Annotated in this window: 52 protein-coding genes (1 of these 52 running past the window's edge); 23 read left to right on the forward strand and 29 right to left on the reverse strand. The window is 71.1% G+C overall.

The features are described from left to right. Positions 1–143: 143 nt before the first annotated feature. Entirely contained in the window at positions 144–677 is a 534-nt protein-coding gene (locus F6W97_RS32385; RefSeq protein WP_155374351.1) for a DUF4245 family protein, read from the reverse strand. 122 nt (positions 678–799) lie between these two features. On the opposite strand from F6W97_RS32385, the gene glpX reads away from it, so the two are divergent. Together glpX and F6W97_RS32395 are read left to right on the forward strand one after the other, a co-directional pair. After that, the gene (glpX, locus tag F6W97_RS32390) at positions 800–1798 is read left to right on the forward strand and encodes a class II fructose-bisphosphatase (protein ID WP_155374352.1); all 999 of its coding nucleotides are present in this window, start codon (positions 800–802) and stop codon (positions 1796–1798) included. Beyond that, complete coding sequence (locus tag F6W97_RS32395) at positions 1795–2739, forward strand: DMT family transporter (protein ID WP_155374353.1); 945 nt, start codon at positions 1795–1797, stop codon at positions 2737–2739. Before glpX ends, F6W97_RS32395 begins: the two co-directional genes overlap by 4 nt. 173 nt (positions 2740–2912) lie before the next feature. Here the strand turns inward: F6W97_RS32395 and F6W97_RS32400 are convergent, their stop codons facing one another. Next, positions 2913–3155: an exodeoxyribonuclease VII small subunit gene (locus tag F6W97_RS32400; protein ID WP_155374354.1), complete on the reverse strand. Its 243-nt coding sequence runs from the start codon at positions 3153–3155 to the stop codon at positions 2913–2915. 91 nt (positions 3156–3246) lie between these two features. After that, entirely contained in the window at positions 3247–4473 is a 1227-nt protein-coding gene (gene xseA, locus F6W97_RS32405) for an exodeoxyribonuclease VII large subunit (protein WP_230687159.1), read from the reverse strand. 10 nt (positions 4474–4483) lie between these two features. Here xseA and F6W97_RS32410 point away from each other — a divergent pair, with 10 nt between their 5' ends. Beyond that, entirely contained in the window at positions 4484–5476 is a 993-nt protein-coding gene (locus F6W97_RS32410; protein ID WP_155374510.1) for a 4-hydroxy-3-methylbut-2-enyl diphosphate reductase, read from the forward strand. Between the two features lie 61 nt (positions 5477–5537). On the opposite strand, the gene F6W97_RS32415 is transcribed toward F6W97_RS32410, so the two are convergent. The 5 genes from F6W97_RS32415 to F6W97_RS32435 form a co-directional block, all read right to left on the reverse strand. Further along, positions 5538–6752 (reverse strand): SigE family RNA polymerase sigma factor, encoded by a 1215-nt coding sequence (locus tag F6W97_RS32415; RefSeq protein WP_155374356.1) that lies wholly within the window; start codon positions 6750–6752, stop codon positions 5538–5540. A 168-nt stretch (positions 6753–6920) separates the two neighbouring features. Further along, positions 6921–8366: a S10 family peptidase gene (locus F6W97_RS32420; RefSeq protein WP_155374357.1), complete on the reverse strand. Its 1446-nt coding sequence runs from the start codon at positions 8364–8366 to the stop codon at positions 6921–6923. A 31-nt stretch (positions 8367–8397) separates the two neighbouring features. Further along, positions 8398–8952, reverse strand: a complete 555-nt coding sequence (locus F6W97_RS41310; RefSeq protein WP_155374358.1) for a winged helix-turn-helix domain-containing protein — start codon at positions 8950–8952, stop codon at positions 8398–8400. 173 nt (positions 8953–9125) lie between these two features. Beyond that, positions 9126–9575 (reverse strand): methylated-DNA--[protein]-cysteine S-methyltransferase, encoded by a 450-nt coding sequence (locus tag F6W97_RS32430; protein WP_155374359.1) that lies wholly within the window; start codon positions 9573–9575, stop codon positions 9126–9128. Continuing rightward, positions 9572–11008, reverse strand: a complete 1437-nt coding sequence (locus F6W97_RS32435; RefSeq protein WP_155374360.1) for a DNA-3-methyladenine glycosylase 2 family protein — start codon at positions 11006–11008, stop codon at positions 9572–9574. Before F6W97_RS32435 ends, F6W97_RS32430 begins: the two co-directional genes overlap by 4 nt. 215 nt (positions 11009–11223) lie before the next feature. Between F6W97_RS32435 and ychF the strand changes: the two genes are divergently transcribed. From ychF to F6W97_RS32450, 3 genes are all read left to right on the forward strand, one after another. After that, positions 11224–12309: a redox-regulated ATPase YchF gene (gene ychF / locus F6W97_RS32440; RefSeq protein ID WP_155374361.1), complete on the forward strand. Its 1086-nt coding sequence runs from the start codon at positions 11224–11226 to the stop codon at positions 12307–12309. 316 nt (positions 12310–12625) lie between these two features. Then, positions 12626–12799: an NUDIX hydrolase gene (locus tag F6W97_RS32445; RefSeq protein WP_155374362.1), complete on the forward strand. Its 174-nt coding sequence runs from the start codon at positions 12626–12628 to the stop codon at positions 12797–12799. 106 nt (positions 12800–12905) lie between these two features. Then, complete coding sequence (locus F6W97_RS32450; RefSeq protein ID WP_155374363.1) at positions 12906–13373, forward strand: DMT family transporter; 468 nt, start codon at positions 12906–12908, stop codon at positions 13371–13373. Between the two features lie 34 nt (positions 13374–13407). On the opposite strand, the gene F6W97_RS32455 is transcribed toward F6W97_RS32450, so the two are convergent. The 4 genes from F6W97_RS32455 to F6W97_RS41060 form a co-directional block, all read right to left on the reverse strand. Beyond that, on the reverse strand, positions 13408–15483 hold the full coding sequence (locus F6W97_RS32455; RefSeq protein WP_155374364.1) for a hypothetical protein: 2076 nt from the start codon (positions 15481–15483) through the stop codon (positions 13408–13410). Between the two features lie 145 nt (positions 15484–15628). Continuing rightward, positions 15629–16078 carry a GNAT family N-acetyltransferase gene (locus tag F6W97_RS32460; protein ID WP_155374365.1) on the reverse strand — a complete coding sequence of 150 codons (450 nt, stop codon included), beginning with the start codon at positions 16076–16078 and terminating at the stop codon, positions 15629–15631. After that, entirely contained in the window at positions 16075–17046 is a 972-nt protein-coding gene (locus F6W97_RS32465) for a tetratricopeptide repeat protein (RefSeq protein ID WP_155374366.1), read from the reverse strand. The genes F6W97_RS32460 and F6W97_RS32465 overlap by 4 nt, the downstream gene beginning before the upstream one ends. A gap of 58 nt (positions 17047–17104) precedes the next feature. After that, on the reverse strand, positions 17105–17596 hold the full coding sequence (locus tag F6W97_RS41060) for a 4a-hydroxytetrahydrobiopterin dehydratase (protein WP_230687160.1): 492 nt from the start codon (positions 17594–17596) through the stop codon (positions 17105–17107). Positions 17597–17617: 21 nt separating this feature from the next. Here F6W97_RS41060 and F6W97_RS32475 point away from each other — a divergent pair, with 21 nt between their 5' ends. Continuing rightward, complete coding sequence (locus tag F6W97_RS32475) at positions 17618–18040, forward strand: (deoxy)nucleoside triphosphate pyrophosphohydrolase (protein WP_407924632.1); 423 nt, start codon at positions 17618–17620, stop codon at positions 18038–18040. A 130-nt stretch (positions 18041–18170) separates the two neighbouring features. On the opposite strand, the gene F6W97_RS32480 is transcribed toward F6W97_RS32475, so the two are convergent. The 6 genes from F6W97_RS32480 to F6W97_RS32505 form a co-directional block, all read right to left on the reverse strand. Beyond that, complete coding sequence (locus F6W97_RS32480) at positions 18171–18866, reverse strand: DUF559 domain-containing protein (RefSeq protein ID WP_230687162.1); 696 nt, start codon at positions 18864–18866, stop codon at positions 18171–18173. Between the two features lie 394 nt (positions 18867–19260). Continuing rightward, entirely contained in the window at positions 19261–20256 is a 996-nt protein-coding gene (locus F6W97_RS32485; protein WP_155374368.1) for a succinate dehydrogenase/fumarate reductase iron-sulfur subunit, read from the reverse strand. Continuing rightward, complete coding sequence (locus F6W97_RS32490) at positions 20253–22139, reverse strand: fumarate reductase/succinate dehydrogenase flavoprotein subunit (protein WP_155374369.1); 1887 nt, start codon at positions 22137–22139, stop codon at positions 20253–20255. The genes F6W97_RS32485 and F6W97_RS32490 overlap by 4 nt, the downstream gene beginning before the upstream one ends. Positions 22140–22158: 19 nt before the next feature. Continuing rightward, complete coding sequence (locus F6W97_RS32495) at positions 22159–22968, reverse strand: hypothetical protein (protein WP_155374370.1); 810 nt, start codon at positions 22966–22968, stop codon at positions 22159–22161. 348 nt (positions 22969–23316) lie between these two features. Continuing rightward, positions 23317–24630 carry a TldD/PmbA family protein gene (locus F6W97_RS32500; RefSeq protein WP_155374371.1) on the reverse strand — a complete coding sequence of 438 codons (1314 nt, stop codon included), beginning with the start codon at positions 24628–24630 and terminating at the stop codon, positions 23317–23319. A gap of 64 nt (positions 24631–24694) precedes the next feature. Then, the gene (locus F6W97_RS32505) at positions 24695–26131 is read right to left on the reverse strand and encodes a TldD/PmbA family protein (protein WP_155374372.1); all 1437 of its coding nucleotides are present in this window, start codon (positions 26129–26131) and stop codon (positions 24695–24697) included. Positions 26132–26371: 240 nt separating this feature from the next. Here F6W97_RS32505 and F6W97_RS32510 point away from each other — a divergent pair, with 240 nt between their 5' ends. The 6 genes from F6W97_RS32510 (at position 26372) to F6W97_RS32535 (ending at position 33077) form a co-directional block, all read left to right on the forward strand. Then, complete coding sequence (locus tag F6W97_RS32510) at positions 26372–27421, forward strand: ABC transporter ATP-binding protein (RefSeq protein WP_155374373.1); 1050 nt, start codon at positions 26372–26374, stop codon at positions 27419–27421. Next, entirely contained in the window at positions 27418–28431 is a 1014-nt protein-coding gene (locus F6W97_RS32515) for an ABC transporter ATP-binding protein (protein WP_196279423.1), read from the forward strand. Before F6W97_RS32510 ends, F6W97_RS32515 begins: the two co-directional genes overlap by 4 nt. After that, the gene (locus F6W97_RS32520) at positions 28428–29429 is read left to right on the forward strand and encodes an ABC transporter permease (RefSeq protein ID WP_155374374.1); all 1002 of its coding nucleotides are present in this window, start codon (positions 28428–28430) and stop codon (positions 29427–29429) included. The genes F6W97_RS32515 and F6W97_RS32520 overlap by 4 nt, the downstream gene beginning before the upstream one ends. Positions 29430–29439: 10 nt before the next feature. Beyond that, positions 29440–30426 (forward strand): ABC transporter permease, encoded by a 987-nt coding sequence (locus F6W97_RS32525; protein ID WP_155374375.1) that lies wholly within the window; start codon positions 29440–29442, stop codon positions 30424–30426. A 96-nt stretch (positions 30427–30522) separates the two neighbouring features. Beyond that, on the forward strand, positions 30523–32253 hold the full coding sequence (locus tag F6W97_RS32530) for an ABC transporter substrate-binding protein (RefSeq protein ID WP_155374376.1): 1731 nt from the start codon (positions 30523–30525) through the stop codon (positions 32251–32253). A gap of 314 nt (positions 32254–32567) precedes the next feature. Next, the gene (locus F6W97_RS32535; RefSeq protein ID WP_155374377.1) at positions 32568–33077 is read left to right on the forward strand and encodes a hypothetical protein; all 510 of its coding nucleotides are present in this window, start codon (positions 32568–32570) and stop codon (positions 33075–33077) included. A gap of 184 nt (positions 33078–33261) precedes the next feature. Here the strand turns inward: F6W97_RS32535 and F6W97_RS32540 are convergent, their stop codons facing one another. Then, positions 33262–34845, reverse strand: a complete 1584-nt coding sequence (locus F6W97_RS32540) for a S9 family peptidase (protein WP_230687163.1) — start codon at positions 34843–34845, stop codon at positions 33262–33264. Between the two features lie 200 nt (positions 34846–35045). Here F6W97_RS32540 and mshB point away from each other — a divergent pair, with 200 nt between their 5' ends. Further along, entirely contained in the window at positions 35046–35924 is an 879-nt protein-coding gene (gene mshB / locus F6W97_RS32545) for an N-acetyl-1-D-myo-inositol-2-amino-2-deoxy-alpha-D-glucopyranoside deacetylase (protein WP_155374379.1), read from the forward strand. Then, positions 35921–36352: a hypothetical protein gene (locus F6W97_RS32550; protein ID WP_155374380.1), complete on the forward strand. Its 432-nt coding sequence runs from the start codon at positions 35921–35923 to the stop codon at positions 36350–36352. Before mshB ends, F6W97_RS32550 begins: the two co-directional genes overlap by 4 nt. 61 nt (positions 36353–36413) lie before the next feature. Here F6W97_RS32550 and F6W97_RS32555 read toward each other — a convergent pair whose 3' ends face one another. After that, positions 36414–37169 (reverse strand): bestrophin-like domain, encoded by a 756-nt coding sequence (locus tag F6W97_RS32555; protein WP_155374381.1) that lies wholly within the window; start codon positions 37167–37169, stop codon positions 36414–36416. A 57-nt stretch (positions 37170–37226) separates the two neighbouring features. Here F6W97_RS32555 and F6W97_RS32560 point away from each other — a divergent pair, with 57 nt between their 5' ends. Continuing rightward, positions 37227–38804 (forward strand): DUF6923 family protein, encoded by a 1578-nt coding sequence (locus tag F6W97_RS32560; protein WP_155374382.1) that lies wholly within the window; start codon positions 37227–37229, stop codon positions 38802–38804. 131 nt (positions 38805–38935) lie between these two features. Here the strand turns inward: F6W97_RS32560 and F6W97_RS32565 are convergent, their stop codons facing one another. After that, a complete protein-coding gene (locus tag F6W97_RS32565) occupies positions 38936–40318 on the reverse strand; it encodes a DUF2254 domain-containing protein (protein WP_155374383.1) in 1383 nt (460 codons plus the stop codon). Between the two features lie 91 nt (positions 40319–40409). Here F6W97_RS32565 and F6W97_RS32570 point away from each other — a divergent pair, with 91 nt between their 5' ends. Then, complete coding sequence (locus tag F6W97_RS32570; RefSeq protein ID WP_230687164.1) at positions 40410–42122, forward strand: VanW family protein; 1713 nt, start codon at positions 40410–40412, stop codon at positions 42120–42122. A 10-nt stretch (positions 42123–42132) separates the two neighbouring features. After that, positions 42133–42588 carry a hypothetical protein gene (locus F6W97_RS32575; RefSeq protein ID WP_155374384.1) on the forward strand — a complete coding sequence of 152 codons (456 nt, stop codon included), beginning with the start codon at positions 42133–42135 and terminating at the stop codon, positions 42586–42588. Positions 42589–42656: 68 nt separating this feature from the next. Here the strand turns inward: F6W97_RS32575 and F6W97_RS32580 are convergent, their stop codons facing one another. After that, the gene (locus tag F6W97_RS32580; RefSeq protein ID WP_155374385.1) at positions 42657–43607 is read right to left on the reverse strand and encodes a GNAT family N-acetyltransferase; all 951 of its coding nucleotides are present in this window, start codon (positions 43605–43607) and stop codon (positions 42657–42659) included. Positions 43608–43713: 106 nt separating this feature from the next. Here F6W97_RS32580 and fdxA point away from each other — a divergent pair, with 106 nt between their 5' ends. Continuing rightward, positions 43714–44040 carry a ferredoxin gene (gene fdxA, locus F6W97_RS32585; protein WP_155374515.1) on the forward strand — a complete coding sequence of 109 codons (327 nt, stop codon included), beginning with the start codon at positions 43714–43716 and terminating at the stop codon, positions 44038–44040. Then, positions 44037–45140: a succinyldiaminopimelate transaminase gene (gene dapC, locus F6W97_RS32590; RefSeq protein WP_155374516.1), complete on the forward strand. Its 1104-nt coding sequence runs from the start codon at positions 44037–44039 to the stop codon at positions 45138–45140. Before fdxA ends, dapC begins: the two co-directional genes overlap by 4 nt. Positions 45141–45144: 4 nt before the next feature. Here dapC and F6W97_RS32595 read toward each other — a convergent pair whose 3' ends face one another. The 5 genes from F6W97_RS32595 to F6W97_RS32615 form a co-directional block, all read right to left on the reverse strand. Beyond that, complete coding sequence (locus tag F6W97_RS32595) at positions 45145–46500, reverse strand: hypothetical protein (RefSeq protein WP_155374386.1); 1356 nt, start codon at positions 46498–46500, stop codon at positions 45145–45147. A gap of 73 nt (positions 46501–46573) precedes the next feature. Further along, positions 46574–47860: an AAA domain-containing protein gene (locus tag F6W97_RS32600; protein ID WP_230687165.1), complete on the reverse strand. Its 1287-nt coding sequence runs from the start codon at positions 47858–47860 to the stop codon at positions 46574–46576. Continuing rightward, on the reverse strand, positions 47857–49464 hold the full coding sequence (locus F6W97_RS32605; RefSeq protein ID WP_155374388.1) for a hypothetical protein: 1608 nt from the start codon (positions 49462–49464) through the stop codon (positions 47857–47859). The genes F6W97_RS32600 and F6W97_RS32605 overlap by 4 nt, the downstream gene beginning before the upstream one ends. After that, the gene (locus F6W97_RS32610) at positions 49461–50450 is read right to left on the reverse strand and encodes a hypothetical protein (RefSeq protein WP_155374389.1); all 990 of its coding nucleotides are present in this window, start codon (positions 50448–50450) and stop codon (positions 49461–49463) included. The genes F6W97_RS32605 and F6W97_RS32610 overlap by 4 nt, the downstream gene beginning before the upstream one ends. Positions 50451–50475: 25 nt before the next feature. Continuing rightward, positions 50476–51414: a DapH/DapD/GlmU-related protein gene (locus F6W97_RS32615; RefSeq protein WP_155374390.1), complete on the reverse strand. Its 939-nt coding sequence runs from the start codon at positions 51412–51414 to the stop codon at positions 50476–50478. 19 nt (positions 51415–51433) lie between these two features. Between F6W97_RS32615 and dapE the strand changes: the two genes are divergently transcribed. Continuing rightward, positions 51434–52504, forward strand: coding sequence for a succinyl-diaminopimelate desuccinylase (dapE, locus tag F6W97_RS32620; protein ID WP_155374391.1), 1071 nt, complete (start codon positions 51434–51436; stop codon positions 52502–52504). 95 nt (positions 52505–52599) lie between these two features. Here the strand turns inward: dapE and F6W97_RS32625 are convergent, their stop codons facing one another. Next, positions 52600–52746, reverse strand: a complete 147-nt coding sequence (locus tag F6W97_RS32625) for a hypothetical protein (protein ID WP_155374392.1) — start codon at positions 52744–52746, stop codon at positions 52600–52602. A 152-nt stretch (positions 52747–52898) separates the two neighbouring features. Between F6W97_RS32625 and F6W97_RS32630 the strand changes: the two genes are divergently transcribed. After that, positions 52899–53687, forward strand: coding sequence for an LOG family protein (locus F6W97_RS32630; protein ID WP_155374393.1), 789 nt, complete (start codon positions 52899–52901; stop codon positions 53685–53687). Between the two features lie 112 nt (positions 53688–53799). Here F6W97_RS32630 and F6W97_RS32635 read toward each other — a convergent pair whose 3' ends face one another. Then, positions 53800–55320, reverse strand: coding sequence for a DUF4407 domain-containing protein (locus F6W97_RS32635; protein ID WP_196279425.1), 1521 nt, complete (start codon positions 55318–55320; stop codon positions 53800–53802). Between the two features lie 400 nt (positions 55321–55720). Here F6W97_RS32635 and F6W97_RS32640 point away from each other — a divergent pair, with 400 nt between their 5' ends. Then, on the forward strand, positions 55721–57671 hold the 5' portion of the coding sequence (locus F6W97_RS32640) for a glycosyl hydrolase family 28-related protein (RefSeq protein ID WP_230687166.1). The gene runs 50 nt beyond the window's last position; only the first 1951 of its 2001 coding nucleotides appear in the window; the start codon lies at positions 55721–55723; its stop codon lies beyond the right edge, outside the window.

Below are 57671 nucleotides of genomic sequence, written 5' to 3' on the forward strand. Positions count from 1 at the left end.
TGTACGGCGGAGGGGGTCCCCGGATCGTCTGGTCCCGGCTCGCCCGGCGAGGCAGAAATGGTGAGGAGAATCCGACAGAGCTGTTCCACCGGGCCGGTGCCGTACGGCACCTCGCGCGCGACCGCGTCGGGGCGGCCCCGCCGTCAGCGGGCGATCGCCGCGGCCAGCCCGGTCAGGTCGGCATCCGCGCCGACCAGCAGCGTGGTGGTGTTGCCCGCGGTCCGGGCCAGCGCGGTCTGCCCGTCCGGCCCGCGGAAGCGCTGCCAGGTCACCGTGCCGACCACGGTCTCGCCGTCGGCCTGCGCCTTGCCGTCCAGCTCGTCCTTGACCAGGACGTCCAGCGCGGCGCGGGACTGCACGAGCCGCGCCCCGTGGTTGTCGGGGTCGAGGTAGCCGATGCGCAGCACGCCCGGCTCCCACTTCGCGGTCACGGTCTGCCAGCCCTCGGGAGCGGCCATCGGCAGCGGGGCGAACGAGGCCCGCCCGGCGCTCGCGATCGCGTTCGCCGGGTCGACCGTCACGGCGGTGTCCCAGCCGTAGAACAGCCGGTAGCCCAGCACCAGGAGCAGCACCGGGATCAGCAGCACGCCGAGGGACAGAGCCATGTCCTTCGGGGTGCGGCCGCCCGACGCCGGCACGGACGCCTGCTCGGTCTCGTCGGTCTCCACGCTGCTCACCCCACCATCTTGACCGATGTCACAGGTCACACCGTCACGAGGTCACCGCAACGCAACATCCCGAACGTACGTTCAGCCTGGGGCATGACAGGATCACTTAAGCCGATCGTAGGAGGAGCAGCATGGCGACCCGTACTCCGCAGGATCTCGACCGGAACCTGGCACTCGACCTCGTCCGGGTGACCGAGGCGGCGGCCATGGCCGCGGGCCGCTGGGTCGGCCGGGGCGACAAGGAGGGCGGCGACGGCGCGGCGGTGGACGCCATGCGCAAGCTGATCAACTCGCTGCCCATGGCCGGCACCGTGGTCATCGGCGAGGGCGAGAAGGACAACGCCCCGATGCTGTTCAACGGCGAGCGGGTCGGCGACGGCACCGGCCCCGAGGTCGACGTCGCGGTGGACCCGATCGACGGCACCACGCTGATGAGCAAGGGCATGCCGAACGCGCTGGCCGTGCTGGCCGTCGCCGAGCGCGGCGCGATGTTCGACCCGAGCGCCGTCTTCTACATGGAGAAGCTCGTCGTCGGACCCGAGGCGGCCGACGTGATCGACATCACCGCCGGCTGGACCGAGAACCTGCGCCGTATCGCCAAGGCCAAGCGGGTGCGCGTGTCCGACCTGACCGTCTGCATCCTGGACCGGCCCCGCCACGCCGACCTGATCCGCGAGGTACGCGACGCGGGCGCCCGGATCAACTTCATCTCCGACGGCGACATCGCCGGCGCCATCTACGCCGCCCGCGAGAACTCCGAGGTCGACGTGCTGATGGGCATCGGCGGCACGCCCGAGGGCATCACCGCCGCCTGTGCGCTCAAGTGCCTCGGCGGGGCGATGCAGGCCCGGCTCTGGCCGCAGGACGCCGCCGAGCGGGAGCGGGCCGTCGCCGCCGGGCACGACCTGGACCGCGTGCTCACCAACGACGACCTGGTCACCGGCGAGAACGTGTTCTTCGTGGCCACCGGCGTCACGTCCGGCGACCTGCTGCGCGGCGTGCGCTACCGGGACAACGGCGCGTACACCCAGTCGATCGTCATGCGGTCGAAGTCGGGCACGATCCGCGTCATCGACTCGTACCACCGCCTGGAGAAGCTCGCCGGATACTCGGTGGTCGACTTCGCGTGAGCACGTACACCGAGGTCCGGCCGACCCTCGGGCCCGGCCGGACCGCCGGTGTCGCGCTGTCCGTGCTCGGCGGCAGCTGCCTGGCCCTGCAGTCGCGGATCAACGGCGAGCTCGGCCACCAGCTCGGCGACGGCATCGCGGCCGCCACGGTCTCGTTCGGCGTCGGCCTCGTGGTGATGCTGCTGGCCCTGCCGTGGATGCACCGCAACACCCGCCGCATCGTGCACGCGCTGCGCTCCGGGCAGCTGCGCTGGTGGCAGTGCATCGGCGGGGCCTGCGGCGCGTTCCTGGTCACCACCCAGGGGCTCACCGTGCCCTGGCTGGGCGTCTCGATCTTCATCGTGGCGCTGGTCGCCGGGCAGTCCGCGTCCAGCCTGGCCATGGACCGGCTCGGCGTCGGCCCCGGCGGCACCCGCCTGATCACCCGGAACCGGGCGATCGGGGCGGTGCTGTGCGTGGTGGCCGTGGTCATCGCGGTCGGCGACAGTTTCGGCGACCCGCGCTCGCTCGGCTTCGCCGCACTGCCGCTGCTGGCCGGCATCGGCGTGGCCTGGCAGCAGGGCGTGAACGGGCGGGTGGCGCTGGCCGCGACCTCCCCGTGGCCCGCGACCCTGCTGAACTTCGCGGTGGGCACGGTCGCGCTGCTGGTCGCGCTCGGCGTCGAGACGGCGGTACGCGGCGGCGGCCCGCCGGGCGCGTTCCCCGCCGAACCCTGGCTCTACGTCGGCGGCCCGCTCGGCATCGTCTTCATCGCCATCTCGGCCGCCGTGGTGCACCGCATCGGCGTGCTGCTGCTCGGCCTCGGCATGATCGCCGGCCAGATCCTCGGCGCCCTGACCATCGACGCCGTCCTACCCGGCCCCGCCGGCCGCCCCGACCTGCTCACCCTCACCGGCGCCGCCCTGACCCTCCTCGCCGTCCGCATCGCCTCCCGCGGCTGACGCCCCACCATCCCGCCCGTCCTCGCGCCCTGCCGGGCGCGCCCCCATCTGCCGCAACTCTTAAAGAGTCGCGGCTTCCGGCAGCGTCGATGGCCGCGACTCTTTAAGAGTTGCGGCCGAGGGCGGCGGCCGGGCGGCGGGGCGAGGCGGGCGGGGCGGGCGGGGCGGTGGGGTCAGGGGGCGGCGGCGTCGAGTTTGGCTTTGGCGCCGTCGAGCCAGCGCTGGCAGACGGCGGCCAGGTGCTCGCCGCGCTCCCAGAGGGCGAGGGACTCCTCCAGGGTGCCGCCGCCGGACTCCAGTTTCTGCACCACCTCGGCGAGCTCGCCGCGCGCCTGCTCGTAGGACAGCTTCTCCTCGGCCACCGCCTCGGTGCCCTTGCCCTTGTCGTCGGCCGCAGCCTCGGTGCGCTTGCTCATGCCTTCTCCTCGCTGCGCTCGTCGGCAGCACCGCTTGTGGTCTGCTCGCTGTTTTCACCGGCGGCCGGTCTGCCGCGCCCGGTCTGCCGGTTCACTTCCGGTCCTCGCCGGTGTCGGTCACGGCGGCCGCCAGCTCGCCCTCCGCGAGGCGGAGCCGCAGCACGTCACCGGTCGACACCTCGCCCGCGGCGCGGACCACGTGGCCGTCGGCGCGCTGGACGATGGCGTACCCCCTGGTCAGGGTCGCCGCCGGAGACAACGCGCGCAGCCGGGCCAGGGTGTGCGTGAGGTCGCCCTCGGCCCGGTGCACCCGGTGCGTCAGCGCCCGCGCCGCGCGATCCCGCAGCGCCGCCACGTCGCTCGCCCTGTTCTCGATCATCTGGTACGGCTTGGCCAGCGCCGGCCTGCTGCGCAGGCTGTCCAGGCGCTGCTGCTCACGCTCGACGCGGTGCCGCATCGCCCGGTTGACCCGCCCCCGGGCCTGCCCGATCAGGCGGATCTCGTCACCCAGATCGGGGACCACCCGCTTGGCCGCGTCCGTCGGCGTCGACGCGCGTACGTCGGCCACCCAGTCGACCAGCGGAGTGTCCGGTTCATGCCCGATCGCGGAGATCACCGGCGTACGGCAGGCGAACACCGCCCGACACAGCGCCTCGTCGCTGAACGGCAGCAGGTCCTCGACCGCGCCGCCGCCACGGGCCATGATGATCACGTCCACGCTCTCGTCGGCGTCCAGCGACTGCAGCGCCCCGATGATCGAGGGGACCGCGGTCGGCCCCTGCACGGTGACGTTGACCACTCGGAAGTCCACGGCCGGCCAGCGGCGGCGGGCGTTGGTGAGCACGTCGCGCTCCGCGGCGCTGGCCCGTGCCGTGATCAGGCCGACCCGGCGGGGCAGGAACGGCAGCCGCCGCTTGCGCCGCGGGTCGAACAGCCCTTCGGCCTGCAGCAGCTTCTTCAGCTGCTCCAGGCGGGCCAGCAGCTCGCCCACGCCCACCTGGCGGATCTCGTCGGCACGCAGGCTCAGCGTGCCGCGCTGGGCGAACCACTCGGGCTTGGCGTGCAGGACCACCCGCGCACCCTCGCTGAGCTGCGGCGCACCGCTGTCCAGCACGTCCCGGCTGGCGGTCACCGTCAGGCTCAGGTCGGCGGACGGGTCGCGCAGGGTGAGGAACACCGTGGCCGACCCGGGACGCCGGGAGAGCTGCGCCACCTGCCCGTCAACCCAGATCCAGCCCAGTCGCCCGATCCAGGCACTGATCTTCTGGCTGACCACTCTTACGGGCCACGGCTGCTCCGCCGAGCTCTGCTCCGTCACAGGGCTCACCATAGGCCGACGGTACGATGGTCGGGTGATCGAGACTCCTCGCAAGCGTGTCCTGCTGGCCAAGCCCCGTGGTTACTGTGCCGGCGTGGACCGCGCCGTGCAGACCGTCGAGGAGGCGCTGAAGCTCTACGGCGCCCCCATCTACGTGCGCAAGGAGATCGTGCACAACAAGCACGTCGTCACCACCCTGCAGGCCAAGGGCGCCATCTTCGTCGAGGAGAACGAGGAGGTCCCCGAGGGCTCCACGGTCATCTTCTCGGCGCACGGCGTCGCCCCGGTGGTGCACGACCAGGCGCGCGAGCGCAACCTCAAGGCGATCGACGCCACCTGCCCGCTGGTGACCAAGGTCCACCACGAGGCGAAGCGGTTCGCCGCGGACGACTACGACATCCTGCTCATCGGCCACGAGGGCCACGAGGAGGTCATCGGCACCTCCGGCGAGGCCCCCGAGCACATCCAGCTCGTCGACGGCCCCGGCGGCGTGGACGCGGTGACCGTGCGCGACCCGAGCAAGGTCGTCTGGCTGTCGCAGACCACGCTCAGCGTCGACGAGACCATGGAGACCGTGGCCAAGCTGAAGGAGAAGCTGCCGCTGCTGCAGTCGCCGCCCAGCGACGACATCTGCTACGCGACGCAGAACCGCCAGCAGGTGATGAAGCAGATCGCGCCCGACTGCGACGTGATCCTGGTGGTCGGCTCGCGCAACTCCTCGAACTCGGTGCGCATGGTCGAGGTCGCCGTGAACGCGGGCGCCCGCCAGGGCCACCTGATCGACTTCGCGCACGAGATCGACCCGGCCTGGCTGGACGGCGCCACCACGGTCGGCCTGTCCTCCGGCGCGAGCGTCCCCGAGGAGCTGGTCACCGACGTGCTGGCCCGCCTGGCCGAGCTGGGCTTCGCCGACGTCGAGGAGGTCGTCACGGTGCAGGAGCGCCTGATCTTCTCCCTGCCCCAGGAGCTCAAGCGCGACATGAAGGCCGCCGCCGCCTCCTGACCCGTACGCAGAAAGGGCACCGCCACGTCGTGGCAGGTGCCCTTTTCTGACGGCTGCCGGGTCAGCAGCCGCTTGCGCTGCCGAGCCTGTCGGAGCTGAAGGCGCTGTCGCGCTCGCCCGCCGGGATCGTGGACGGGAAGCCGACCGCGTTGCGCCCGTAATACCAGGCTGCGGCGGCGCAGTCGTCGACCTCGACCGTCGTGGACCAGGACAGCTTGTCCTTGTCCAGGTCCGCGGAGCCCGAATGGGCCAGGTGCAGCACCCCGTCGGCGTCCACGGTGTAGCTGACCCACCACACGCGCCGGGTCGTGCCGCAGAACTCCGGCGCGCCGCCCACCCCCTGCGCGGTGAACTGGAGCGCGGTGCCGTCGGCCGTGGCGCTGACGCTGACCGACACCTGGCAGGCCGGGGACGGCGAGGGCTTGGGCGACGCGGTCGGCGAGCCGGCGGGCGGGTTGCCCGGTCGCGGCGACGCGGTCCGGGTCGGCGTCGGTCGCGCCGCGGAGGCACTGGGCCCGGGGCTCGGCGTCGCCGTCGGGCCGCTCGGGGACGGGACGGGATCCTCGGTGCCGGACGGCTCGGGCCAGGGCGTGTCGGCGAGGGCGCTCGCGGACACCTCCGGCGCGGCGGTGCCGCCGGCCGGCGCGGCGGGCCATCGCATCACCACCACGACCGCCGCCACCAGCACGGCCACCGCCCCGGCGGCCACCAGCGACCGGGTACGCCGCGGGCGGCGGCGGGACGTCTTGAGCGAGTGCGAAGCGGTACGCGGCGCCGCCGCCGGGGCCTGCGCGCGGGACCGGGGCGTCGTGATCTCCCAGCCGGTGCACAGCTGCGCGAACATCGCGGCCGGGTCCTGCCCCGGCAGCGAGTTGGCCAGGTATTCCAGGGCCTCGTCCCACTGCGCGGCGGGGATGGCGGTCGCGCCGAGCGCGACGTACTCGTGGGAGGGCACGTCGGCCAGCAGCAGCACCACCGTCCGGCGGGTGGCCGGGTCGAGCACGGCGAGCGCGGCCACCATCGCGGGGTGGGACTCGTCGCCGCTGGGGCGGGCCGTGCCGAGCCACCGCTCGTCGACGCGCTGCCAGGCCTCCTGGCGGGCCCAGCGGATCGGGTCCTCCTGCCGCTCCAGCCTGGTCCACCGGCTGCCCGCCAGGCTGAACACCTCTTGGGCGATCTCGGCCGCGGCGGCGCGGTCGCCGGTGTACGCGTAGATCTCGGCGGCGATCCGGGGTTGCCAGATCTGCTGGTACTCCCGGAAATCGGACGACGTCACGGACGGCTCCTCAGTAGGCACGGCGCACCGAGCCTAGATGCGATCGGCCAGATGTGGACCATCCGATTCGGTGATTTACTTCTCCACCGAGCGCTCCACCACGAACGGGCACGTCGGCGGTGACCGCCGGCGTCCGATGTGGCGCCGCCGGTCACCGTCGACGTGACGTCAGGCCGTGACGAACTCTGCCAGGTGCTGGGCCTGGGCCAGGCGGCTCGGCTCGTGCACGTACATCATGTGGCCGGCCTCGTAGTACTTGAACTCGATGTTGCCCCGCAGCTCGGCGGGGATCTCCAGGTGCGCGAAGGTGTGCTCGGAGGCGTAGTACGGCGTCGCGCCGTCGTGGTAGCCGCAGGCCACCTGGACCCGCAGGTGCGGGTTGGCGCGCATCGCGGCGGCCAGCTTGTCGGCCACGTTGACGTGCTGCCCCTCGAACTCCTTGAACGACCACGGGTGCACGTCCGCGGTGAGCGTCTTGTACGGCAGGTCGTTGCGGTACCCCAGGTCGGCCCGCAGGTACTGGTTGATCGCCGCGGTGTACGGCCCCATGATCGCGTCCAGGGACGGGTCGCTGGACCAGTGCTCGCGCCCGTAGTCGGCGTCCCAGCCCAGGAAGCGCCCGTCCAGGCGGCCCACCGTGCGGCGGCGCGAGCGCAGCAGCTCGGTGAAGAAACGCACGTGCTCGGGGCGCAGGTCGACCCGGTCCACGTAGTCGGGGTCCAGTCCGGTCAGCCGGGCCAGCGCGCCGACCGCCGCGGTGCGCTCGGCCTCGGACAGCCGTGCGCCGCGGGCCAGTGCCCACGGGTAGGTGCGGTCGGCGAACTCCTCCGCCTCGGCCAGCACCTCGCCCAGCGGCCGGTCCCCGTGCAGCCCGTGGTAGTGCGCGATCGCCGCGTACGTCGGCAGGAACAGCGGGTACGCCCCGTCGAGGTGTGGGTGGAACTCCAGCGTGCCGATGTTGAGCACACTGGAGACCAGCATCAGCCCGTTGAGCCACATGCCGTGCCGGTCCTGCAGGTGGTGGGCCAGCGCCGCGGCGCGCAGCGTGCCGTACGACTCGCCGCACAGGTACTTCGGGGAGGTCCACCGCCCGTGCCGGGACGTCCACAGCCGGATCAGCTCGCCGACGCTGTCCACGTCGCCGCTGAAGCCGTGGTGCTCCCTGCTCTTGCCGCCCTTGACCGCGCGCGAGTAACCGGTCGACACCGGGTCGATGAAGACGAGGTCGGAGTGGCGCAGCAGGGTCTCGGCGTTGTCGGCGAGCCCGTACGGCGGGGGCGTCAGCGCGCCCGCGTCACCCATCACCACCCGGCGCGGCCCGAGCAGCCCCAGGTGCAGCCACACGCTGGACGACCCGGGGCCGCCGTTGAAGGCGAACGTCACCGGCCTGGTAGCCGGGTCGGCGCCGTCCAGCGTGTACGCGACCACGAACATCTCGGCCTTGGCCTGGTGCCCGTCGAACGCGTCGTCGGTGTGCGACTCGGCGCGCACCACCAGCCGGCCCGCGGTCGCGGTGTAGCGGAGCCCGTTGACCTCGTGATGGGTGACGCTGAGGTCGTCGGCGGGCTCGGCGGCCGGGGTGGGAGCGCCGTTGTTCTTCTGCTCGTCTGCCATGGCGACAGACCCTACTGCGGCCAGATCGGAGTCAGGCGGCGCGCCGCAGCCCGATCCCGTTGCCGGGCTCCAGCCGGTAGCCGAAGCCGTGCACGGTGGCCAGGCCGGTGCCGTGCTCGCCGAGCTTGGCACGCACCCGCCGGACGTGGACGTCCACGGTGCGCTCGCCGCTGAACTCGTGCCCCCAGACCGCCCGCATCAGCTGCAGCCTGGTGAACGCCGCGCCGGTGTGGCGCACCAGGAAGAACAGCAGCTCGAACTCGCGGCGGGTGAACCGCACCGGCTCGCCGTGCACGGTGACCGTGCGGCTCGTCGTGTCGATCAGCACCGGGTTCTCCGGCGGCGGCGGTGCCGCCGGGAGCTCGGGCGTGGCGAGCTCGCCGTCCCAGACCGTGTCGCGCAGCGGTTCCGCGTCGGCCAGCGCGTGCACCAGACGGGTGGCTGCGCTGGCCGCGTCGGGGCCGGTCAGCTTGAGGGTCAGCGTGACCGTGAGCGGTTCGTCGCCGTCCGCCGGGATGGCGGCGGAGCGGCGGACGGTCTGGAGCGGCACGTCGGTGTACGCGGGCTCGGTGAGCGTGACTGTCATCTCGGAACTCCTGGTCGTTGCGGGTCGGGTGGGCAGGTGCGCGATTGCCCGGCGACATCGGAACGTTCGCGGCACGGGACCCTCCACGAGCGACTCAGCAATTACCTGAACAGCGTAACTCGATAACTCCTATCGGGCTAGTAGGAAATCCATGACTCCGCGTGAGCCCCGTCTCAGCGGTGCGTGGACTCGTGCTCGAGCAGCCACCGCTTGACGTCCAGGCCCCACCGGTAGCCGCCCAGGGTGCCGTCGGTGCGCAGCACCCGGTGGCAGGGGACGATCAGCGCGACCTGGTTGCGCGCGCAGCCCTGGGCCGCCGCGCGGACCGCCGCCGGGCGGCCGGTCAGCTCCGCGAGCCGGGTGTACGAGACCGGCCCGTCCAGCGTGCGCAGCATGTCCCAGCACTGCTCCAGATACGCCGTGCCGTGCTGGTTCACCGCGATGCCGTCCAGGGCCGACAGGTCGCCGTCGAAGTAGGCGCGCACCGCCGCGACCGCCTCGGCCGGAACCTCGCCGGGAGTGGCCCACTCGGGCGGCACGGTGGTGTCGAACACGGCGGCGGTGACCGCCGTGCCGTCGCCGGTCATCGTGAACGGGCCGGCCGGGGTGTCGATCGTGATCATGCTGCTCTCCAGAGTCGGATCTGCGCGTACGAGCGCCATGGCCGCCAGCGTTCGGCGTGCCGGGCCAGGTCCGCGGGGTCTTCGGGCAGGCCGAGCGCCTTCGCGCCACGGCGGGTGCCCAGGTCGGTGGTGAGTAGGACGTCGGGGTCGCCCAGCGCCCGCAGGGCGATGTAGTCGGCGGTCCACGGGCCCACCCCGGGCAGCGCCAGCAGCGCCTCCCGGGTCGCGGCCCGATCGCTGCCCGCGTCGAGCCGCAGCCCGTCGCGCACCGCCCCGGCCACCGCGCGCAGCGTGCGCCGCCGCGACGCCGGCATCGAGAACGCCTCGTCGGGCAGCTCCAGCAGCTGCTCCGGGGTGGGGAAGACGCGGGTGGGCAGGCCCGGCCGGTCCGCCGCGGCGTCGGCGGGCGGGCAGAGCCGGGCCAGCACGGTACGCGCGCCCGCCACGCTGATCTGCTGGCCGACCACCGCCCGCACCGCCATCTCGAACCCGTCCACGCTGCGCGGCAGCCGTACGCCCGGCTCGGCGGCGACGACCGAGGCCAGCGCGGGATCGGCGGCCAGCACCGCGTCCACGGCCGCCGGGTCGGCGTCCAGGTCCAGCAGCCGCCGGCACCGGGCCACGGCGGGCGTCAGATCCCGCATGTCCGACAGCCGCAGCTCTGCCTCGATGAACCCGGAACCTGTCTCGTCGCCCCGTGCTCCGGCCGCGGGCCACAGGGTGACCGTCGCGAAGCCGTGCGGCAGGCTCATCGACCGGGTGTACCGGCCGTCGGCATAGCTGTCGACGCCGTCGATCGTCCGTGCGCCGAGGAAGCCGAACAGCGCCCCGGTGTGCAGCGGCGCGCGGTAGCTCAGCCGCAGCGACACCACCCCGTCCACCGGAACGTCCTCGCGCCGCAGCGTGGACGGCGCGCAGCCGTACACCTCGCGGAATGTGTCGTTGAACTGCCTGATGCTGCCGAACCCGGCCGCGAACGCGATCTCCGACAGCCCGAGCCCGGTCTTCGTGATCAGCGTCTTGGCGGTCTGCGCCCGCTGGGTCCGCGCCAGCGCCAGCGGCCCCGCCCCCAGCTCCTCGGTCAGCAGCCGGTTCAGATGCCGCTCGGTGTACCCGAGCCGCGAAGCCAGCTCCGGCACCCCGCCCCGGTCCACGACCCCGTCCCCGATCAGCCGCACCGCCCGCGCCGTCACATCGGCCCGGTTGTCCCACTGGGGCGACCCCGGCACCGCGTCCGGCGCACACCGCCGACAGGCCCGAAACCCGTTCCGCGCCGCAGCCGCCGCGCTGGGGAAGTACTTCACGTTCTCCGACTTGGGCGTCCGCGCCGGACAAGACGGCCGGCAGTAGATCCCCGTCGACGTCACCCCGAACCAGAACCGCCCGTCAAACCGCCCGTCCCGACTGCTCACCGCCCGGTAATAACTCTCCACGCCCCCAACCCTGCCCGCCCCCACCCCAACCTGCTAGCGGAAATCGGACCTCTCCCTCTCCCGCGACGATCTTGCGTGAACTGTGGGTACGACACGCTCATACCACCCAAAAGGGCAACAGTTCGCGCAAGATCGTCGTGATCTCGGCGATGGGGGTCACGGGGGAGAGGGCGGGGAGCGGGGGAGGCGGGGGTGGGTCAGTAAGCTTTGATGTCGTGAGCCTCAGCATCGGCATCGTCGGCCTGCCCAACGTCGGCAAGAGCACCCTGTTCAACGCGCTGACCCGCAACAACGTGCTCGCGGCGAACTACCCGTTCGCCACGATCGAGCCCAACGTCGGCGTTGTCGGGCTGCCCGACCAGCGGCTGGACAAGCTCGCCGAGATCTTCTCCTCGCAGCGCATCCTGCCCGCGCCGGTGAGCTTCACCGACATCGCGGGCCTGGTCAAGGGCGCTTCGAAGGGTCAGGGCAAGGGCAACGCCTTCCTCGCCAACATCCGCGACTGCGACGCCATCTGCCAGGTCGTCCGCGCCTTCAGCGACCCGAACGTGGTCCACGTCGACGGCAAGGTCTCGCCGAAGGACGACATCGAGACCATCAACACCGAGCTGATGCTCGCCGACCTGCAGACCATCGAGAAGGCGCTGCCGCGGCTGGAGAAAGAGGTCCGGGTCCGCAAGGACCGGGCCGGCATCGTCGCCGCCGCGAAGGCCGCCCACGCCGTCCTCGACAGCGGCACCACGCTGTTCGCCGGCGCGGCCAAGGCCGGCATCGACCTCGCCGAGCTGCGCGAGCTGCACCTGATGACGGCCAAGCCGTTCCTGTACGTCTTCAACGTCGACGAGGCCGAGCTGCACAACGCCGAGTTCCTCGACGAGCTGCGCGCCCTGGTCGCCCCGGCCGAGGCCGTCTTCATGGACGCGAAGATCGAGTCCGAGCTGATCGACCTGTCCCCGGAGGACGCGGCCGAGATGCTGGAGTCCATCGGCCAGTCCGAGCCGGGCCTCAACCAGCTCATCCGGGTCGGCTTCGGCACGCTCGGGCTGCAGACGTACCTCACCGCGGGCCCGAAGGAGGCGCGCGCCTGGACCATCCCGGTCGGCGCGACCGCCCCCGAGGCCGCCGGGGTCATCCACACCGACTTCCAGCGCGGCTTCATCAAGGCCGAGATCGTGGCGTACGACGACCTGGTCGCGAACGGCTCCATGGCGGCGGCGAAGGCGGCCGGCAAGGTCCGCATGGAGGGCAAGGAGTACGTCATGTCCGACGGCGACGTGGTGGAGTTCCGCTTCAACGTCTGACCGCCGCCCGAGGCGGTGTCCCGTCACGGGGCACCGCTTCCGAGGGTGGCTGATCGAGATTCTGGGGTTGATCTGCTTGTTCGGTCGGAGGCGCAAGTGCGCTAACGATCTCTTCAGGAGACGGACTCAAGGCTTCGCGCTCCTTCCTGTATCTCGCAAGCCATTCTTCCCTGGTGTGGTGCCTGTGAATCCTCAATGCCGCTTCCAGGCTCCTTATGTCATAGGACAAGCGATTTATGTCTGTGACCGTGAACTGGCGTTCCTCTGAGCCCTTCCTGAGGCGGCTGCGGATGAAGTGATACACGCGTTCGTCCTCGTGGACCGTGGGCGAAGGTATGCAATCTTCCTGCATCCACATGAAGTCCCCCAGCTGATCGAGTACGCCGAGTTCCTCTGGCTGGCCGCCCACGAGCTGCACACCGTGCCCTGGCTCCCGGCCGACGCCGCCATCGTCGCGGCTCTTCCGAAGTTCATGGGCGACGGCGCCTGACGGGAAGATCTGTTTTTGTGGACGCTGGACGCCCCCAGAGCGACGTCCAGCGTCCACAAAAACAGATCTTGGCCTGCGGCTCGCAGCCGAGATAGTGGCAAGGCGGTTGAAGCAGGCACAGCGGCGGGCGCCGACAGGCGCGCAGGCCGCGAGCGCCAAGCTGCGCGAGCGCCAAGCCGTGAGCTACGTGTTCATGGGCCGTTTCCTGACCGGCCGGGGCATCGCGCCCCTCATGCTGTCCGCCGGCCAGCTGGGGGCTGCCACGGTGCTACTGGCGCTCGCGTTGCCGGTGTTCGGGCGGCAGGAGATCACGTGGCGGGCCGATGCCGTGGTGAGTGTGGCCGTCCTGGGCGCGCTGGGCACCGGCGTGGCTTACGTCCTCAACTACCCGCTCATCACCGACGTGGGCTCGACCGCGGCGTCGGTGGTCACCTACCTGCTACCCGTGGTGGCGATCGTCCTCGGTGCCGCCCTCCTCGGCGAGGCGCTGACCGTGGCCATGGTGGGCGGCACGGTTCTCGTCCTGGTGGGAGTGCTGCTGACCCAGCGCGGAAAGAGGGAGCCGGTCGGCTGACGACCGGCTCCCTCTGCCCTGCGGTGAGGCGAGGTCAGCCCTGCTGTTCCTGTACGGAGAAGTACAGGTAGATCGGGTTCGACACGAGCCCGTCGGCGCTGAGGCTGCGTACCTGCATCGTGTACCAGGCGTACGGCTCCCCGGCGTACTGCGGCGTCCAGGTGGTGGTCGCCTTGCCGTCGGCGCCGGCGGGCACGGTCACCGCGTCGAAGCCGTCGATCTGGTACGTGTACGACACCACGTTGTCGGCCTGTGGGCTGAACCCGAAGCTGATCGGCTGGCCGAACACTCCGGCGACCTGCCCCCACTCGGGACCGTCGACGATCGGCGCGACGGTCTCGACCCGGAAGCCGTAGTAGGACATCTCCGATTCGGTGCCGTCGGCGGTGCGGGAGTACACGACGACGTACTGCCAGTCGAACGCGTTCGCCGTCCAGGACACGGTGGCGCTGCCGTCGGGGCCTGCGGCCACGGTCTGCGGTTCCATGTCGTTGATCGACCAGACGTACTCCGTCACGCCGGCCATGTGCGGCCGGAACGCGAACGTGCCGGTGCTGCCGAACTTCTTACCCGTCTCGTTCTCCGGCCAGTCGGGCGACGAGACGAACGGCGTCGTGGTGGACACGAGGTACGTCCAGGCGTCGCTGGATCGCAGCCCGGCCGCGGTGACGCTGCGGACCCGGATCTCGGTGTAGCTGTCCTGCGGGGTGACGGTGATCTGCGCCGTGCCGTCGGCGGCCGCGGCGACGGTCTGCTCAGGCCCGTAACCGATGGTGTACGCGTACGAGACGACGCCCGCCATGCTGGGCCGGAACACGATGCGGTGGGGCTCGCCGTACCAGGCCTCGGGGTCGAGGTCCTCGATGGTCGGGGACGTGGAGTTGACGTAGAGGTAGTAGTAGGTGGTGTCGGACCAGTTGCCCGCCTTGTCGAGGCCGCTGACCTGGAGCTGGACCGGGCCGTCGTCCGTCGGCGTGATGGTGACGGTGGCCTTGCCGTCCGCGTCCGCGGCGACGTAGGAGCGAGCGCCCCAGAGGCCGTAGCTGAAGCCGTCCAGGTCGCTGACGCCGGGCAGGCTGAAGGTGAACTCGCCGGGGATGCCGCCGCCGCCGCTCCAGACGTTCTGCGGGTAGTCGGTGGAGGTCACGGTCGGCGCGCCGACCGGCCGGACCGTGTCGGTGGTGAACCGGCACTCCTCGGACCAGCCCGTCTCCGAGTCCCTGTCGTGCGACTTGACCTGGAACGCGTACGTGCCGTCGGTCAGCGAACCGTACGGCAGGTGCAGGCTGATCCGGGACTCGGGCGAGGTCGAGATGCCGACGTTCTCCCATTCGCGGCGGGCCGACGGGTCGTCGACGGGCCACAGTGCGAACGTCGCGTAGACGAAGTCGCCGTTGCCGCCTTCCGGGGCGTCGGAGTCACCGGTCTGGGCGCTGAGCACCGGTCCGCGGCTGCCGGTCAGGATCGGTGCGGGGCCGTTGCACGAGGACTGGTCGACCTTGAGCGCGGTCGGCGTGAACGGGGTGGTGTTGGCGTCGATCGAGATGCCGAAGTCGCGGCGGAAGGTCCGGCCGAGGTGCGTGTTGCCTTCGTTGTCCTCGGGGATGCGCATCTCGATGGTCAGCGTGCCGTCCCCGTGGGCCACCGCGTCGCGTACCGCGTCGAGGGCGTCGACCTCCAGGTAGCCCGACGGGCAGCCGTAGTAGCTGACCGTGAACTCGCCCAACTTCGCCAGCGCGGCGGGCGGGTTGTTCCAGGTGGTCTGGGCGGTCACCGCCGCGGTGCGCCACACTTCGACGCGCCGCTGCTTGGTGCAGTCCTCGACCTGGACCTCACGGGCGACGGCGTACGCGTTCTTGATCAGCTTGCCGCGGTAGGCCGACAGGTCGAAGGTGAAGAAGGAACGCGACACGTGCTTCTTGTGGTTCTCGTCCCGCCGGGCGCCGACCGGCGCGTTGCCGGGTACGTCGACAAAGGCGGTGTTCGGCTGGTACGAGTCCGTGTAGGCCAGCGAGTCGGCCCGGACGAACTTGATCAGCGATGCGCCGGCGGGTGGCGCGCCGACCAGTAGTGTCGCCGCGGCGGTCGTCACCGACAGCGCCGTGGCCATGGCGGATCGCCATCCCCCGTGTCTCAATCGCACAGATGCCTCCCCAGGCTTGGTGGGTCACGGCGGGATGCCGGACGGCGCACAGTTTAGGAGGAGCGGTCCTGCCGTGCGATCCCGTTTGCGGCGCCTGCGCGGCTGCGGCCCGTCAGCGCTCGTCGCGCAGGACGTAGCGCAGGAAGCCGCTGTGCGGGGTGTACCGGTCGTAGAGGGCCCGCGCCCGGTAGTTGTTCTCCCTGGTCTGCCAGTAGAGCGTCGCCCAGCCGCGGGCCCTGCTCTCCGCCCGCAGCCAGTCGATCAGCGCAGCGCCGCAGCCGCGGGCGCGGGCGGCCGGGTCGACATACAGGTCCTGCAGGTAGCAGGACGGGGTGAGGGCGGAGGTGTTCTCGTGCACCAGGTAGTTCGCGATGCCGATGACGTGCCCGCCGGACTCGGCGACCACCGCGTGCACCGGTACGCCGTCATCGTGGATACGCGCCCACAGGTGCCGGGTGATGGCCTCGTCGGGCTCGCGCTCGTAGAAACGCGTGTACGCGTCCCACAGCTCGCGCCAGCGGCGCTCGTCGGCGGGCGTGACGGGCCGGACGACAAGGTTCACCGCAGGTCCTCCACGGGAGTGACAGCACGATCTGACGTGATCTCGGCAAGCAGTCGCTCGGCGTCGGCCCGGCGGCGCTGGTGCAGGGCGTCACCGGGCCCGGCGAGCTTCGAGAACCGGTCGACAGACTCCCGGGCCAGGTCCAGGGCCTGCCCGTCGCCTTGCCGGTGCCCGGCGTAGGCCGCGATGTAGCAGGTCAGCGCGATGCCTTCGCCGTCGACGATGATCTTCTCCTGGTCCAGCCGGCGGAACGTCTCCAGCGCGGTGCGCGCGGCCGCGCGGCCGTCGAGACCGCTGTCGGTCTGGGCCAGGGCGAGCGCCGCGTGTGTCCAGCCACGGCCCGCCTGCACGAACGGCTGAGGCGCCGGAGGGGTACTCAGTTCGAGGTGCACCGCCCGCGTGGCCATCGCGAGCGCAGCCGGTGTGTCGCCGACCCGGCGCAGCACCATGCTGGCGTTGGCCGCGAACAGGACACGGCCGTGGGGGTCGCTGCCGTCAGCGTCCGCGATCACGACCGACTGTTGGAGGTGTCTGCACGCCGCGTCGTCGTCGCCGAGCCGGGCCAGCGTGCGGCCCAGCGCGAAGAGGGCATGGGCGCGCGGCATGCCGGTCGGGTAGAGCGTCGCGCTGAGTTCTACGGCCTCGGCCGCTGCCGCCCGTGCCGCGTCGGTGCGACCGACGGTCAGCGCTTCGTTGCAATGCTGGATGAGCAGGCTGATGAGGGCTGTCACCCGGCCCTGGCTGCGCCGGCCCCGACGCAGCCGGTCGGCTTCGTGCGTGAGCAGTGCCAGCCCGGCGTCGACCTGTCCGCTGTCGATCAGCTCCTCGGCGCGGTCGCCGATGGACGCCACACGCCGCCGGTTTCGCCGGCGCAGGAACGCCGTGACCGGCAAGAGCAGGGCGAAGGGCAGGCAGAGCAGGCCTGGTCCCATGAAGAACAGCTCGAAGAGGTCCGCGCCGGAGGGCATGGCCCGTGAGCCTAGCCGTCACGCCGGGGTGGCGTGAGCCGCGTCACGGGGTGCTGATCTACTGGTTCAGCGATTGGTAGGCGGCCTCGACGCGGGCGGCCATGCCGATCTCCGCTGAGGTGAGCGTGCCGTTGTCGCCGGCGCAGAGCTGGATCTGGGTGCGGCCGTCCAGGCGGCGGATGTGGGGGCGCACCCCGAAGGTGTCCGCCGCGACCGAGATGTGCTCGGTCAGCACGGCATGTTCGGTGTCGTCGAGGGGAAGGGTGCGTTTGAGGCAGTCGCCCTCGTGCACCCAGCCGGAGAGTTGGGAAAGTGCGTCGCTGAGGTAGTCGCGTCGTCGGCCCCGTTTCCAGACCGCGCCCATCAGCACCTCCGATACCTCCCACGCGGCGATATCGGCTTGTGGCCGAATCTTGTCCGCACCGACACTTCGGTGAGACCTATCCTGCCTTCTATCGTGGCGCGTGTCCACGCGAACAAAACCGACTTCCTGCACTTCACGGGACGCTGTGTGCAGCGCGGACTCGCTTGGTGACACCGCGTTCACCATGAACGCGGTTTGTCTGGCACGCTGTCCGCCGTGCCTAACTTCTCCTCCGAGATCCGAATCATCGTCGGTGCAGCCATCATCGCCGACGGGCGCGTGCTGGCCTGTGAGCGTTCCGAACCGGCCGAGGTGGCCGGACGGTGGGAGTTTCCTGGCGGAAAGGTGGAGCCGGGTGAAACGGAGCATGACGCGCTCGTCCGCGAGTGCGAGGAGGAGCTGGGCGTGGTCGTCGAGGTCGGCGAGCGCGTCGGCCAGGACGTCATGCTCGGCCACGGCCGCGCGGTCCTCAAGGTCTACACCGCCCGCCTGGTCGAGGGCATCCCCCAGCTGATCGAGCACGCCGAGTTCCGCTGGCTCGCCGCCCACGAACTCCACACCGTGCCGTGGCTCCCGGCCGACGCGCCCATCGTCGCCGCCCTCCCGAAATTCATGAACGACCCCGCCTGACCCCACCCCAAGACCACGACGATCTTGCGTGAACTGTGGGTATGACACACGCAAAACGGTCATATCCATAACCGTTCGCGCAAGATCGTCGCGATCTTGAGGAGGCGGGGAGGCGGGGAGGCGGGAGGGGTCAAGGGGTGAGGAGGAGGGGGCGGAGGGTGGTGAGGATGCGGGTGGGGTGGTGGTAGAGGTCGGCGTCGGTGAAGTGGCGCATGCGCCAGCCTTGGGTGGCGAGCCAGTTGCTTCGGCGGCGGTCCTGGCGGAGGCGGTCGCGGGTCAGGTGGGAGGAGCCGTCGTACTCGATGCCGACCTGTAGGTCTTCGTAGCCGAGGTCGAGGCGGAAGCGGCCGACCTGGAGCTGCGGTTCGGGGTGGGGGAGTCCGCCGTCGATGACGACGAGGCGTAGCTGGCTTTCCTGGCGGCACTCGGCGCGTCCGTCGGCCAGGGGGACCAGCTCGCGGGCCTGGCAGACGCCGGGCAGGCCGCCGTGGGTGATCAGCTCGGCCGCGAGCAGCTCGAGGGTGACCGTGCCGGTGCGCAGCGCGGCGTCGAGGATCGGCAGGGCGTCGAGGCGGCGTACGACGCGGGCCAGGGTCACCGCGACTCGCTCGGGCGGCAGCACCGGAACGCCGTGCAGCCGGACCGGCGCGGGCAGCGGCAGGGCGGACTCGCCGGACCGCACTCCCACCAGGCGCGGGTGGGCACTGCCCTGCGGCACCGTCACGTGGATCAGCGGCGAAGGCGAGACTCCGAATCCGTACCACGCCGCGGCCGTCGGACCGGACAGCCGAGCGTCCTCGGGGAGCAGCGCGAACAGCGCCTGCACCCGACTGATCTCATCCGTGTCGAGGGCATAGGCGCCACGCCAGGGCCGACGCAGGTCACCGCGGCCACAAGCGGTCCGCACCCCCTGCACCGACACTCCCGCCGCGCGCAACTGCCGAAGCGTTCCAGGAACAGTCATGCCCCGCAGGCTGCCGCCACCCCGCCCTCAACCCCACCGCCCCAACCCCGCACCTGTGGACAACCCCACCCTTGTGGACAACCCCCACCCCACCCCGCCCCTGTGCTACGACCCAAAGCAAGATCGCGACGATCTTGCGCGAACTGTTATGGATATGACCGTTTAGTGCGTGTCATACCCACAGTCCACGCAAGATCGTCGCGATCTTGGCGGTGCGGTGCGGTGCGGGGCGGGGCCGGGCCGGGCCGGGCGGGGTTTAGCGCTCGGGGTGGTAGTAGTTCAGGGTGTTGGGGTTGATCGGGAACGTGATGTCGTCGCCGAAGGGGGACGCGGCGGCGGCCCGGTCGGAGAGCATTTCGTTCAGGTTTACGTGGCCGGCGGCGTTGACCTCGGCGGGCTGAGGGGGCCGGGTTTCGCGGCCGAAGTCGACCGGGGCCTGGCCGTCGGCGACCGTTACCGGGCCGGCGTGCACGGTGGGGCCGGCGGGCACGGTGGCGGCCAGCTGGTCACGGCGGAGAATCTTGCGTCCGAATACCACCAGCGGATCATAGCGGCGATCCACGACCCGTTCCTTCATGGGGATGATGGCGTTGTCGGTGATCTTGATGTGTTCGGGGCAGACCTCGGTGCAGCACTTGGTGATGTTGCAGTAGCCCAGGCCCTGGGACTGCTGCGCGATCTCCTTGCGGTCGTGGCGGGCGTCGAGCGGGTGCATGTCCAGCTCGGCGGCGCGGATGAACAGGCGCGGGCCGGAGAAGGCCGGCTTGTTCTCGTCGTGGTCGCGTACGACGTGGCAGGTGTTCTGGCAGAGGAAGCACTCGATGCACTTGCGGAACTCCTGCGAGCGCTCCACGTCGATCTGCTGCATCCGGTACTCGCCGGGGGCCAGGTCGGCCGGCGGCGCGAACGCGGGCATCTCCTGCGCCTTCGTGTAGTTGAAGGACACGTCGGTGACCAGGTCGCGGATCACCGGGAAGGTGCGCAGCGGCGTGATCGTGATGGTCTCGTCCTCCTCGAAGGTGGACATCCGGGTCATGCAGCCGAGGCGGGGCATGCCGTTGATCTCCATCGAGCAGGAGCCGCACTTGCCGGCCTTGCAGTTCCAGCGGCAGGCCAGGTCGGGTTCCTGGGTGGCCTGCAGCCGGTGGATGACGTCGAGCACGACCTCACCCTCGTTGACCTCGACCTTGTAGTCGTTGAGCTCGCCACCGGCCGCGTCGCCGCGCCAGACCTTGAATTGCCGGAGAGTCACGACAGCTCCTTGTCGGTCATGTACTTGGCCAGCTCGGACTTGTCGAACAGGGCGAGCAGGTCGGGGGTCATCGTGGGGATCGGCTGGTGGGTGAGGTCCACGTCGCCATCGGGGGTCAGCGCGCAGACCAGGTTGACCTGCCGCCACTTCGAGTCCATCTTCGGGAAGTCCTCGCGGGTGTGGCCGCCGCGCGACTCCTCGCGCTCCAGCGCCGCCTTGGCGGTGCACTCCGACACGACCAGCATGTTGCGCAGGTCGAGGGCGAGGTGCCAGCCCGGGTTGTAGCGGCGGCCGCCGGCCGCGCCGACCTTGCGGATGCGTTCGCGCAGCTCGGACAGCCGGGACAGGGACTCCTGCAGCTCGCCCTTGCGGCGGATGATGCCGACGAGGTCGCCCATCACGTCCTGAAGATCGCTCTGCAGGGTGTACGGGTTCTCGCCGCCGTCGCGCGCCAGAGGCGTGAGCGCCTCCTCGACCGCGGCGGCGACCTGCTTGTCGTCGACCTTGGGCCGCTTGGCGCCGAGGGTGTCGGTGTAGCTCGCCGCGTACTCGCCCGCGCGCTTGCCGAAGACCAGCAGGTCGGACAGGGAGTTGCCGCCGAGGCGGTTGGAGCCGTGCATGCCGCCGGACACCTCGCCGGCCGCGTACAGGCCGGGCACGCCCGCGGACGCGGTGTCCGGGTCGACCTCGACGCCGCCCATCACGTAGTGGCAGGTCGGGCCGACCTCCATGGGCTGCGTGGTGATGTCCACGTCGGCCAGTTCCTTGAACTGGTGGTACATGGACGGCAGCTTCTTGAGGATCTCGGCGGCGGGGCGGCGCGAGGCGATGTCGAGGTAGACGCCGCCGGCCTTGGTGCCGCGACCGGCCTTGACCTCGGAGTTGATGGCGCGGGCCACCTCGTCGCGGGGCAGCAGCTCGGGCGGACGCCGGTTGTTGTCCGGGTCGGTGTACCAGCGGTCGCCCTCTTCGGGGGTCTCCGCGTACTGCTTGCGGAACACGTCCGGGACGTACTCGAACATGAAGCGCTTGCCCTCGGTGTTCTTGAGGACGCCGCCGTCGCCGCGGACCGACTCGGTGACCAGGATGCCCCGCACCGACGGCGGCCACACCATGCCGGTCGGGTGGAACTGCAGGAACTCCATGTTGATCAGCTTCGCCCCGGCGCGCAGCGCCAGCGCGTGGCCGTCCCCGGTGTACTCCCACGAGTTCGAGGTGACCTTGTAGGAGCGGCCGACGCCGCCCGTGGCCAGCACCACGGCGGGGGCCTCGAACAGCACGAACTCGCCGGACTCGCGGTGGTAGCCGAACGCGCCCGCGATCCGCTTCTCGCCGCCGGTCTCGTCGAGCAGCAGCTCGGTGATGGTGCACTCGGCGAACACACGCAGGCGGGCGTCGTACGCGCCGTGCTGGGCCTTGTCCTCCTGCTGCAGCGACACGATCTTCTGCTGCAGGGTGCGGATCAGCTCCAGGCCGGTGCGGTCGCCGACGTGGGCCAGCCGCGGGTACTCGTGGCCGCCGAAGTTGCGCTGCGAGATCTTGCCGTCCTTGGTCCGGTCGAAGAGCGCGCCGTACGTCTCCAGCTCCCAGATCCGCTCCGGCGCCTCCTTGGCGTGCAGCTCGGCCATCCGGTAGTTGTTCAGGAACTTGCCGCCCCGCATGGTGTCGCGGAAGTGGACCATCCAGTTGTCGTTCGGGTTGACGTTGCCCATCGCGGCGGCGGCCCCGCCCTCGGCCATGACCGTGTGGGCCTTGCCGAACAGCGACTTCGAGATGATGGCGACCTTCTTGCCGGCCAGCCGGGCCTCGATCGCGGCGCGCAGACCCGCGCCGCCGGCGCCGATCACGACGACGTCGTACCAGTGCTTCTCAATGTTGATCATTTGTGACACCAATCCCGGCTCAGCCGATGAACCGCAGGTCGGGCCACCAGTTGGCGGCGAGACCCATGATGTAGAAGTCGGTGAGTGCCAGCGTCGCCAGCGTGATCCAGGCCAGGCCCATGTGCCGCGCGTTCAGCTTGGACACCCAGGTCCACAGCTTGTAGCGCACGGGGTGCTTGGAGAAGTGCTTGAGCCGGCCGCCGATGATGTGCCGGCAGGAGTGGCAGGAGGCGGTGTACGCCCACAGCATGATCACGTTGATCCACAGGATCACGTTGCCCAGGCCGAACCCGAAACCGCCGCCCGGCGAGTGCATCGCCAGGACCGCGTCCCAGGTGTTGATGAGCGAGATGAGGCCGGCCGCGTAGAAGGCGTAGCGGTGCGCGTTCTGGAAGATCAGCGGGAAGCGGGTCTCGCCGGAGTACGTCGCGTGGCCGTCGGGGACGGCGCAGGCCGGCGGGGACAGCCAGAACGACCGGTAGTACGCCTTGCGGTAGTAGTAGCAGGTCAGCCGGAAGAGCAGCAGGAACGGCAGGGACAACGCCGCGAACGGGATCAGCGGGTTGTCCGGGATGAACCGTCCGAACTCGGCGGCGGCCGGGTAGCAGCCCTTGGAGACGCAGGGGGAGTAGAACGGGGTCAGATAGTGGTACGCGTCGACCCAGTACAACTTCTGCATGAACACCCGGAACGTCGCGTAGGCGACCCAGGCGGTGAGACCAATGACCGTCAGCACCGGTGCGAGCCACCAGCGGTCGGTGCGCAACGTCTTGGCCTCGATCGCGGCGCGCGGTTTCGCGCCGGCCGGCCTCGTTGCCGTCGTCGTCATCTTCGTCGCTCCCTGAGATACGCAGTCGTGGGAACACGTGCGTGGATCAATCACGGACACGTTACGCCGAAAGATGTCGATCATGTGACTCGGGACACTGTGATGTGTCGCATCGTTCCCTTGTCGAGGGTCGCCACCAGCGGTAATGCGGCAATCCGAAGCCGATCCGCGCCCTTTCGCACGACCGGGCGACATCACCTGTGCGCGAGCAGCCAAGCTCGCTCGACCTGCCGGGAAGCCCATGCAAGGGCACTGTTGATCGCTCGACTTGCCAGGCAGGTGGGCGAATGCCGGTGCAAGATGCGCACAGGTGCCGGGCAAGTCGAGCGATCAAGGGCGGGCGCGGCGTCAGCCGCTGGCGTTGCCGGTGATGTTCCAGGAGGCCAGGTGCAGGGCCGGGGCGGTCCATGCGCCGAGGAACTGCCGCGACGGCTGCGGGACAGCCTCCGCGCTCACGCCGAGCACCGCGCCCGGCCCGAGGGCCTGCGGGTAGAGCTGGGTGAAGCGCATGTTGCGCACCGGCCGGGTCACCTCGCCGCCCTCGATCAGCCAGACGCCGTTGCGGGTCAGGCCGGTCAGCGCCAGCGTGCGCGGGTCGAGCACGCGGGTGTACCAGAGGTCGGTGATGAGCAGGCCGCGCTCGATCCGCGAGATCATCTCCTCGGGGCTGCTGCTCCCCGGCGCGAAGCCGAGGTTGTTCGGCATCGGACCCCAGGCGGCACTGCCCCCGTGGCCGGTGGAGGCGGCCCCGGCCGCTGCCGCGGTGCGCCGGTCGTGTGCGAGCGCCGTGGTCACACCCTTCTCGACCAGGGCGAGCCGGGTGCGCGGGGTGCCCTCGCCGTCGAACGGCTCGCGCGGGTCGTCGTAGAGGCTGATCGCCTCGTCGAACTGCGCCTCGCCCAGCCTGGCGAACGAGCGCCGCTCCTGGACCGCCTTGGCGTTGAAGCCGAACAGGGAGAAGTTGGTGAGCAGGTCAGCCACGGCCTCCGGTTCGAGGACCACCTCGTACCGGCCCGGCGGCAGCTCCACCGGGTCGGCCTGGGACCGGGCCTTGGCCGCGGCGCGGGCGCCCTGGGCCGCGCCGTCGAGGTCGGACAGCCGCACGCTGGAGCGGCGGGCCACCCCGTCGGCGCCGGCATCACGCGCGATGCCGTCCAGCTCCGCGGTCGTGGCCTGGGCGGACAGCGCCTGGCCGGCCGAGTTGCGGTAGACGCCGGACCAGTGGCCGGTCTGGCAGTAGCCGGCCGTCTCCAGGCCGCCCGCCGCCTCGACGAAGGCCTGCACCCGGGCCGCGCGGTCGTCGGGCGAGGCGTCCCGGGTCGCCTCGTCCACCGTGCCGGGCAGGGCGAGCGGGGCCGCCGGGGCCAGGCCCGGCCAGCCCGGATCGCGGGGGGCCGAGCGCACCGCGGCGGCGGTGCGGGCGACCAGCGAGGTGAGCCCTTCCGGGCTGGTCAGCGTGGTGGTCGTGCTGACCGTACGGCCGTCGAGGTGAGCGCGCAGCCGCACGGAGACGGTGTCCTCGGCGACGTTCTGATGGATGCGCGAGTTCGCGAACCGGGTCAGCGCCCGGTGCACCGCGTCCGCGGTCACGTCGATCTCGGCCCCGGGCAGCGCCCGCACCGCCAGCTCCAGCACCTGCTCGGCAGTCACAGAGACGTTCATGCCCGCTCCTCGCCGCGCTCGTCACCGGCAGGTGACCGGCTAATGATTCGCCCGCTGTGCTCGCTCATGCCCGCACCCCCACGCGCACGTTCTGGAAGCGGGCCGGGGCGCACGGGTGGCCGGTGTGCCCTACCTGGGTCGGCTGGCCCTTGCCGCAGTTGGGCGTGCCCCAGTTCTCGGTCTCACTGGACAGCATGTCCATCGACTGCCAGAACTTCGGCCCGATCCCGGTGTAGGTGGGATTGCGCAGCATCCGGCCCTTCTTCCCGTTCTTCACCTCGTACGCGATCTCGCAGCCGAACTGGAAGTTGAGCCGCTTGTCGTCGATGGACCAGGAGCGGTTGTGGTCCATGAACACGCCGTCGTCGGTCTCGGCGATGATCTGCTCCAGGGTGTGCGGGCCGGGTTCGAGGCCGACGTTGGTCATCCGCACCATGGGCAGCCGGGACCAGCCGTCGGCCCGTACGCTGCCGCCGTAGTCGAGCCCGGCCAGCGCCGCCGAGTCGCGCCCGGCGAGCACGCCGACCCAGATCCCGTCCTTGACGGCGTACCGCTTGGCCGCGGGCGTGCCCTCGTCGTCGAAGCCGAAGCTGCCCAGCGCGCCGGGCAGGGTCGGGTCGATGGTGACGTTCATCAGCTCCGAGCCGTAGCGCAGCGAGCCGAGCTGGGACAGGTCCAGCCAGGAGGTGCCGGCGAAGGCGGCCTCCCAGCCGAGGATCCGGTCCAGCTCGATGGCGTGCCCGACGGACTCGTGGATCTGCAGGAACAGCTGCTCGCTGCCGAGGATCAGCGCGGTCTCGCCGCTCGGGCACAGCGGCGCGGTCAGCAGCGCCCGCGACTCCTCGGCCAGGCGCGGGGCGTGCGCGAGCAGGTCCAGGCCCTGCACGAGCTCCCAGCCGCGGGTGCCGTACTGGCCGCGGGCGGCCGGGTAGGAGCGCACCTGCGTCTCGCCCTCGCCGATCGAGGTGGCCTGGATGCCCGCGCCGCACTCGCGTACGTGCTGGTCGATGCGGTGGCCCTCGCTGGAGACGAACCACTTGCGGGTGTCCCAGACCTGGTAGACGCCGGTGGCCTGGTCCGCGCCGTGCTCGACCATGGTCTTGGTGGCGTGGGTGAGCAGGTCGCCCTTGTCGGACAGCGGCACCGCGAGCGGGTCGATCAGGCACTCGCTGGCCCAGGTGGCGGTGCTGACCGTGGTCGGCACCAGGTCCACGCCCGGCCCGGCGACCCGGGCGCTGGCCTTGGCGATGGCCGTGGCGCGGGCACCGGCCAGCCGGGCCGCACTGTCGGACAGGTCCGGTACGGCGTAGAAGCCCCAGCTGGAGCCGACGAGCGCGCGTACGCCGATGCCGGCGGACTCGTCCGAGTTCAGTTCCTCGACCTCGCCGTTGCGGGCCTCCATCGACTCGTAGCGCTTGTGCATCACCCGCGCGTCGGCGTAGCGCGCACCCGCGTCCAGCGCCGCCGCCACCGCCGCCTCCGCGACGTCGAAAAAGCTCATGATCGCCACCCTAGTCCCGTGGTGACCGATCCGGCGCCCCTGCGTCGTGATCGTCGGACTTGCCAGGCAAACGGGGGAATCATGGGCACTCTTTCGCCCGTTTGCCAGGCAATTCGAGTGATCGATCCGGTGGTGTTAGCCAGTTGTTACGTAGCGCGTCTGTTGCCGACACGCCGGGGTCCGTTACCTTTTGCCGCACGAGTATGAAAGTTTTCTTCATCAGCAGGGACGGGAGCGGCAATGACGCACGACGCTGCAAGCCCCCCGTACCTGCAGGTCGACGACCTGCGGGTGCGCTTCAACACCGCCGACGGCGAGGTCCGGGCGGTGGACGGGGTGAGCTTCGGCCTCCAGAGAGGGCGGACGCTCGGCATCGTCGGCGAATCCGGCTCGGGCAAGAGCGTCACGAGTTTAGCGGTCATGGGCCTGCACGATCCGGCCCGTACCCGCATCACCGGCGGCATCTCGCTGGGCGGCCGGCAACTGGTCGGGCTGTCCGACGGCGAGATGCGCAAGCTGCGCGGCCGTGACGTCGCCATGATCTTCCAGGACCCGCTGTCGGCGCTGCACCCGTTCTACACGGTGGGCCGGCAGCTGGTGGAGGCGTACCGCACGCACCATCCCGAGGCGTCGAAGGCGCAGGCCCGCAAGCGCGCCGTGGACATGCTCGACCGGGTGGGCATCCCGCAGCCGGACCGGCGCTTCGCCCAGTACCCGCACGAGTTCTCCGGCGGCATGCGCCAGCGCGTGATGATCGCGATGTCGCTGATGAACGACCCGGCCCTGCTCATCGCCGACGAGCCGACCACGGCCCTCGACGTGACCGTGCAGGCGCAGATCCTCGACCTGCTCGCCGACCTGCAGCGCGAGTTCCACAGCGCGATCGTGCTGATCACCCATGACCTCGGCGTGGTCAGCCAGGTGGCCGACGAGGTGCTGGTCATGTACGGCGGCCGGGCCGTCGAACACGGCACGGTGGCGCAGGTGATGCGCGGGCCGCAGCACCCGTACACGTGGGGCCTGCTGGCCAGCATCCCGAGCCTGCACGGCGACCCCGAGGTCGACCTCAAGCCGATCAAGGGCAACCCGCCCAGTCTCATCAACGTGCCGAGCGGCTGCGCGTTCCACCCGCGCTGCGCGTACGCGATGAAGCCCGAGCCCTGTGCGGCCCAGGTGCCGCAGCTGCTCGCGGTGCAGGCCGACGGCCACCGGGTGGCCTGCCACCTGCCCGAGCAGCAGCGCATCGACATCTACACCGACGAGATCGCACACGTGGGGGTGGCCCAGTGAGTGAAGCCTTGCTCAAGGTGCGGGGGCTGACCAAGCATTTCGCCGTGCGCCAGGGTGCGACCGGGGCCAAGGCCTCGGTGCGCGCCGTGGACGGGCTGGACTTCGACGTGCACGCCGGCGAGACGCTGGGCCTGGTCGGGGAGTCGGGCTGCGGCAAGACGACCACCGGCCGGATGCTGGTGCGCCTGCTGGAGCCCACCGCGGGCAGCATCGAGTTCCAGGGCCGCGACATCACCACGCTGGGCCGCCGGGCGATGCGCCCGCTGCGGCAGGACCTGCAGATCATCTTCCAGGACCCGTACTCGTCGCTGAACCCGCGGCACACCGTCGGCAAGATTGTGGCGATGCCGCTGGAGGTCAACGGCATCAAGCCGGCGGGCGGCGTGAAAGCCCGGGTGCAGGAGCTGCTGGAGCTGGTCGGCCTCAACCCCGAGCACTACAACCGCTTCCCGCACGAGTTCTCCGGCGGCCAGCGCCAGCGCATCGGCATCGCGCGGGCGCTCGCGCTGCGCCCGAAGCTGATCGTCGCCGACGAGCCGGTCTCCGCGCTGGACGTGTCTATCCAGGCGCAGGTGGTGAACCTGCTGCGGGAGCTGCAGCGGGAGCTGGACCTGGCCTTCGTCTTCATCGCGCACGACCTGGCGATCGTGCGCCACTTCAGCCGGCGCGTCGCCGTGATGTACCTGGGCAAGGTCGTCGAGATCGGCGACCGGGCCGACATCTACGAGCGGCCGCGGCACCCGTACACCAAGGCGCTGCTGTCGGCGGTGCCGGACGTGACCGCGTTCGGCGAGCAGCGGCAGCGCATCCGGCTCACCGGCGACGTGCCGACCCCGCTGAACCCGCCGTCCGGCTGCCGCTTCCGCACCCGCTGCTGGAAGGCGCAGGACGTGTGCGCCGCCGAGGAGCCGCCGCTGATCGCCCGCGAGGGCAGCGCCCAGCAGGTGGCCTGCCACTTCCCAGAGGCAGTGGGCGTTACATCCGAGCACGTGAGCGAGGTGGCCGCATGAGCCTGTCGCAGATCGAGACGGACGCCGCGGGCGTCGACGCGACCGCGGTGCCGGTCGCACCGCAGCCCGGCATGGTCGGCCGCTCACCTGGCCGGCTGGCCTGGGCCCGGCTGCGGGCCAACCGCACCGCGATGGTCAGCGGCTGGATCATGGTGTTCTTCATCGTGCTCGGGCTGGCCGCGCCACTGATCGAGCTGGTGTACGGCATCAGCCCGTTCGAGCAGTTCCAGGACAAGATCGCCAACAACAGCCTGCCGCTGGGCTACTTCGGCGGCGTCTCCGGCGAGCACTGGTTCGGCCTGGAGCCGCAGCTCGGCCGCGACATCTTCATCCGCCTGGTGTACGGCCTGCGCACCTCGCTGTTCATCGCGACCTCGGCCGCGCTGCTGACCACGGCGCTGGGCATCGTGCTGGGCATCGTCTCCGGCTACCTGGGCGGCTGGATCGACGGGGTGATCAGCTGGGTCATCGACTTCGCGCTGGCGCTGCCGTTCCTCATCTTCGCGCTGGCGATCATGCCGACGGTGACCGCGCGCTTCTACGGGCCGCGCGACGAGATCCCGGTGCCGTTCCGGATCGGAGTGATGATCTTTCTGTTCGCGCTGTTCGGCTGGACCGGCACGGCTCGGCTGGTGCGCGGCCAGGTGATCTCGCTGCGCGAGCGGGAGTTCGTGGAGGCGGCCCGCGCGAGCGGCGCCGGCCTGTTCCACATCCTGTTCCGCCAGCTGCTGCCGAACCTGTGGGCGCCGATCCTGGTGTCGTTCTCGCTGGCGGTGCCGGGCTACATCACCGGCGAGGCGGCCCTGTCCTTCCTCGGCATCGGCGTGGTCGACCCCACCCCGGACTTCGGCGTGATGATCAACAAGAGCCTGAGCTACGCGCAGACCGATCCGGCGTACCTCATCTTCCCGGGCGTGGTGATCTTCCTGCTGGTGCTGGCGTTCAACCTGTTCGGCGACGGCCTGCGCGATGCGCTCGACCCCAAGTCGTCCCGGTAGGAGGCACGAGATGCTGCGATTCCTGATCAAGCGCCTGCTGCTCGGCGCGCTGACGATGTTCGCCGTGAGCCTGGTGGCCTTCGGCATGTTCTTCATGCTGCCGCGCGACGCGGTGGCCACCATGTGCGTGAAGAACTGCAACCCCGAGCGGCTGGAGCGGGTGCGCGTCGAGCTGGGTCTGAAGGACCCGCTGGTCGACCAGTACACCGGCTACATGAAGGGCATCTTCGTGGGCCGGGACCTGGGCAGCGCGCAGGGCGGCTTCTGTGACGCGCCGTGCCTGGGCTACTCGTACACCAGCAGCGAGGAGGTCTCCGACATCTTCGCCCGGGTGCTCCCGGTGACCCTGAGCATCGTCATCCCGGCGGCCGTGCTGTGGCTGGGTCTGGGCATCGGCCTGGGCATGGTCTCGGCGCTGCGGCGCGGCACCGTCTTCGACCGCCTGGCCATCGGCTTCTCGCTGACCGGCGCGTCCATGCAGCTCTACTTCGTGGGCGGCATGTTGATGATCATCTTCGTGTACACCCTGAAGATCCTGCCGGTGCCGCACTACACCTCGCTCTGGGACGACCCGCTGGACTGGGCGAGCGGGCTGGTGCTGGCCTGGGTGGCGCTGGCCTTCCTCTTCTCCGCGGTCTATGCCCGGCTGTCCCGGGCCCAGATGCTGGAGACGCTGGCCGAGGACTTCGTGCGCACCGCGCGGGCCAAGGGCCTGACCAAATCGCGGGCGTACGGGCGGCACGCGCTGCGCGCGGCGATCACCCCGATCGTGACCATCGCCGGGCTGGACATCGGCGGCGCGCTCGGCGGCACCGTGATCACCGAGACCACCTTCGGCATCCAGGGCCTGGGCCGCACCGCCGTCGAGGCGGTCCGCCTCGGCGACCTTCCGACGATCATGGCGACCGTGCTCATCTCGGCGGTCTTCATCGTCGTCGCCAACATCGTGGTCGACCTGCTCTACGCGGTCATCGACCCGCGGGTGCGGCTCGGTTAGCGCACCCGTCCGCCGTACGAAGAGGTATGGCGAAATCCATCAATCACTGCTACACATTTCGTAAGTTTCCTTCACACCACCGGCACGGGAGTGAATATGAGATCCAGAGCGGTACTGGCAGCGGGAGGCGTGCTCGCGCTGACCGTGGCCCTGGGCGCGTGCAGCGAGAACAAGAACACCGAGAACAACGTCGACACCGACCGCCAGTCGACCGGCGTGATCGCGACGGACCCGAAGGACTCGATGGGCCCCGCCCCCGAGGTCGCGGGCGCCAGCAAGGGTGGCACGTTCACCGTCATCCGGCAGACCAAGATCTCGCACATGGACCCGCAGCGCGTCTACTCGTTCGTGGGCCTCAACACCGCCCCGCTTTACGCCCGCTTCCTGACCACCTGGAAGGACGACGGCAAGGGCAACGTCGTGCTGGTCGGCGACCTCGCGGAGACTCCCGGCGTCAACGTGAACAAGGACTGCAAGGTCTGGGAATTCAAGATCAAGGACGGGGTGAAGTTCGAGGACGGCAGCGCGATCACCTCCAAGGAGATCGCCTACGGCATCGCCCGCTCGTTCGACCCGGACCTGGCCGGCGGCCCGACCTACATCCAGGAGTGGCTGGCCGACGACGCGGCCTTCGACACCAAGTGGGACTTCAAGGCCAACAAGACCTCGCTGCCCCCGGGCCTGACCACCCCGGACGCCAAGACGCTGCGGTTCGAGTTCGCCAAGGCGCACTGCGACCTGCCGTTCGCGGCCTCGCTGCCGGCCACCGCGCCGCTGCCGCCGGCCAAGGACACCGGCGTCGAGCTGGACAACAAGCCGTTCTCGTCCGGCCCGTACAAGCTGGTCCAGAACACGGTCGGCGTGGAGATGGTGTTCGAGCGCAACGAGCACTGGGACGCCAACACCGACGCGGTGCGCCACCAGTACCCGGACAAGTTCGTCTACAAGTTCGGCCCGAACGCCGAGGCACAGACCAACCGGCTCATCGCCGACGGCGCCGACGACCAGGCCACGCTCGGCTGGAACGGCGTGGACTCCTCGCTGGTGGCCAAGGTCGCCGGGGACTCCGCGCTGATGGGACGCACGCTGCGTGAGCCCACCCCGAGCGCGTGGCGGCTGTCCATCAACACCCAGCGGGTGCCGGACCTGACGGTCCGCCAGGCGCTCAACTACGCCATCGACCGTCCCGGCATGGTCAAGGCTGCCGGTGGCGACCTGAAGGTGGCCGCGCTGACCACCCTGATGCCGCCGTCGACCCTGGGCTTCAAGAAGTTCGACGCCTACCCGTCCGACATCGAGAAGGCGAAGACCACGCTGGCCGGCAAGACCCCCGAGCTGGTGCTGGTCATCGGCGACGACTCGGGCGCGCAGGAGCTGGGCACCCAGGTGAAGAACAACCTGGAGAAGGCCGGCTTCAAGATCACGATCAAGGTCATCCCGGCGGACAGCAAGCTGGACGAGACCAAGAAGAAGGACAACCCCTGGGACCTGTACCTGGACTCCTGGGCGGCCGACTGGCCGAGCGGCGCCGCGCTGCTGCCGGTCCTCTTCGACGGCCGTGGCATCAAGGCCGAGGGCAACAGCAACACGTCCTACATCAACAATGACGCGATCAACGCCGAGTTCGACCGCGTACTGGCCCTCGACCCGGCCGCCCAGGCGCCCGAGTGGGCCAAGCTCGACGAGCGGATCATGAAGGAGCTGGCTCCGGCCGTCCCGCTCTACGCGGACGTCATGTTCGTGATGCACGGCTCGAAGGTCGGTGGCGTCTACATCGACAGCATCTTCGGGTACCCCGCCTTCACCCGCGCCTTCGTCAAGCAGTAACGGCGCTCTGCTCCACCGGGCGGCACCCCTACCAGGGGTGCCGCCCTTTTCCGTCCCGGCGCGGCGGCCCAAGATCGCTGTTTCGGGTCAGGATCTGCGGTCTGACCACACTTTTCGACCCCAAACAGCGATCTTCGCGGGCCGGCGGCGGCGGTGGCGGGGCTGGCGGGCTGGGGAAACTTACTTTCGGGGGGTACGACGGCTGGCTTTCGGTGGGTGTGGAAGGGCCGCGACCTGCGGGATCGTAGGAAGTGCCCAGGGAGACGACGGAGTCGGCCAGGGCGCATCATCCGGTTCACGACGGGGGTCAGGTCATGGCATTCCGCACACGTCGCTTCGTTGTCCTCGCCACGCTCACCGCCGCGCTCGGCGCGCCGGCCCTCATGCACGCCGCCCCGGCACTCGCGGCCCCGCCGCCGCAGCTGGTGGTGGCCTCGCACGACACCAAGGCCGCCGAGAAGGCCGCGCAGAAGGCCGCCGCGGCACAGGGTGTCGCCGACGAGACCGCGATCCAGGCCAGGCTGTCGGCCCAGGCGGCAGCCAAGGCCAAGCAGCGGTACGCCGACGCCAGGCAGGCCGCCAAGGCTGCCGCCGCCCAGGTGCGCGCCGATATGAAGGCCCACCTCGACGGGGCGCGCATCGAGCAGGACGCGCACCTCGCCGACCAGGCCAAGCAGAGGGCCGCGACGGCTGCCGAGATCGCCGAGCAGGCGGCCGTGCAGGCCCGCGTCGACGCCAAGGCGGCCGAGAAGGCGCGTCAGAAGGCCGCCACCGCCGAGGAGATCGCCGAGCAGGCCGCCGTGAAGGCGCAGCTGGGCAGCTGAATCGGCCCCAAACCTCCGCCCACGCAACTGGCTGCGTGGGCGGAGCTCTCTCGCCGGCCCCTGTGCCGGGTCCCCACCCGCCCGGGGGCGGGCGCGGGCGCCGGAGCGGGCGTGGGTGTGGGCGGTGGCCTGGGCCTGGGCGTGGATGCGCGCGGATCCGGGCGTGGGCGCTTGGGCTGGAGGGTCAGGAATGGATCTCGGAGGGTTCGGTCTCCTGGATGATCACCGTGGGCGGCAGGTCCTCCAGGGCATGCCGGGCGTAGATCTCGCTGTCCAGCTCCGGTGGGCCGAGGTAGCGCTCGGCGAGCGGGGCCGGCAGCGTCGCCCAGTCCCACGGCTCGACAGCCACCGCCGCCCGCACCGTCTCCGGCCGCCGGGCCGCCAGCAGCGCGGCCAGCCATCCGCCGAAGCCCCGGCCGTACGCGGTGACCCGGGTCAGGTCCAGGTCGGAGTGTTTGTCGGCGATGATGCGCAGCGCCTCGGCGTGGTCGGCGACGGCCAGGTCGGCCACCCGCCGGTGGGTCACCTTCTCGAAGCTCGGCGACACTCCGACGGTGCCCCGGCCGTCGACCATCACCACCGCGAACCCGGCCTCGGCCCAGTGCCGGGCGGCCGTGAACGCGTCGTGGTCGTTGCGTACCTGCTGGTCGGTCGGGGTGTCCGGCAGGCACAGCAGCACCGGCAGGCGGCGGCCGAAGACGTGGCCGGGCGGGTACAGCACGGCGGTGGGCAGCCGCCGGTCGGTGACCCGGTCCAGCGCCGGGCGGTTCGTGGTCGCGGGCACCGGGCGGCGCGGGGTCAGCTCGGCCACCTGGTTCCCGGCGTGCCACACGGTGAGCTGGACGTCCTCGTCGTCGAGGCTGCGCAGGCCGGTCACCACCGTGTCGCCGCCGCAGGCGGCGCTGTGCCAGCCGGGCGCGCTGGTCAGCCGGTGCACCACCATGCCGCCGCTGGTGCTGCTGCGTACCCGGAACAGGTGCTGCTCGGCGGGTTCGCCCTCGCTGGCCTCGATGAGCAGGTCGCCCAGCTCGCCACCGGCCGAGCCGGGGCCGAGCCGTCCCACGACGCGCCGGACGTACAGGTTCGGCGGGGTGAGCAGGGTGCCGTCGGCGAACAGGCAGCGCGCGTCGTACCCGTCGTGGGAGATCTCGCCGCCGACCAGCACCCGGCCGTCGGCGAGGTGGCGCGGCGTGCCGGCGATGGGGTTGACCCAGCGCGGGTCGGCCAGCTCGGCGTGCACCTGGGTCTCCCCGGTGCGGCGGTCCACCGCCAGCACCAGGCCGTGCCCCTGCGAGCGGCGCAGCGCCGTGATCAGCGGGCCGCCGTCGGCCCAGCGGACCATGCCCAGGTACGGGTAGATCTCGCGGTCCCAGTGCACGTCGACCCAGCCGCCGTCGAGGTCCAGCAGGTGCAGCGAGACCTGCTCGCCGCTGCGCCGGGTGGCCAGGATGCTCTCCCCGTCGGGCGCCCACCACCAGCCGGTACGCCGGCCGAAGTAACCCGCGTGCGGATCGGCCTCGCCCCAGCGGACCCCGTCCGGCTCGCCGGCCAGCAGCTCGTCCACGCTGCCGGCGGCCACCCGCAGGGTGCCCTCGTGCAGGTAGGCGATGCGGCGGCCGGTCGGATCGGGCCGGGCCGTGTCGACCGGGCCCGGCGTGGACACCACGGTCACCCCGTCGGCGTCGCGGCGGTGCAATCGGCCGCCCGAGGTCCAGACGGTGACGGCGCCGGTGCGGTCGAAGGCGAAGTCGTCCACCGCCTCGGCCACGGTATGGACCCGGCCCGAAGCCGGTTCACACACGTCCAGCACGTGATCATGCAGGTGGCCCACCCGAAGGCCGTCAGCACTGACGGCTATGCGGTGGCCAGGCCCCGGACCGTCAGGCTGCTGCGCCTCCATGGCCGCGATGCTATCGACGCGGGAGGCAGGCGCGTGGCGGTTTGCCTGATGCGGGCTAGAGTGACCGGGTGGCTCGCAGCATCCTGTTCGTTCACGCGCATCCCGACGACGAGTCGATCGGCACCGGCGCGACCATGGCTCACTACGCGGCGCAGGGCGCACACGTCACGCTGGTGACGTGCACCCTCGGCGAGGAGGGCGAGATCCACGTGCCCGAGCTCGCGCAGCTGGAGGCCGCACAGGGCGACCAGCTCGGCGGATACCGGCTGTCCGAGCTGAAGAGCGCGCTGGCCGCGCTGGGGACCATCGACCACCGCATGCTCGGCGGAGCGGGCCGCTACCGCGACTCCGGCATGATGGGCACGCCCGCCAACGAGCACCCGCGCAGCTTCTGGGGGGCTGACCTCGAAGAAGCCTCGGCGCACCTGGTCGAGATCATGGACGAGGTGCGGCCGCAGATCGTCGTCACGTACGACGCGAACGGCTTCTACGGCCACCCTGACCACATCCAGGCCCACCGGGTCGCCATGCGCGCCTCCGAGATCGCCGCCGAGCGCGGCTTCGGCCCGTCCAAGATCTACTGGACGGCGATGCCGCTGAGCGTGCTGAAGGCCGGGGTCGAGGCGCTCGCCGACTCGACCGACAACCCGTTCGCCTCGGTCACCGACGTCGCCGACTTCCCGTTCGGCACGCCCGACGAGGAGGTCGCGGCCTGCATCGACGGGTCCGACCACCACGACGCCAAGGTCGCCGCGCTGAAGGCGCACGCCACCCAGATCCCGGAGACGTCCTGGCTCTACTCCATCGCCGGCAACTTCGGCCAGGAGTTCATGGGCGTCGAGCACTACACGCTGGCGCACGGGGTACGCGGTCGCGGCGACGGCCCGTACGGGTGGGAGACCGACCTGTTCAGCGGCCTGCCCGACGGCTCACCCGCCGCGCGGTGAAACTGCTCGACCTCGCCCTGCGCGGGATCGGTGGGCTGCTCGCGGTCTTCCTGGGCACCGCGTCGGCGGTGCTGGAGGCCGTGTACACGCCGTACCGCATCGGCGGGTGGCCCGCGGTGTGGCTGGTGCCGACAGCCCTACTGGTCAGCCTGTTCCTGAGCTGGTTCGGACGTGCGGTCACGGGCCTGGCCTGGGGCTGGTGGCTCGCCGCCGTGCCGTGGTTCCTGGTCATGATCTTCGCGGTGGGCGGCACCCAGGAGGGCGATCAGATCGCCGCATCCTGGCTCGGCTTGCTGGTGCTGGCCACGGGCGGCATCGGCTTCGTCGGCCCCGCCGCGTATCGCGCCGGCAAGCGCACCACCGCGCCACCACCGAGGACCGCCGCCCCGCAGCTGACCTCCCCTCAGCCCGGCCCGTACGCGCCTTGACGGCCCGGCCGCGGGCGGTGGCGCGCCTCGCGCCCGCCGCCCCGGCCTGTGACCGCGCGGCTCAGGTGCCCAGCCCGTCCAGGCGGGTGACCACGTTCTGGTACGCCGTCGACGGCACCCGTTCGGTGCTGGTGAACGGCTGCTCGATCTGGTGGATCGTGTACAGCAGCAACGTGATCATGCCGACCACGGCGGTGGTCATGGCGAGCTGCGTGCCGATGCTGTCGAACCGGAAGAACAGGATCGGCATCCCGGCCAGCAGCGCGCCGAACAGCAGCGCGAACCAGGTCACGTCGCCGATCCGCTTGTCCGCCAGGGCGAGCCGGTCCTCGCGGGCCTGCATCACCGCATGCACGGTGGCCTCCGGCGACTCCGCGTCGGCCGGGACCGGCACCCGCGCGGTCGCCGTGCGCAGGTCGTTGAGCAGGGTCCAGCCCTGCTCGCCGACGGGTTTGCCGGCGCGCAGCCGCGGCAGCTCCTGGTCGAGGATCTCGCGCAGGTAGGCGCGCGACAGCGTGTGGATCGCGGCGCGCACCTCCGGCGGGCCGGTCTCGGCAGCCCACGCCACTGATTGCACCGCCTGCGCCTCGCGGTAGGTGGCGTCCCGGGCGTCGTTGCCGATCTGCCACACGTCGATGAAGACGAACGCGGCGACCACGGCGTACAGCGTGCCGGTCATCGAGAACACGACGCTGAGCACGTCGTGGATGTCGGCGCGGCGGTCCGGGGGCCACGAGCGGCGGATGAACACCACGGCGATCGCAGCGGCGCTGCAGATGACGAGAAACCACAGGAGACCGCCCGCGTACGCCCGCATGAGTCCTCCAAAAACAGTATTCGCCCAAACGTGACGTTTAGGGCTATACAAGATGCTATGCGTGCGACGTCCAGATTTCGACCCCTCGCCATCGGGCTGTTCATGGCCACGGGCATCGCCCTGCCGACAGCCGTCGCGCTGGCGGCCCCGCGCGCCGCGCTAAACCACGCGATACCGCCCGGCGAGCTGCTGCAGGTGCGCTCCGCCGTGCCGAACGCACCGTCCGAGCTGGTCAGTCTGGATCCCGACACCGGCGCGGTGCGCCGCCGCGTCTGGCTGCAGCACACCGTCAACGCGATCGGGTACGACCCCGCGCAGCACCTGCTCTACGGCATAGCGGTCCGCTTCCGGCTGGTGCCGCTGGGCGGCCGCGGGCACCTCGTCGCGATCAGTCCGGATGGGACGGTCGTCGACCACGGGCCGATCAGCGGCCCTTCCCTGTCCTTGAGCAGTGCGAACGCGGGCACCGTGGTGGACGGCGAACTGCTGCTGCCGGTCGGCGGGCGGCTGATCGGGATCGGCGTACGGCCTGGTTCGGCGACGTTCGCGCGGGTCACCCGGGATCTGACGCTGTCCGCGCCGGTCCACGTCGGCGACTGGGACTACGACCCGTACCGTCAGGCGCTGATCGGGGTGGACGCGTCGGGGCCGTCGCCCAGGCTGGTCGCGGTGGATCCGGCGACCGGACAGGTCGGCAGCAGCGGCCTCAGCGGGGACCTGCGGCGGGGTGGGACCTACGGCTCCGCGGCCGTGATCGGCGACATGCTGTACACGACGGGCAACGGGCTGGGCCGGCCGCTGCGGCAGTACCGCGTCGCACTGTCCACCGGCGAGGCGACCCTGCTGGCCACAACCCAGCCGGTGTACCTCACCGACGCCGCCTGGCTGCCCACCGGGCCGAGCCCCTCGCCCAGCCCGTCCCCTTCGCCGAGCCCGTCGCCGAGCCCGAGCCCATCACCATCGCCAAGCCCATCGCCGTCGCCGTCGCCATCACCATCGCCAAGCCCGTCGCCGTCGCCGAGCCCGTCGCCGTCGTCGAGTCCCAGTCCGTCTGCATCGCCCAGTCCGAGCCCGTCACCGTCCCCGAGTCCGAGTCCATCACCGAGTCCAAGCCCGTCACCGTCCCCAACCCCATCACCGTCCCCAACCCCGTCTCCATCGCCCAGCCCGAGTCCAAGCCCGTCGCCATCACCGAGCCCTAGCCCTAGCCCGTCACCGAGCCCGAGCCCGTCACCGAGCCCGAGCCCGTCACCGAGTCCCAGTCCGAGCCCGTCTCCGTCGCTGAGTCCTTATGGGCCGCCACGCCCGTCGCCCAGTCCAAGCCCGAGTCCCAGCCCGAGTCCGTCACTGTCGCCGCCGCCCAGCCCGTCGCCGTCCCCCGTGCGGGTGATGCCGGTCGCGCCGCTGCCGGAGCCGCAGGCACCGCCTGAGCCGTCCGCGGAGCCGAGCCCGACGCCGGAGCCCTCGCCTCCTCCGCCGCCCAGCCCGGTCCGGCGTCCGGTGGTGATGATCGAGCCTGAGCCGGTGCGTCACGTCCGAGGCCTGGTCGAGACTGGACGCAACACTGTCGTGATCTTCATCCTGGGCCTGTCCGGCAGCCGCCTGCTGCTCGCCGCCCGGCGACGCCGCCGCTGACCCGGCGACTTCGCGGATCGGAGCGCTGGAGCACCTTGATCGCTGTTTGCGGTCAAAAAGTCGGGTCACACCGCATGTTTTGACCGCAAACAGCGATCAAGGTCGGCGAGTTCGGCCGCTGACATCCGTGGTCAGCGGCAACCCGCTGCGACCGCTTCGACCATGGCCAGGTCCTCGGGCAGCATGCCGCTGGCGCGTACGCCCGCGAGCGTCAGCTCGATCTGGCGGTCCAGCGCGGCGATGGTCCGTACCCGGTCGGGGGTCATCGCGCCGCGGTAGCCGGACAGGCAGCAGTCGCGCAGCATGCCGATGGTCCGCAGCAGCGGGATGACCACGCTGGGATGCGGTGCGGCATAGTGCCGCAGCTGGTTGAAGGCGTGCGCGACGTACTCGGTGTGGTCGAGGTCGCACGGGGTGAGCAGGATGCGGCCCTCGCCGTCGCGCATCGCCTGGGCCGGGCAGTCTGCCAGCAGCAGCGGCCGCATGACCGAGCCGATGCGCAGGATCACCTCGATGGCCGTGGTCGGGTCGTTGACGGCCTGGGAGAGCGCGCGCAGGCCGACGTCGTTGAGCTGGCGCAGGCCGAAGTCGATGTCCTGCTGCATGGTGCGGGCGACGCCGATGATGACCGCCTCGGCGACCAGGCGTGCCGACGTGGCCGGGTCGGCCGGCGGCGGCCACATGGTGACCATGGGCGTGCCCGCGGTCACGAACGCGCCGACGCGGGTCTCCAGCCGCACCACCGTGTTCGCCGGCACGGCCGCGACGATGGCGCGGCGGCTCATCTGCTGCACCCACCCGTCGGTGACGGCGGTGACGATGAGCGGCGGGCCGAGTGTGCCGACGTCGGGCGCGTCGACCGGCTCGCCGATCTTGACGCCGATGCGAGGACCGTACGGCAATTCGCTGATCAGGCTGTGGGTCTCCCCGGCGACCCGCTGCACGATCCGGCCGACGTACTGGTTGCGGGCGATGCGGTCCAGGTAGACGACGATCGCGATGACCGAGAGCAGGGTGAGCAGCAGGGCGAAGCCCACGGTCAGCGGGGGTGCGTGTTCGGCGCTCGTGTCGACGCGGGCCAGCGCCAGCACGCAGAACGCGAACGTGCTGAGCAGCAGGCCGACGAGCACCTGGCCGTGGCGGTCGCGCCAGAAGCCGCGCAGCACCCGGGGCGAGAACTGCCCGCTGGCCAGTTGCAGGGAGACCACCAGTAGCGAGAAGACCACCCCGGCCGTCGTGATCATGGCACCGGCGATGATGCCGAGCAGCGTGACGGCGACATCGGGGGTGAAAGTGATCACTTCGCTGGGATTGACCATGTAGCGGTCGTCGATCTCCGCCAGCAGGAAGGCGAGGAGGACGGACGCGCCCAGCATCATGATCGGCAGGAACAGCAGGCTCTCCCGCAGGCGGTCGTGCAGCGCGCGGGAGCGCAGCCGGCGTACGTGGGGAGCCACCTCGTGCTCGTAGTAGGCGGCCGTCCCACTGTCACCATCTCGGACAAACTCGGCCATTAGCCACCATTTTCTCGAATGTGGGCGACTCTCGTATATTGCGCTAGCCTTGCCGATCAACGTCTCCCACCAATGATGATGAGGTGCCGTCTTGTCCGTCGCCCCCGTTCCACACCGACGCTGGCTGATCGCAGGTCTGGCTTCCGTGCTCGCGCTCACCGCGACCGGTGCCTTCGCCGGCCACGCCTTCAGCGCCGACGTGCCCCGCGGCGCGAAGGTTCTCGGCATCGCCATCGACGGCACCTCGGCAGAGGCGGCCGACGCGCTGCGCACCGGGCTCGCCGCCAAGGCCGATCAGCTCGCCGCGCCGCTGACCGTACGCATCGGCGAGCAGACCGCCGCCGTGCAGCCGCAGGACGTCGGCCTGGCGGTGGACGTCGACGCGACGGTCGCCGCGGCCGTGTCCCGCGCACACAACCCCTTCGCCACGCTCTTCGGCGGCGATGAAGTTGCCCCCGTGGTTTCCGTCGACGAGGCACGGCTGGCGGCCGCGCTGGCCCCGGTGGCGCAGCAGTCCGGCACGGCGATGACGCTGCCCGGTGTCGCCTTCGACGGCACCACGCCCAAGCCGGTGTACCCGAAGGCGGGCCGCGGGCTCGACGCCGCGGAGGCGGCCGACGCCGTCCGCGACGGCTGGCTGCGGCAGGACGAGGTCGAGGTGCCGCTGGGCGACAAGGACCCGGCCAGCACGAAGGCCGACGTCGACCGGATGGTCGCCGAGGTGGCCAAGCCCGCGGTGTCCGCGCCGGTCACCGTCACCACGGCCAAGGGCTCCGTCGTCATGCCGCCGAAGGCCATCGCGGCGAGCCTGGTGATCACCGCGAACGACAAGGGCGAGCTCTACAGCCGGGTCGACGAGAAGCGGCTGCGCAAGGCGCTGGGCAAGGACCTGGCCAAGGTCGAGGTGCAGCCGAAGAACGCCAGCATCGACGGCTCCGGTGGCGTGCCGCAGGTCGTCGCGGCCAGCGGCGGCACGCTGGTGGACACCGCGAAGCTCGCCACGGACCTGATGCCGGTGCTCACGCGCACCACCGACCGCACGGTTCCGGCCGGCTTCAAGGACGTCAAGCCCGCGACGACCACCGGCGACCTCGCCGAGCTGGGCATCAAGGAGCAGGTCTCCAGCTTCACCACGTACTTCACCGGTGGGCTCACCAGCCCGCGCAGCAAGAACATCGTGCAGATCGCGAAGGAGGTCGACGGCGCGATCGTGCGGCCGGGGGAGACGTTCTCGCTCAACGGGCACACCGGTCCCCGCGGTTACGCCGAGGGCTACTTCGACGCACCCGTGATCATGGACGGCAAGCTGATCCCCGGTGTCGGTGGCGGGGCTTCGCAGTTCACCACGACGATCTTCAACGCCTCGTACTACGCGGGCATGAAGGACGTCGAGCACAAGCCGCACTCGTACTACTTCTCGCGGTACCCGGCCGTCATCGAATCGACGATCATGTACCCGACGCTGGACCTCAGGTTCACCAACACCACCCCGTACGGCGTGCTCATCGACACCTCGCACACCGACAGCTCGGTGACCGTGAGCATGTGGTCGACCAAGGTCTACGACAGCATCACCACTCAGTACGACCCGAAGCGCGACATCACGCAGCCGGAGAAAATCGTCCTCGAGGACGGCCCGACCTGCATCGCTACTGAGGGTAGCGAAGGTTTTACTCAGGATGCCTGGCGTATCTTCCGCAAGGACGGTAGAGAGATCAAGCGGGAGAAGTTCACCTGGCGGTATGACGCTGAGCCACAGTTCGTGTGCGAGGCGAAGAAGCCGCCGTTGACTGCCAAGCCCTGAGGAGGCTTCGATGAAGGAGCGGTGGCTGCCGGTTGGCGTGATCGCCGGCGTGCTGTTCGTGATCAATGTGATCGCCCGCTGGGTGGCGAAGGGCATTGACGATCCGGACACCGAGGCCACGGCCGGGTTCGTCGCACTGGGTGTGATCGGGCTCGTGTTCTTCGTGATGGCGCTGTACTGGGGCCGTACGCGGCCGTGGTCGCGGGTCGCCGCCGACCTCGGCGCGGCCGCCTTCGCCGGATGTGTGCTGAGCATCTTCGTCGGGCCGCTCGCGGCCGGCGAGGGCCCGTTCGCACACGGTGCGGGCGCGTTCTTCCAGCAGGTCTGGGTCTACGCCGCGGTCTACGCCGCCGGCCTCGGCCTGGGCATGGCCGGCCTGATCGCGTTCGCCGCCGACTACCGGGCCAAGCAGCTCAAGGCCTTCGCCGAGCGCGCCAAGGCCAAAGCCCGCCCCAGCCGCGTCTAGTCCGAAGGAAGGGCACCTTCTTAACGCTCCGCGTTATGGAAGGTGCCCTTCTTAACGCATGCCGGCGGCTAGCGCAGCTGGTAGCGGGTGTAGTGGTGGTGGCGGGTGAAGTTGAGCTTGGCGTACATCGCCAGAGCCGGGGCGTTGCGGGATTCGACCTGGAGGAAGGCGTCGGTCGCGCCGTGTGCGGCGGCCCAGCGGGCCAGCACGCCCATCGCCTCCTGGGCCAGGCCGCGGCGGCGCGCGGCGGCCGCCGTCTCGACGCCGAAGACGCCCAGCCAGCGGCCTTCGCCGGTGATGCTCCCCCGGGCGCGGGCCAGCAGGGCGCCGTCGTCGTCGTACCGCTCGGCGAACACCAGCTCGGGCACCGCGGTCAGCACGTGCAGCGCGGCCTCGGGCAGCGGCCCCCGGTCGTCGGCCACCATCGTCAGGTAACCGGGCGACATGGTCGGGCTCAGCTCGAACCCGTTCCCGGGCGGCGTGGCCGAGATCAGCTCGTCCAGCGCGCAGACCTGCACCTCGACCGTGCACTCGGCGTGCCAGCCGGCTTTGATCAGCTCCCGCTCGACGCTCGCGGCCAGCGGCAGCGGCACGTCGACCTGCGGGGGAAGTCCCTGGCGGCGGTAGAAGGCGACGACGGCGTCCAGGGCCGCGGGCAGCGGCAGGCCGGGGTCGCCGACCGGCAGCGCGGAGTTGGCCCGGCCGGTGTAGCCGCCGGCCGCGCGCAGCCGCCAGGCGCCCAGTTCCTCGACCACCGGCGGCGGCCATGCCTCGGTGGCGGCCAGCTCCAGTGCGGCGATCTCGCGGGCGGTCGGGCCGCGCCGCGCCGGCACGACCTTCGCCCGGTGCACCTCGGCCAGCGGCACGACGACCACTCCGTGGGACGTCGCGACGGTCAGGGACAGGTCTCCGACCTCGGTGAGATCGCCCAGCACATCGGTGAACTGCGGGCGATCATCCCGGATTCCGATGAATCTGCGTACCACCACGCGGGACCCGAGATCACTCTTAGCCAACACTGACTACCTACCTCCCTCACCCGGATACTAGGCTTTGACTTGGCCGCGTGGAGCGGCGGAACGTGCACTGTCATGTTCCGTATGAGAGTGCGTGGAGGGACGACCCGTGACCTACATCATCGCCGAGCCGTGCGTCGATGTGCTCGACAAGGCCTGCATCGAGGAGTGCCCTGTCGACTGCATCTACGAGGGCAACCGCATGCTCTACATCCACCCGGACGAGTGCGTCGACTGCGGTGCCTGTGAGCCGGTCTGCCCGGTGGAGGCGATCTTCTACGAGGACGACGTGCCGGAGCAGTGGCGCGACTACACCACCGCGAACTACGAGTTCTTCAACGAGCTCGGCTCGCCCGGTGGCGCCTCGAAGATCGGAAAGATCAGCGCCGACGCGCCGTTCGTGGCAGGCCAGCCCGCCAAGGAAGGCGACCACTGAGCACGCCGGTTTCCGGTTCAGGCCGGCGGAGACTCTCCGCCGGCCTGCCGGACTTTCCCTGGGACCTGCTGGAGCCGTCGAAGCGGCGCGCCGCGGCGCACCCTGACGGCATCGTGGACCTGTCGATCGGCACACCGGTCGACCCGGTGCCCGCGGTCATCCGCAAGGCGCTGGCCGAGGCGTCCGACGCGCCCGGCTACCCGCTGACGGCGGGGACCGCCGAGCTCCGGCAGGAGATCACCACCTGGACGGCGCGTTTCTGCGCGGCCGCGCCCGGGTTCGGTGTGCTGCCGACGATCGGCTCCAAGGAGCTGGTGGCCTGGCTGCCCACGCTGCTGGGCGTCGGCGCGGGTGACACCGTGGTCATCCCCGAGGTCTGCTACCCGACGTACGAGGTCGGCGTGCAGCTGGCCGGTGCCCGGGTGTTGCGGGCCGACACCCCGCCCGCGGGCGAGCGGCCCGCCCTTGTCTGGATCAACTCGCCCGGCAACCCGCACGGCCGGGTCGCCTCCGCAGCCGAGCTGCGCGGCTGGATCGAGTACGCCCGCGCGACCGGCGCCGTACTGGTCAGCGACGAGTGTTACCTGACCCTGCCGTGGACAGCCCAGCCCGTCTCGGTGCTGTCGCTGTGCGACGGCGACTTCAGCGGCGTGCTGTCGGTGCACTCGCTGTCCAAACGGTCCAACCTGGCCGGTTACCGCGCCGGGTTCGTCGCCGGTGACCCGGAGCTGGTCGGCGAGCTGCTGGCGGTACGCAAACACGCCGGCATGATCATGCCCGCGCCGGTGCAGGCGGCGATGATCGCGGCGCTGGCCGACGAGTCCCACGTGGACGAGCAGCGGGCCCGTTACGCCGCCCGCCGCGAACTGCTGCGGGGCGCGCTGCTGGGCGCGGGGTTCACCATCGAGCACTCCGAGGCCGGGCTCTACCTGTGGGCGACCCGCGGCGAGGACTGCTGGGCGACCGTGGACGCGCTCGCCGAGCGGGGTGTGCTGGTGGCCCCGGGGGCGATCTACGGACCCGGTGGCGCGAAGCACGTACGGGTGGCGCTGACCGCCACCGACGAGCGGGTGCGCACTGCCGTGGCCCGTCTCGCCTGACCGGTCAGACCACCGCGACCGGCACCTGCACCGCCCAGTACAGCTGATCCTGCGGCCCGAGGAAGAGCAGCGCCACCAGCAGGTCGGCGGGCTGCGGCACATCTTCTTTCCGGAACCTGCCGACGAAACCCGCCGACGTCGTGTCCGGGCTGACGGAGACCGCCATACCGGGGTACCCGGCCCAGCCGTCACCGTCCGAGGTCGGGGTCAGCGCGGACAGCCAGGGGTATCGCTTCCAGGCGTTCCGCATGCCGGCGCCGCCCCAGGTGCCGCCGTCCTTGCCGAAGAGCTGCGGCGCGGCCCGGTCGTACCGCTTGTCGATCAGAACGAGGTAATAGCGCCCCCGCCCTGCGGGCTGCGGCACGGCCAGGTCGAGCCGGCCGAGGACGGTCCGGTTGAGGAGGGGGGTGACCCCCGACACGCCCAGGGCGGCGGCGTCGGCGTCGAAATGCTCCATGTCGGTCAGCCGGATCGTGGCGACGGGATGCACCGCTTCGGGCACGTAAGGCGGGCGGTCCTGCCATGCGCCGAAGCCGACCGCGGCCGCCGAGGTCGTCACCAGTACGACCGTGAGGAAAGCCACGAGACGCGGTCTCCGGCCGGGGGCGGACGCCCACCACAGCGCCACTGCCAGGAGCAGCACGCCGAGCGTCAACCCGATGTCGGCGACGCCCGCCCAGTGCGCGGTCTGGCCGTCCAGCTCGGACCGGACCTGATCGGCCTGGTGCAGCAGGCAGAGCCCGACGAGCACCAGGCCGACCGCGGTCACCGCGGCGACGGCATGCGTTCGCGTCGCCCGATCCACCGCGCCGGTGGTGCCCGCGATCGAGCCGCGCCGCGTGACGTGCTGCACCGTCGCGGTGACGAACAGGCAGGTGACCAGCGCGCCCACGCCCCAGGCGATGATCTCTCCGCCGTCTCCCAGGCCCGACCACAGCGCCAGGGCGGTGGAGGCGACCGCGACGGCGGCGAGGACGCCGGGCGTGCGGCGTTGCCACGCGGGGAGCGCGACGGCTGTCCCGGTCCGTGGCGCGGTGCCCGCCGCCAGCTCGGCCGAGGCCGCGCCGAGCAGCCAGCCTGCCAGCAGTGGCACGGACAGGACGGCGAACCGCTGCTCGGGCAGCAGCCAGAACAGCGGGATCGCGAAGCCGAAGAACAGGCCCCAGAGACGGCGACGCCGAGTCAGCCGCAGGTAGCGCTCGACGGACGCCAGGTCCTCCGGGGTGGGATCCAGCCCGTGTCGGGTCGCGAAAGACCTGCTCCGCGGCGACCCGAGCTGCGGGATGACCACGATGGCCAGCACGACTAGCAGCACGGCGATCACCGCGAGCGCGATGAGGCCCGCCGACAACTTGGACATGGACACGCCTGTTCCTCCACCCCGTCAGGTGCGCAGGACTCTAGCGGCCGGCCGCCACCGCGGCCGCCGCAGGTCAGCGGGCCGGGATGCGGTGCGGGGCCAGGCGCTCCAGGAAGGCCCGGTTGGCCTCCCAGCCGTCGACCTGCGGCGGGTCCGTGCCGAGCCAGACCGGCTCCGCCGCCGGGTACGCGTGCAACTGCTCGTCGACCCCGGCCCGGCTGACCACGACACACGCCTGCCGGTGCCGGGAGGCGAGCACGCACAGCCGTCCCGCCTCCAGGTGGAACGCGCTGGCGTCGCGCCGCCCGCTGAGCGGGTGCCAGGCCAGCACCACCTCGTACTGCCGTCCCTGCAGCCGGTTGGCCGTGTCGACGGTGACCCCGGTGATGCCCCGCCGCTGCAGCGCGGCTTCGACCTGGGCCTTCTGATCCCGATGCACCACCCCGACGGCGATGTCGGCCCGGCTCAGCGGCCGCGGCCCCGACGGGTCCACCGTGGACACCTCCGCGGTCACCAGTTGCTGAACCAGGTCGGCCAGCGTCGCGACCAGCGCCGGGTCGGTGCGCGGCACGTGCGCGGCGGGCAGCTCCAGCAGCGCCCAGCCGTGCTCGGCGGCGTGCGCCAGCGCGGGGTGGGCCAGGCTGGCCAGCTCCAGCCGCCGATCGGTCGGCGCGGCTCCGGCGGTGAAAGCGCGGGTGTAGAACGCGTCGGAGATCACCGGCGCGGTGTGCGGGGCGAGCCGCCAGCTCACGGGCAGCGGGATGACGGGGGTGTCGGGGTGGTGGCGCAGCAGCGTGCCCGCTGCGGTGTCCAGCGGCCAGGTGGCCAGGGAACGCACCGAGTGCTCGTCGGCGACGGTGAACGGGGCGAGCTGCCCCGGGTCGCCGACCAGCAGCAGCCGGTCGAACAGGTGCCCGACGCGCACCAGCGCCGCCGCCGACATCTGGTACGCCTCGTCGATGATGCCCAGCGGCCACGTCCGCTCGTCGGCCTTGACGTACGCCCACTTCGCGGCCGTGCCCACGATGACGTCGCAGCCGCCGAGCTCGCCGAGTTTGGTGCCGGTGCGCACCTTGGTCCTCGGCCAGCCCGCGGGCGGCGTCCACTCCTGGCCGTGCAGGCGGCCCGTGGACAGCCCGGCCTTGGCCAGCGCGATCACCAGGTCGTCGGCCTGGTCGTTGGTCTGCACCACGATCGGCACGTTTTCGCCGACCGCGACCAGGCGTTTCGTCAGCTCCCGGACCAGCGTGGACTTGCCCGCGCCGGGCGGGGAGTCGACGACGACGGCCCGGTCGGCGCCGCGTACCCGGTCCCAGACCTCCTCGATCGCGGCCTCGTGCCGCGCTCCGGCGCTGCTCACCACGACCCCCGCGACCCGCCCGGCGCGGCCGTGCTGTTCGACGCGGCCGAGCCGTCCGACGTGACCGTGCTGCTCGGCACTGCGCGGGGCTCGGGGACGCGACCCGGCGTGAGGTCGGCCTGCGGGGTGCCACCAGGGCCGGGGGCGGCGGTCGCGACGGCAGCCGGGACGGCGGTGTGCAGGTCGGTGTCCAGGTCGTCGTCCTGCTCGGGTTCGGGAGGGGCCTTCGGGCGCGACGAGCGGGTCGGCCAGGGCAGTTCGTCGGGCAGGTTGTCGGGAAAGTACTGCAACGGGCCGAACGGGGCCAGCACCACCTCGGCGTCGGTGTCGGGCAGCAGGCCCAGCTTGGGCCGGGTCACCGCGCCGCTGGTCACCATCAGCTCGACGGTGTCGTCGGTGGACGCGCGCACCGTCATGCCGACCTTGCCCCACCACAGGTCCGTGCCCGCGGGACGGTCGAACGCGGCGGCGGTGCGCACCCACAGCAGCGGACGCAGCACCGAGCGGCCGCCCGCGTTGACCACCGTGTGCTCGGGGTCGCGCTTGATGACCACGCCCGCGACGGCCTCGCCGGTCGCCAGGTAGCGGGCCATCACCAGCGGATCGTCCAGGGCCATCTGCCGTTCCAGGGCGGCGGTGCGGGTCTCCAGCTCGTGCAGATAGCGGTAGGCCGGCACGTCGGACAGCCGCGCGCTGAACGACACCGTGCCCGCCAGCACCCGCTCCCGGTGCCGGGTCCACGACCAGCGGTCGGACTCCCAGCGCTTGGCCACGTGCTCGCCCGGCGGCAGCATCCGCACCAGGTCGATCGCCGCCCAGGTGTCGCGCCACGCCCCGTCGAGCACCTCGGCGGCGGCCAGCTTGAGCCGGCGTACGTCGCCCTGCTGCTTGGCCCGTTCCAGGGCGGGGCGCAGCACGACCTGGTCCCAGGACGGGTCGCTGGCCGGTCCTGCCGGGGGCATCGCCTCGGCGTCGCGGGCGGCCTGCCAGGCGTCGGTCCCGGCGGGCGGTTCGATCCAGGCCAGCAGGCGGCCCAGGTGGCCGTCCTCGGTCGGCAGCTGGCCGGTGCGCCAGTGCGCGGTGAGCAGGTCGGTCGCGGTCAGCAGCACGCTGGACCCGGGCAGGTGGCGGCGGGAGGCGATCCAGCCCAGGTGCGCCCCGGCGGCGGCGAGCACCGGGTCGTCCAGGGTGCGCAGGTACTGCCCGAGCAGGCCGACCCAGTGCGCGGTGGCCTCGTTGGGCACCACCAGCTGCGGGGCGTCCACGCAGCAGTGGTCCACCTCCAGCTCGCGGCCGCTGCCGGTGGCCCGCACCACGGGTTCGGTGACGGTGTAGCGGCTCAGATAGGTGGCCAGGTCGCGGGCCAGCCCGCCGAGCGCGGCGAAACGCAGCGCCCGGTCGCGGGGCTCGGCGACGGTGAGCAGCTTGGGGGAGTCGCGGAAGGAGCCGTACCGGATGGCGACCGGCGCGGACGGCTCACCGGCCAGGTGGTATCCGGTCAGCAGCCAGGGCCGCGGGGACAGGTGCCGGTGGGCACGGGACGCCGCGGGCACGGCGCGGGCCTGCGACAGCGCGAGCAGCCGCTGGTAGACGTCGAGGCTCACCGGGCGCTCCTTCCCGCGGCCGAGCCGGTCGAGCCGGTCGAGCCGACCGAGCCGGTGGAGGCGCTGGTGCTGCCGACCGCCCAGCCGTACGCCGCCGCGGCACGCGCCAGTTCGTCCGCGATGGCCTGCTCCGCTTCGCCGGACGGGGTGCGCTCGCCGTGGGCCAGGGCGAGCGCATGCGCGGCGACCCCGACCGGGCCGCACAGGTTCGCGGCGGCGCCGCCCGCGCGGGCGACCGTGCCGGTGCGCTCGGCGTCCTGGCGGCAGTGCGTGTACATCGGACAGCTCGGGCAGCCGTCACCGAACCGCGCCTCGACCTCGGCCAGGGCGCTGACCAGCGATGGTCCGGCCAGCTGCGGGGTCCGCAGCCGCGCGGGCAGGTCGACGGCGTCGAGCTGGGCCAGCGACCAGCCCAGGCGGCGCACCTGCGGCGCGACGTCGAGCAGGGTGCCGACCGGGGCGAGGCCGAAGTTGCGCGGCAGCACCAGCAGGCAGCGGCTGCTGATGCGCTCCGGCACGGGTGCGGCCTGCCGGAGCGCGGCCACCACGACGGCCAGCTCGCGGGCCGTTCCGGCGACCTTGGCCGGATCGGCGTGCCCGTCCAGGCAGGCGTACGACCTGATCACCACGGGGAACAGCAGCGTGCCGTCACCGGCCAGCACGACCTGCTCGGGGGTGACCGGCAGCTCGCGCAGGCGCAGCTTCGGCTCGCGCCACACCCACAGGCCCGCGCCGACCGGCAGTTCCGACGTCTCGACGGCGGCCTCGCAGTCGATGCCGAGGTGCCGCCCGACCAGCTCGGGCAGCCGGGCCGTGGCCAGGTGGGTGAACGTCCCGTCCCGTTCCCGGGCGTACGGGCTCTGCCCGCCCGGCGGCGCGCCGATGGCCTCGGCCAGCAGCCCGAGGTCGACCTGCGCGGCGTCCAAGGCCTGCCGACGACGGCAGCCGGGCGCGTCGAGCAACCCGGCTATCCGTCGCGGGTCCAAAGGAGCGCCTCCGAGCGTGGGCGGGTCAGTCGTTGGCGTGCAGCGCCGCGTTGAGCACGATGCCGGTGCCGGTACGCGGCCGGGCCTCGACGGCGCCGGTCACCGAGTTGCGCAGGAACAGCACGTTGGACGCCCCGGACAGGGTCGCCGCCTTCACCACTTCGCCGGTGGAGACCAGGGTGACCTTGGTGCCCGCGGTGACGTAGCAGCCCGCCTCGACCACGCAGTCGTCGCCGAGCGAGATGCCGATGCCCGCGTTCGCGCCGACCAGGCTGCGCTGCCCGACGCTGATGGTCTCCTTGCCGCCGCCGGACAGGGTGCCCATGATGGACGCGCCCGCCCCGATGTCGGAGCCCTCGCCGACCACGACGCCCGCGGAGATGCTGCCCTCGACCATGGAGGTGCCCAGCGTGCCGGCGTTGAAGTTGACGAAGCCCTTCTGCATGACCGTGGTGCCGGAGGACAGGTGCGCGCCCAGGCGCACCCGGTCAGCGTCGGCGATGCGCACGCCCGGCGGCACGACGTAGTCGGTCATCCGGGGGAACTTGTCCACGCCGTACACGGCCAGGTGGCGGCCGGCGGCGCGCTCGATCAGGCGCAGCTCGTCGACGCGGTCCGGCGGGCACACCCCGGCCGAGGTCCAGGCGTTGTTCGGCAGCAGCCCGAAGATGCCGTCGAGGTTGGCCTGGTGCGGCTGGACGAGCCGGTTCGAGAGCAGGTGCAGGCGCAGGTACGCGTCGGCGGTGTCGCGCGGCGCGTCGGCCAGCGAGGCGATGACGGTGTGCACGGGCACGATCCGCAGGCCGGGCAGGGCGGGCTCGGCGCCCTTGAGGTCGGGCGCGTCGATGCCGCAGAGGTCGAGGCCGAGCTGGCCGGTGGGATACCACACCTCGAGGGTGTGGTCGCCGCTGACGGTGGCGAGACCGAAGCCCCAAGCGGGCCGGTCGGAACGTGTGCTGCTCACGGTGCCCTAGGCTACCCGTATGCCGAACCCCCTGACGCCGCAGGTGCTCGCCGATCCCATCGCGTCGACCCGTGCGCTGGTCGACATCGAATCCGTCTCGGGCAACGAGAAGGAGATCGCCGACGCGGTGCAGGAGGTCCTGCAAGCCTGCGCGCACCTGCGCGTGGAACGGATCGGGCACACCGTGATCGCACGCACCGAGCTGGGCCGCGAGCAGCGGGTCGTGCTGGCCGGGCACCTGGACACGGTGCCGCTGGCGGACAACTTCCCGTCCACCGTGGACGACAAGATCATGTGGGGTTGCGGCACCTCGGACATGAAGAGCGGCACGGCCATCGCGCTGCACCTGGCCGTGACCTGCCCGGACCCGCGCTACGACGTCACGTACTTCTTCTACGAGTGCGAGGAGGTCGAGGCGGCCCGCAACGGTTTGAAGATCGTCGGCGACCAGCGGCCGGAGCTGCTGGAGGCCGACTTCGCGATCCTGCTGGAGCCGACGTACGGCATCGTCGAGGCAGGCTGCCAGGGCACCATGCGGGCCCGGGTGCGCACCACCGGGGTACGCGCGCACGCCGCCCGCTCGTGGCTCGGTGACAACGCGATCCACAAGGCCGGTGAGGTGCTCCGGCGGCTGTCGGACTACCAGGCCCGCGAGGTCGAGATCGACGGCTGCCGGTACCGCGAGGGACTGAACGCGGTCGCGGTCAGCGGCGGGGTGGCCGGCAACGTGATCCCGGATGCGTGCGAGGTCGAGGTGAACTTCCGCTTCGCGCCGGACCGCTCGGTGGAGCAGGCCGCGACGCACCTGCGCGAGGTGTTCGGCGGGTACGAGATCCAGATCACTGACTCGGCGCCCGGCGCGCTGCCGGGGCTGTCGGCGCCGCCCGCGGCGGAGTTCCTAGCGCTGACCGGGGCGACGCCGGCGGCGAAGCTGGGCTGGACGGATGTGGCGCGGTTCGCGGCGCTGGGCATCCCGGCGCTCAACTTCGGGCCCGGCGACCCGAATCTGGCGCACAAGCGCGACGAGCACGTGGAACTGGACAAGATCGAAGCGGGTGCGGAGCTGCTCCGGCGCTGGCTGGCGAGCTGAACGGGGTGCGAGCGGCCGCAATGAGCGTTGCCGCTGGTCGGGATGGTCGCAGTGCGGTCCGCAAGCGCCGGTGCGGGGTCACCGGCGAATCGCGGTCAGCGAGCCGCGACGGGCTCCTCGACCGGCTCGAACTCCTTCGCGTCGACCACCATGGCGATGCGGCGGGCGTGCACGGTGGCGCGGATGCGCTGGCGCATCGCCTGCCTCTGGCGGAGCACCTCGCTGCGGGTCATCACATTCATCGCCTCCCTCGTCGTCGGCCTTATTCAATCCAGCGGGTATGACAACCTTGACGCCACAGCATGGCGAAAAGTTGCGTAATTCGCTGGGAATTTGCTGCGGATGTGCGCGCCGCGTCGTCACGTAAACGATCGGGCCGGACTACGGTGATGGGATGACGCAAAGCAACCATCGACCCGAGCGGCACCGGGGTCCGGTGACCCTGCGCCGCGACGCGGTGTCCTCGGGCACTGCGGACCAGGCCCTGCTGGATTCGGCGGGGCGTCCGGATTGGAAGGTCCGCGACTCGTGGCGCACGCTGCGCATCCTGAGTGAATTCGTCGAGGGCTTCGACACGCTCAGTGAGCTTCCCCCGGCGGTGAGCGTGTTCGGCTCCGCCCGCAGCGCCCCCGACTCGCCGGAGTGCGAGATGGCCCAGCGGCTGGGGGCTGCGCTGGCCCGTGCCGGATACGCCGTGATCACCGGTGGTGGGCCGGGGGTGATGGAGGCGGCCAACCGCGGGTGCACCGAGGCGGGCGGGCTCTCCGTCGGCCTGGGCATCGAGCTGCCGTTCGAGCAGGGCATGAACGAGTGGGTCGACATGGGCATCGACTTCCGGTACTTCTTCGTCCGCAAGACCATGTTCGTGAAGTACGCCCAGGCCTTCGTGGTGCTGCCCGGCGGCATGGGCACCATGGACGAGCTGTTCGAGGCGCTCACCCTGGTGCAGACGGAGAAGGTCACCCGGTTCCCGGTGGTGATGATGGGCAAGGCCTACTGGAGTGGCCTGCTGTCCTGGATGCGCGACACGATGCTGGCCGACGGCAAGATCAACGTTGCGGACCTCGACCTGCTCCTGTGCACCGACGACGTCGACGAGGCCGTCGACCACATCCTCCACGCCGACAAAGCGCTCGCCGCGGAGCAGCGCGCCATCCGCTCCTCCGGCGGCATCGCGGACTGACCAGCGGGCGATGATCGCTGTGTCGTGTCGAAACCTGCGGTCCGACCGCACTTTCCGACCCGAAACAGCGATCATCGCCCCGGCAGCGACGGCCGTGAGGGCCGCGGACGGGTCAGACGCGTTCGCTGAGGCGGTCGGCGGCGCGGTGGAGGCGGGAGTTGAGTTCGGCCTTGTGTTCGAGGATCTCCAGGTCGATCTCTGCGCGGCGCTTGCGCAGCACCGCCTCGCGCTCGGCGTACTCGGCTTCGATGTCGTGGTTGAGGTCGCGCTCGGCGACCGCGAGCTGTGCGCTGACCAGCTTGTCGTAGGTGGTGGAGCCGCCGACGAACTTCACCAGGATCGGCATGCAGTCGACCAGGATGAAGAAGATCCGCACCGCCCAGATGCCGACAGCCAGCACACCGCTGGAGTCGGCCAGGTCGTGCAGCGCGCCCAGGCGCTCCAGCAGGCCGATGTTGCCCTGGTGGCTGCGCTCCTCGGCGACCCGTGCCTGGATCTTCGTCTCGCGCTCGGCCTCGAACTTGGCGTGCGAGGCGCGTGACGCCGACTCCAGCTCCGAGATCTGGGTACGCAGGTTCACCAGCTTCACGCCGTTGGCGTCGATCTGTCGAGTGCGCTTGAACGCGTCGGCCTCCGTGCGCAGCCGGCGGCAGTTCGGGCCGACACCGGCCTGACCGGTCAGCCCGGCTCCGGAGTCGCCGACACACTCGCGCCGGGCCAGGTCGTTGATGGTCCGCAGTTGGGCCGAGTCCGCGTCGAGGGTCTTCTGCAGCTCGGCGGCGTCGGCGCGGCGGGCGGTCAGCTCGCGCTGCGTGGCGGTGGGGGACTGGTCGAAGTTGAAGGTGTCGACGGCCTTGCAGTCGGCAGGGGCTGCGGGCTCCTCGGAGCCGGGCACCGGGTTGCACACCTTGAGCCGCCCGGCGAGCTGCGCCAGCGCCTCGGTGCGCTGGTCGGCGACGTGCTGGATGACGGCGGTCTCGAAGATGCGCAGCACCAGCGGCTCAGCGATGATCACGCCGAAGAAGAATGCCATCAGCACGCGCATCGCCAGCACCGGCACCCGGCGGAACCAGCCCTCGCCGAGCCGGCTGGAGACCAGCCAGCGGTCCACGTTCAGGATGAACAGGAACCAGACCAGTACCGGGAACACAGCCAGCCAACTCGACGCGCCCATCGCCTGGGTGATCGCGAAGTACATGGAGATGGCCGCGATGGTCGCGGTGCCCAGCACCACGCCGCCGAGCGAGGTGTACCAGGCGCGTTCCTGCGGCACCCGGTCCAGCAGCCGCTCGTCGACTCCGGCCAGCACCCGCAGCCGCCGCCCGAGCTGCGGCCGGGGCAGCCGCCGCCGCGGCGCGGCCGGGGGCCGTTCGCCGCCCTCGCCGCCCTCGCCGCCCTCGCCGCCCGCGCCGGCCGTGTTGGCCGTGCCGCCTGTGCCGCCCGCAGTCGGCGCGGGCTGCGGCTGCGGGCCGGGCGTGGGCTCGGCCGCGGGCCCGGTGTGCGGCCGCAGCGGCACCGTGGCGTCCAGCTCCGGGGTACGCCGCAGCGGCACTGTCGCGTCCGGATCGGACGGAGCCGCGTGCCTGCCGTGCGGCTCCGGATCCGGTGATGGGGTGTTGTCGGTGGGGTGCACGCCGAGCTCCCTGCGCTGAGGTGGTCTGCGGTCGGTGATGCCGCGTCCATCGTCCGGTGAACACACGCCCGTTGTCAGTCCGGTGGTTGTCGGGGTTGGCCCCTACGTGCGTGACGACGGATCAGTCATCGACTGCGGTCTACGCAAGGAATTGCGTTGAGAGCGCAACAACCTAATGGCTACTTGTATTTGCCGTGCCAGCGTTACGAAAAGATTACGCAGAACCTTGTGGTGGGCGACACAGGGAATCTAAAGTCACCTACACCTCCTGGCGTCCGCTCCGCCTCGAGCGTCTCAGGCGTTCCATCGTTCCTCCGTTCCCTCCAGAAACGAGTCTTCGATGTCACGGAGCATCACAGGAGCTGCGGCGAGGTCCCGCCGGCCCCGGCGGTGGGCCCCGATGGCGGTCGCCTCGGCCACCGTCGCGGCCGTCGGTCTCACCCTCGTCGGCAGCGCCGGCACGGCACAAGCCAGCACCAGCAGCGCCGCGCCCGTGGTGACGCGCGCCGCGCTCGACCCCGCGCTCGTCGCGGGCCGCGGTGCCAGCGTCAACTTCCTAGAGCAGGAAGCCGAGAACGCGGCGACCAACGGCACCCTCATCGGCCCGGACCGGACGGCGTACTCGCTGCCCGCGGAGGCCTCCGGCCGCAAGGCCGTCAAGCTGGCCGGCGGGCAGCACGTGGAGTTCACGCTGCCGGCCGCGGCGAACGCGATCACGGTTCGCTACAGCATTCCGGACGCGCCGAACGGCGGGGGCATCAAGGCCCCGCTGAACGTCACCGTCAACGGCAAGAACAAGCAGGTCATGACCCTGACCTCCGAGTTCTCCTGGCTGTACAACCAGTACCCGTTCAGCAACGACCCGAACGCGGGCCTGCTGCACGAGGACTGGTGGATCACCGAGTGCGCGTGCGTGCCGGCCTTCACCGATCCGAAGCCGGTCATCACCACGCCGTTCCGCCCCATGCACTTCTACGACGAGCAGCGCCTGCTGCTCGGCAAGACGTACCAGGCCGGCGACAAGGTCCGGTTGACCGTCCCGGCCGGCAGCAACGCCGCCTGGACCGTCATCGACCTGCTCGACTCCGAGCTGGTCGGCAAGCCGCACGTGCGCCTGGTGGCGTCCAACGTGCTGGCCTTCGGCGCGGACCCGACGGGTCGCCGCGAGTCGGCCGACGCGTTCGACCGGGCCATCGCGTTCGCGAAGAAGTGGCACCTCAAGGTGTACGTCCCGCCGGGCGTCTACCAGGTCAACCGGCACATCATCGTCGACGACGTGACGATCGAGGGCGCGGGCAACTGGTACACGGTCATCAAGGGCAAGGAGGTCGCGCTCAGCGAGCCGGCCGAGGACGGCTCGGTGCACACCGGCGTCGGCTTCTACGGCAGGTACGCCGAGGACGGCGGGAGCAGCAACGTGCACCTGTCCGGCTTCACCATCGAGGGCGACGTGCGCGAGCGCATCGACACCGACCAGGTCAACGGCATCGGCGGCGCGCTCAGCGACTCGACGATCAAGGGCCTCTACATCCACCACACCAAGGTCGGCGCGTGGTTCGACGGCCCGATGGACAACATCAAGGTCACCGACAACATCATCGTGGACCAGATGGCCGACGCGTTGAACTTCCGCAAGGGCGTCACCAACTCGCTGGTGGCGAACAACTTCATCCGCAACACCGGTGACGACGGCCTGGCCATGTGGTCCGACGGCGTGGCGGACGCGAACAACGTGTACGACCACAACACGGTGCAGACCCCGACCCTGGCCAACGGCATCGCGATCTACGGCGGCACCGACAACACGGTGTCGAACAACCTGGTCGCCGACCCGATCCGCGAGGGCTCCGGCCTGCACGCCGGTTCCCGCTTCGGCGCGACCGCGTTCGCCGGGCAGCTCAAGTTCACGAACAACACCGTGGTCCGGGGCGGCACGTACGAGCTGAACTGGAACATCGGCCTCGGCGCGATCTGGATCTACGCGCTGGACAAGACCATCGACGCGGACATCCAGGTGACCGGGGACCACTACCTCGACAGCACCTACAACGCGATCATGATGGTCAGCGAGTGGTCGGTGAAGGACCTGTACCAGATCCGCGGCGTCAAGTTCAAGGACCTGCGGATCGACGGCACGGGCACCTCGGTGCTCAGCGGCCGGGTCGAGGGCGGGGCCTCGTTCGAGAACGTCGACGCCCGCAACGTCGGGGCGGTCGGCATCAACAACTGCGGCTCGTTCCACTTCACCCCGGCGGGTTCCGAGTTCGTGGTGACCGACCTGGGCGGCAACGACGGTGGCGGCACCACCGGCCCCTGGATGGCCTCCTGGGAGCTGCCGAACACCATCACCT

This window comes from Catellatospora vulcania (genome assembly GCF_009720385.1).
Lineage (GTDB): Bacteria > Actinomycetota > Actinomycetes > Mycobacteriales > Micromonosporaceae > Catellatospora > Catellatospora vulcania.

Excerpts from the sequence above, each read along its gene's own strand:
- F6W97_RS32625 (WP_155374392.1), bottom strand. The coding sequence starts at position 52,746 with ATGAATGTGATGACCCGCAGCGAGGTGCTCCGCCAGAGGCAGGCGATG.
- F6W97_RS32510 (WP_155374373.1), top strand. The coding sequence starts at position 26,372 with ATGACGCACGACGCTGCAAGCCCCCCGTACCTGCAGGTCGACGACCTG.
- F6W97_RS32465 (WP_155374366.1), bottom strand. The coding sequence starts at position 17,046 with ATGCCCTCCGGCGCGGACCTCTTCGAGCTGTTCTTCATGGGACCAGGC.
- F6W97_RS32565 (WP_155374383.1), bottom strand. The coding sequence starts at position 40,318 with ATGGCCGAGTTTGTCCGAGATGGTGACAGTGGGACGGCCGCCTACTAC.
- F6W97_RS32560 (WP_155374382.1), top strand. The coding sequence starts at position 37,227 with ATGCGTGCGACGTCCAGATTTCGACCCCTCGCCATCGGGCTGTTCATG.
- F6W97_RS32500 (WP_155374371.1), bottom strand. The coding sequence starts at position 24,630 with ATGAACGTCTCTGTGACTGCCGAGCAGGTGCTGGAGCTGGCGGTGCGG.
- F6W97_RS32535 (WP_155374377.1), top strand. The coding sequence starts at position 32,568 with ATGGCATTCCGCACACGTCGCTTCGTTGTCCTCGCCACGCTCACCGCC.
- F6W97_RS32505 (WP_155374372.1), bottom strand. The coding sequence starts at position 26,131 with ATGAGCTTTTTCGACGTCGCGGAGGCGGCGGTGGCGGCGGCGCTGGAC.
- F6W97_RS32430 (WP_155374359.1), bottom strand. The coding sequence starts at position 9,575 with ATGATCACGATCGACACCCCGGCCGGCCCGTTCACGATGACCGGCGAC.
- F6W97_RS32575 (WP_155374384.1), top strand. The coding sequence starts at position 42,133 with ATGAAGGAGCGGTGGCTGCCGGTTGGCGTGATCGCCGGCGTGCTGTTC.
- F6W97_RS32455 (WP_155374364.1), bottom strand. The coding sequence starts at position 15,483 with ATGGCCACGGCGCTGTCGGTGACGACCGCCGCGGCGACACTACTGGTC.
- F6W97_RS32630 (WP_155374393.1), top strand. The coding sequence starts at position 52,899 with ATGACGCAAAGCAACCATCGACCCGAGCGGCACCGGGGTCCGGTGACC.
- F6W97_RS32420 (WP_155374357.1), bottom strand. The coding sequence starts at position 8,366 with ATGGCAGACGAGCAGAAGAACAACGGCGCTCCCACCCCGGCCGCCGAG.
- F6W97_RS32490 (WP_155374369.1), bottom strand. The coding sequence starts at position 22,139 with ATGATCAACATTGAGAAGCACTGGTACGACGTCGTCGTGATCGGCGCC.
- F6W97_RS32530 (WP_155374376.1), top strand. The coding sequence starts at position 30,523 with ATGAGATCCAGAGCGGTACTGGCAGCGGGAGGCGTGCTCGCGCTGACC.
- F6W97_RS41060 (WP_230687160.1), bottom strand. The coding sequence starts at position 17,596 with ATGGTGAACGCGGTGTCACCAAGCGAGTCCGCGCTGCACACAGCGTCC.
- F6W97_RS32525 (WP_155374375.1), top strand. The coding sequence starts at position 29,440 with ATGCTGCGATTCCTGATCAAGCGCCTGCTGCTCGGCGCGCTGACGATG.
- F6W97_RS32595 (WP_155374386.1), bottom strand. The coding sequence starts at position 46,500 with ATGTCCAAGTTGTCGGCGGGCCTCATCGCGCTCGCGGTGATCGCCGTG.
- F6W97_RS32495 (WP_155374370.1), bottom strand. The coding sequence starts at position 22,968 with ATGACGACGACGGCAACGAGGCCGGCCGGCGCGAAACCGCGCGCCGCG.
- F6W97_RS32520 (WP_155374374.1), top strand. The coding sequence starts at position 28,428 with ATGAGCCTGTCGCAGATCGAGACGGACGCCGCGGGCGTCGACGCGACC.
- F6W97_RS41310 (WP_155374358.1), bottom strand. The coding sequence starts at position 8,952 with ATGACAGTCACGCTCACCGAGCCCGCGTACACCGACGTGCCGCTCCAG.
- F6W97_RS32555 (WP_155374381.1), bottom strand. The coding sequence starts at position 37,169 with ATGCGGGCGTACGCGGGCGGTCTCCTGTGGTTTCTCGTCATCTGCAGC.
- glpX (WP_155374352.1), top strand. The coding sequence starts at position 800 with ATGGCGACCCGTACTCCGCAGGATCTCGACCGGAACCTGGCACTCGAC.
- dapE (WP_155374391.1), top strand. The coding sequence starts at position 51,434 with ATGCCGAACCCCCTGACGCCGCAGGTGCTCGCCGATCCCATCGCGTCG.
- F6W97_RS32400 (WP_155374354.1), bottom strand. The coding sequence starts at position 3,155 with ATGAGCAAGCGCACCGAGGCTGCGGCCGACGACAAGGGCAAGGGCACC.